49 protein-coding genes and 1 pseudogene (1 of these 50 running past the window's edge) are annotated in these 57,671 nt (G+C 45.1%); 26 read left to right on the top strand and 24 right to left on the bottom strand.

The annotated features are described in order from the left end of the window. Positions 1–933: pseudogene (locus RIG27_RS18365) on the bottom strand (ATP-binding protein) (its annotated part extends 114 nt beyond the left edge of the window); the annotation flags it as partial. Positions 934–1,214: 281 nt separating this feature from the next. Between RIG27_RS18365 and miaA the strand changes: the two are divergent. The 7 genes from miaA to RIG27_RS18330 all read left to right on the top strand — a co-directional run bounded on the left by miaA (position 1,215) and on the right by RIG27_RS18330 (position 7,198). Continuing rightward, positions 1,215–2,111 carry a tRNA (adenosine(37)-N6)-dimethylallyltransferase MiaA gene (miaA, locus tag RIG27_RS18360; RefSeq protein WP_446347503.1) on the top strand — a complete coding sequence of 299 codons (897 nt, stop codon included), beginning with the start codon at positions 1,215–1,217 and terminating at the stop codon, positions 2,109–2,111. A 326-nt stretch (positions 2,112–2,437) separates the two neighbouring features. After that, positions 2,438–2,728 carry a prevent-host-death protein gene (locus RIG27_RS18355; protein WP_446347501.1) on the top strand — a complete coding sequence of 97 codons (291 nt, stop codon included), beginning with the start codon at positions 2,438–2,440 and terminating at the stop codon, positions 2,726–2,728. A gap of 106 nt (positions 2,729–2,834) precedes the next feature. Then, the gene (locus RIG27_RS18350) at positions 2,835–3,107 is read left to right on the top strand and encodes a PIN domain-containing protein (RefSeq protein WP_446347511.1); all 273 of its coding nucleotides are present in this window, start codon (positions 2,835–2,837) and stop codon (positions 3,105–3,107) included. Between the two features lie 170 nt (positions 3,108–3,277). Next, the gene (locus RIG27_RS18345) at positions 3,278–3,979 is read left to right on the top strand and encodes a carbonic anhydrase (RefSeq protein WP_446347499.1); all 702 of its coding nucleotides are present in this window, start codon (positions 3,278–3,280) and stop codon (positions 3,977–3,979) included. 131 nt (positions 3,980–4,110) lie between these two features. Continuing rightward, positions 4,111–5,583 carry a glycolate oxidase subunit GlcD gene (gene glcD / locus RIG27_RS18340; protein ID WP_446347497.1) on the top strand — a complete coding sequence of 491 codons (1,473 nt, stop codon included), beginning with the start codon at positions 4,111–4,113 and terminating at the stop codon, positions 5,581–5,583. Between the two features lie 136 nt (positions 5,584–5,719). Then, complete coding sequence (locus tag RIG27_RS18335) at positions 5,720–6,538, top strand: hypothetical protein (protein WP_446347495.1); 819 nt, start codon at positions 5,720–5,722, stop codon at positions 6,536–6,538. A 24-nt stretch (positions 6,539–6,562) separates the two neighbouring features. Continuing rightward, positions 6,563–7,198 (top strand): hypothetical protein, encoded by a 636-nt coding sequence (locus tag RIG27_RS18330; protein ID WP_446347493.1) that lies wholly within the window; start codon positions 6,563–6,565, stop codon positions 7,196–7,198. Between the two features lie 419 nt (positions 7,199–7,617). Here the strand turns inward: RIG27_RS18330 and RIG27_RS18325 are convergent, their stop codons facing one another. After that, positions 7,618–8,514 carry an Rpn family recombination-promoting nuclease/putative transposase gene (locus RIG27_RS18325; RefSeq protein ID WP_446347491.1) on the bottom strand — a complete coding sequence of 299 codons (897 nt, stop codon included), beginning with the start codon at positions 8,512–8,514 and terminating at the stop codon, positions 7,618–7,620. A gap of 76 nt (positions 8,515–8,590) precedes the next feature. Further along, the gene (gene mnmH, locus RIG27_RS18320; RefSeq protein ID WP_446347509.1) at positions 8,591–9,637 is read right to left on the bottom strand and encodes a tRNA 2-selenouridine(34) synthase MnmH; all 1,047 of its coding nucleotides are present in this window, start codon (positions 9,635–9,637) and stop codon (positions 8,591–8,593) included. Positions 9,638–9,790: 153 nt separating this feature from the next. On the opposite strand from mnmH, the gene RIG27_RS18315 reads away from it, so the two are divergent. The 4 genes from RIG27_RS18315 (at position 9,791) to RIG27_RS18300 (ending at position 15,732) form a co-directional block, all read left to right on the top strand. After that, positions 9,791–11,413, top strand: coding sequence for an adenylate/guanylate cyclase domain-containing protein (locus RIG27_RS18315; RefSeq protein ID WP_446347489.1), 1,623 nt, complete (start codon positions 9,791–9,793; stop codon positions 11,411–11,413). Between the two features lie 301 nt (positions 11,414–11,714). After that, positions 11,715–12,677 (top strand): tetratricopeptide repeat protein, encoded by a 963-nt coding sequence (locus tag RIG27_RS18310; RefSeq protein ID WP_446347487.1) that lies wholly within the window; start codon positions 11,715–11,717, stop codon positions 12,675–12,677. A gap of 277 nt (positions 12,678–12,954) precedes the next feature. Next, entirely contained in the window at positions 12,955–14,133 is a 1,179-nt protein-coding gene (locus tag RIG27_RS18305; protein ID WP_446347485.1) for an LOG family protein, read from the top strand. Between the two features lie 126 nt (positions 14,134–14,259). Beyond that, the gene (locus tag RIG27_RS18300) at positions 14,260–15,732 is read left to right on the top strand and encodes an alpha-amylase (RefSeq protein ID WP_446347483.1); all 1,473 of its coding nucleotides are present in this window, start codon (positions 14,260–14,262) and stop codon (positions 15,730–15,732) included. Between the two features lie 231 nt (positions 15,733–15,963). On the opposite strand, the gene RIG27_RS18295 is transcribed toward RIG27_RS18300, so the two are convergent. After that, positions 15,964–16,230: a hypothetical protein gene (locus RIG27_RS18295; protein WP_446347481.1), complete on the bottom strand. Its 267-nt coding sequence runs from the start codon at positions 16,228–16,230 to the stop codon at positions 15,964–15,966. Between the two features lie 323 nt (positions 16,231–16,553). Between RIG27_RS18295 and RIG27_RS18290 the strand changes: the two genes are divergently transcribed. Further along, positions 16,554–16,751, top strand: coding sequence for a DUF2283 domain-containing protein (locus RIG27_RS18290; protein WP_446347479.1), 198 nt, complete (start codon positions 16,554–16,556; stop codon positions 16,749–16,751). Between the two features lie 115 nt (positions 16,752–16,866). Here RIG27_RS18290 and RIG27_RS18285 read toward each other — a convergent pair whose 3' ends face one another. The 6 genes from RIG27_RS18285 to RIG27_RS18260 all read right to left on the bottom strand — a co-directional run bounded on the left by RIG27_RS18285 (position 16,867) and on the right by RIG27_RS18260 (position 22,998). Next, positions 16,867–17,508 (bottom strand): Uma2 family endonuclease, encoded by a 642-nt coding sequence (locus tag RIG27_RS18285; protein WP_446347477.1) that lies wholly within the window; start codon positions 17,506–17,508, stop codon positions 16,867–16,869. A 222-nt stretch (positions 17,509–17,730) separates the two neighbouring features. Then, complete coding sequence (locus tag RIG27_RS18280) at positions 17,731–18,795, bottom strand: fatty acid desaturase (RefSeq protein ID WP_446347475.1); 1,065 nt, start codon at positions 18,793–18,795, stop codon at positions 17,731–17,733. A gap of 195 nt (positions 18,796–18,990) precedes the next feature. Beyond that, positions 18,991–19,239 carry a hypothetical protein gene (locus RIG27_RS18275; protein ID WP_044210929.1) on the bottom strand — a complete coding sequence of 83 codons (249 nt, stop codon included), beginning with the start codon at positions 19,237–19,239 and terminating at the stop codon, positions 18,991–18,993. Between the two features lie 191 nt (positions 19,240–19,430). After that, positions 19,431–20,093, bottom strand: coding sequence for a class I SAM-dependent methyltransferase (locus RIG27_RS18270; protein WP_446347473.1), 663 nt, complete (start codon positions 20,091–20,093; stop codon positions 19,431–19,433). A 57-nt stretch (positions 20,094–20,150) separates the two neighbouring features. Beyond that, complete coding sequence (locus tag RIG27_RS18265; protein WP_446347471.1) at positions 20,151–21,416, bottom strand: RNA-guided endonuclease InsQ/TnpB family protein; 1,266 nt, start codon at positions 21,414–21,416, stop codon at positions 20,151–20,153. Positions 21,417–21,669: 253 nt separating this feature from the next. Beyond that, the gene (locus RIG27_RS18260; RefSeq protein ID WP_446347469.1) at positions 21,670–22,998 is read right to left on the bottom strand and encodes a transporter; all 1,329 of its coding nucleotides are present in this window, start codon (positions 22,996–22,998) and stop codon (positions 21,670–21,672) included. 292 nt (positions 22,999–23,290) lie between these two features. On the opposite strand from RIG27_RS18260, the gene RIG27_RS18255 reads away from it, so the two are divergent. Continuing rightward, on the top strand, positions 23,291–24,262 hold the full coding sequence (locus RIG27_RS18255) for an alpha/beta fold hydrolase (protein WP_446347467.1): 972 nt from the start codon (positions 23,291–23,293) through the stop codon (positions 24,260–24,262). Here RIG27_RS18255 and RIG27_RS18250 read toward each other — a convergent pair. Both RIG27_RS18250 and RIG27_RS18245 read right to left on the bottom strand, forming a co-directional pair. Beyond that, complete coding sequence (locus tag RIG27_RS18250; RefSeq protein WP_446347465.1) at positions 24,259–24,465, bottom strand: hypothetical protein; 207 nt, start codon at positions 24,463–24,465, stop codon at positions 24,259–24,261. The two genes, RIG27_RS18255 and RIG27_RS18250, sit on opposite strands and share 4 nt — an antisense overlap. A 10-nt stretch (positions 24,466–24,475) precedes the next feature. Then, complete coding sequence (locus RIG27_RS18245) at positions 24,476–25,540, bottom strand: anthranilate phosphoribosyltransferase family protein (RefSeq protein ID WP_446347463.1); 1,065 nt, start codon at positions 25,538–25,540, stop codon at positions 24,476–24,478. Positions 25,541–25,776: 236 nt separating this feature from the next. Here RIG27_RS18245 and RIG27_RS18240 point away from each other — a divergent pair, with 236 nt between their 5' ends. Then, positions 25,777–25,980, top strand: a complete 204-nt coding sequence (locus RIG27_RS18240) for a hypothetical protein (RefSeq protein ID WP_446347461.1) — start codon at positions 25,777–25,779, stop codon at positions 25,978–25,980. Positions 25,981–26,078: 98 nt separating this feature from the next. After that, positions 26,079–26,516: a hypothetical protein gene (locus RIG27_RS18235; RefSeq protein ID WP_446347459.1), complete on the top strand. Its 438-nt coding sequence runs from the start codon at positions 26,079–26,081 to the stop codon at positions 26,514–26,516. A 164-nt stretch (positions 26,517–26,680) separates the two neighbouring features. Here RIG27_RS18235 and RIG27_RS18230 read toward each other — a convergent pair whose 3' ends face one another. Continuing rightward, positions 26,681–28,582, bottom strand: a complete 1,902-nt coding sequence (locus RIG27_RS18230; protein WP_446347457.1) for a ferredoxin--nitrite reductase — start codon at positions 28,580–28,582, stop codon at positions 26,681–26,683. Between the two features lie 255 nt (positions 28,583–28,837). Between RIG27_RS18230 and RIG27_RS18225 the strand changes: the two genes are divergently transcribed. Beyond that, positions 28,838–30,034, top strand: coding sequence for a HEAT repeat domain-containing protein (locus tag RIG27_RS18225; protein ID WP_446347455.1), 1,197 nt, complete (start codon positions 28,838–28,840; stop codon positions 30,032–30,034). 162 nt (positions 30,035–30,196) lie between these two features. Here RIG27_RS18225 and RIG27_RS18220 read toward each other — a convergent pair whose 3' ends face one another. Further along, the gene (locus RIG27_RS18220) at positions 30,197–30,433 is read right to left on the bottom strand and encodes a hypothetical protein (protein WP_446347453.1); all 237 of its coding nucleotides are present in this window, start codon (positions 30,431–30,433) and stop codon (positions 30,197–30,199) included. 38 nt (positions 30,434–30,471) lie between these two features. On the opposite strand from RIG27_RS18220, the gene RIG27_RS18215 reads away from it, so the two are divergent. Further along, complete coding sequence (locus tag RIG27_RS18215; protein WP_446347451.1) at positions 30,472–30,924, top strand: Hsp20/alpha crystallin family protein; 453 nt, start codon at positions 30,472–30,474, stop codon at positions 30,922–30,924. Positions 30,925–31,007: 83 nt separating this feature from the next. Here RIG27_RS18215 and RIG27_RS18210 read toward each other — a convergent pair whose 3' ends face one another. The 5 genes from RIG27_RS18210 to RIG27_RS18190 form a co-directional block, all read right to left on the bottom strand. After that, positions 31,008–32,387, bottom strand: coding sequence for an aromatic ring-hydroxylating dioxygenase subunit alpha (locus tag RIG27_RS18210; RefSeq protein ID WP_446347449.1), 1,380 nt, complete (start codon positions 32,385–32,387; stop codon positions 31,008–31,010). Between the two features lie 21 nt (positions 32,388–32,408). Next, positions 32,409–33,245 (bottom strand): formate dehydrogenase accessory sulfurtransferase FdhD, encoded by an 837-nt coding sequence (gene fdhD, locus RIG27_RS18205; RefSeq protein ID WP_446347447.1) that lies wholly within the window; start codon positions 33,243–33,245, stop codon positions 32,409–32,411. Positions 33,246–33,266: 21 nt separating this feature from the next. Then, positions 33,267–35,513: an FdhF/YdeP family oxidoreductase gene (locus RIG27_RS18200; RefSeq protein WP_446347445.1), complete on the bottom strand. Its 2,247-nt coding sequence runs from the start codon at positions 35,511–35,513 to the stop codon at positions 33,267–33,269. A 239-nt stretch (positions 35,514–35,752) separates the two neighbouring features. Beyond that, on the bottom strand, positions 35,753–37,177 hold the full coding sequence (locus RIG27_RS18195; protein WP_446347507.1) for a DNA phosphorothioation system restriction enzyme: 1,425 nt from the start codon (positions 37,175–37,177) through the stop codon (positions 35,753–35,755). A 152-nt stretch (positions 37,178–37,329) separates the two neighbouring features. Next, entirely contained in the window at positions 37,330–38,262 is a 933-nt protein-coding gene (locus RIG27_RS18190; RefSeq protein WP_446347443.1) for a cobalamin-binding protein, read from the bottom strand. Between the two features lie 256 nt (positions 38,263–38,518). On the opposite strand from RIG27_RS18190, the gene RIG27_RS18185 reads away from it, so the two are divergent. Beyond that, on the top strand, positions 38,519–40,102 hold the full coding sequence (locus RIG27_RS18185) for a B12-binding domain-containing radical SAM protein (RefSeq protein WP_446347441.1): 1,584 nt from the start codon (positions 38,519–38,521) through the stop codon (positions 40,100–40,102). A gap of 253 nt (positions 40,103–40,355) precedes the next feature. Beyond that, positions 40,356–41,021, top strand: coding sequence for an AI-2E family transporter (locus RIG27_RS18180; RefSeq protein WP_446347439.1), 666 nt, complete (start codon positions 40,356–40,358; stop codon positions 41,019–41,021). A gap of 160 nt (positions 41,022–41,181) precedes the next feature. Here RIG27_RS18180 and RIG27_RS18175 read toward each other — a convergent pair whose 3' ends face one another. The 3 genes from RIG27_RS18175 to RIG27_RS18165 all read right to left on the bottom strand — a co-directional run bounded on the left by RIG27_RS18175 (position 41,182) and on the right by RIG27_RS18165 (position 43,245). Next, positions 41,182–42,162 carry a bestrophin family protein gene (locus RIG27_RS18175; protein ID WP_446347437.1) on the bottom strand — a complete coding sequence of 327 codons (981 nt, stop codon included), beginning with the start codon at positions 42,160–42,162 and terminating at the stop codon, positions 41,182–41,184. Positions 42,163–42,305: 143 nt separating this feature from the next. Then, a complete protein-coding gene (locus RIG27_RS18170; RefSeq protein ID WP_446347435.1) occupies positions 42,306–42,836 on the bottom strand; it encodes a shikimate kinase in 531 nt (176 codons plus the stop codon). An 85-nt stretch (positions 42,837–42,921) separates the two neighbouring features. Next, positions 42,922–43,245, bottom strand: coding sequence for a response regulator (locus RIG27_RS18165; RefSeq protein ID WP_446347433.1), 324 nt, complete (start codon positions 43,243–43,245; stop codon positions 42,922–42,924). On the opposite strand from RIG27_RS18165, the gene RIG27_RS18160 reads away from it, so the two are divergent. The 6 genes from RIG27_RS18160 (at position 43,219) to RIG27_RS18135 (ending at position 52,010) form a co-directional block, all read left to right on the top strand. Continuing rightward, positions 43,219–45,696 carry a PhoD-like phosphatase gene (locus tag RIG27_RS18160; RefSeq protein WP_446347431.1) on the top strand — a complete coding sequence of 826 codons (2,478 nt, stop codon included), beginning with the start codon at positions 43,219–43,221 and terminating at the stop codon, positions 45,694–45,696. The genes RIG27_RS18165 and RIG27_RS18160 overlap by 27 nt on opposite strands. 162 nt (positions 45,697–45,858) lie before the next feature. Further along, complete coding sequence (locus tag RIG27_RS18155) at positions 45,859–47,304, top strand: circularly permuted type 2 ATP-grasp protein (RefSeq protein ID WP_446347429.1); 1,446 nt, start codon at positions 45,859–45,861, stop codon at positions 47,302–47,304. Between the two features lie 181 nt (positions 47,305–47,485). Continuing rightward, complete coding sequence (locus RIG27_RS18150; protein WP_446347427.1) at positions 47,486–48,436, top strand: alpha-E domain-containing protein; 951 nt, start codon at positions 47,486–47,488, stop codon at positions 48,434–48,436. 183 nt (positions 48,437–48,619) lie between these two features. Continuing rightward, positions 48,620–49,519, top strand: coding sequence for an FkbM family methyltransferase (locus RIG27_RS18145; RefSeq protein ID WP_446347425.1), 900 nt, complete (start codon positions 48,620–48,622; stop codon positions 49,517–49,519). Between the two features lie 64 nt (positions 49,520–49,583). Continuing rightward, positions 49,584–50,495 carry a transglutaminase family protein gene (locus tag RIG27_RS18140; protein ID WP_446347423.1) on the top strand — a complete coding sequence of 304 codons (912 nt, stop codon included), beginning with the start codon at positions 49,584–49,586 and terminating at the stop codon, positions 50,493–50,495. A gap of 24 nt (positions 50,496–50,519) precedes the next feature. Continuing rightward, a complete protein-coding gene (locus RIG27_RS18135) occupies positions 50,520–52,010 on the top strand; it encodes a TldD/PmbA family protein (RefSeq protein WP_446347421.1) in 1,491 nt (496 codons plus the stop codon). A 569-nt stretch (positions 52,011–52,579) separates the two neighbouring features. Here the strand turns inward: RIG27_RS18135 and RIG27_RS18130 are convergent. Next, positions 52,580–52,780 carry a hypothetical protein gene (locus tag RIG27_RS18130; protein WP_446347419.1) on the bottom strand — a complete coding sequence of 67 codons (201 nt, stop codon included), beginning with the start codon at positions 52,778–52,780 and terminating at the stop codon, positions 52,580–52,582. A 98-nt stretch (positions 52,781–52,878) separates the two neighbouring features. On the opposite strand from RIG27_RS18130, the gene gltB reads away from it, so the two are divergent. After that, positions 52,879–57,468, top strand: coding sequence for a glutamate synthase large subunit (gene gltB / locus RIG27_RS18125; RefSeq protein WP_446347505.1), 4,590 nt, complete (start codon positions 52,879–52,881; stop codon positions 57,466–57,468). Here gltB and RIG27_RS18120 read toward each other — a convergent pair. Beyond that, positions 57,445–57,671, bottom strand: a 227-nt coding sequence (locus tag RIG27_RS18120; protein WP_446347417.1) for a hypothetical protein, incomplete at its 5' end; no start/stop codon positions are given. The genes gltB and RIG27_RS18120 overlap by 24 nt on opposite strands.

Here is a 57,671-nt window from a genome sequence, read left to right as displayed (position 1 = left end):
AAATTCAGGCTCAGGGACTTTGACGGAAATGACGCCGGTTAATCCTTCCCGAACATTCTCGCCGCCGAGGTTAGCCTCATTGTCTTTAAGTTTATTCCGCTTGCGTGCGATCGCGTTCAATGTCCGAGTCAGAACTGTCTTTAATCCCTCTAAGTGAGTTCCACCGTCAATCGTGCGGATATTGTTGGCAAATCCCAACAAGTTATCGCTGTAAGCATCCACGCACCATTGCAGCGCCACTTCCACTTGCACATTATTCCGTTCACCCTGAACATAAATAATTTCTTGGTGCAGGGGTTCCTTCTGCCGATTCATGTATCCCACATATTCCTGGATACCCCCCTCATAATGGTAGCTGTCGATGCGTTCTGGAGAAATACGGTGATCGGTAAACGTAATCCTCACGCCGCCATTCAGATAGGCGAGTTCTCGCAGTCGCCCTGCTACCGTACTGTAGTCAAACTCGATCCCATTGGTAAAGATTTGCGTGTCGGGTTTGAACGTCACCGAGGTTCCCGTGCGGTTTTCTTGACTGGGTTTGACAACCAACTCACCCATGGCAATCCCGCGTTCGTATCGCTGGGTATGAACCTGTTTCTCTCGCCAAACCGTAACATCTACCCATTCTGACAGGGCGTTGACGACAGAAACTCCAACCCCGTGCAATCCGCCGGACACTTTATACCCGCCGCCGCCAAACTTACCGCCCGCGTGCAGCACCGTCATTACGGTTTCCAATGCTGATTTACCCGTCTTAGAATGAGTATCCGTGGGAATACCCCGTCCATCGTCAGTCACGCTAACGGAACCATCGCTGTTGAAGTCAACTTCGATATGAGTACAATAGCCAGCCAGCGCCTCATCGATCGAATTGTCTACAACCTCGTAAACTAGATGATGGAGTCCCCGTGGACCGGTAGTACCAATGTACATTCCCGGTCGCCTGCGTACCGCTTCGAGACCTTCCAAGACTTGAATCTGATCGGCACTGTAACTACTTGTCATATCAGGGATTCTCCAGTAAACGCTTTCAGCGGTTTATATGCTTTAAAATGACAAAACACTCAAAAATTTTAACACAAAAGGGTTAAAGGCGGCTACAGAGTAGTCTGAAGAGATATTTATAGAGGGGATAGACCTTGCTTTTGATTGGGCAGGGGAGATGGAGGATAGAAGAATTTTGTCAAGCGTCAATGAACCATGAACAATCAACAATGAACAATAACAAACATCCCCAACTGATTGTGATTTGTGGGGCGACGGCGACAGGAAAGTCGGGGCTGGCGTTAGAATTGGCACAGCGATTAAATACCGTAATATTAAGCGCAGATTCCCGTCAAGTTTACCGGGAGTTTGATATTGGTACGGCTAAACCTTCAGTAGCCGAACGACAGTTAGTCCCCCATTACTTAATTGATATCTGCGAAACCACCGAAACATTAACCGTAGCCGACTATCAGGAACAAGCCCAAGAGTTAATTACATCTCTCCCTTCGCCCCTATTACTGGTAGGGGGTACAGGTTTATATATTAAAGCCATCGTTCGGGGATTAAAGATTCCTGGAGTAGCACCTAATGAAGACTTGCGATCGCAGCTCTCATCTCTAGGTCAATCTCAATGCTATAATTTCTTACAACAAGTCGATCCCAGGGCGGCTGAGAAAATTCATCCCCATGATCAAGTCAGAACATTACGGGCATTAGAAGTATTTTATATCACCGGACGCCCCATATCCGACCAGCAAGGGGAAAATCCGCCATCCTATCCGATTCTTCAAATCGGTTTGCAATGTCAAGACGCTGACGCCCTCACCCGTCGTATTACCCAGCGAACTGAAACTATGGTGACAGCCGGATTAGTCGAAGAAGTGAAAACATTAGCCGATAAATACGGCTGGGATTTACCACTTTTAGATACATTAGGATATCGAGAAATGAAACACTATTTGGCAGGTGATATATCTTTATCTGAGGCAAAAACATTAACAGTTGTGCATACGCGACAATTTGCCAAGCGTCAGCGAACATGGTTTCGGGCGTATCCAGAAATTAAATGGTTTGACGCGGATAGTCCAGATTTAGTCGATCAAGTTTGGCGGTGTGTAAAATAATTTCGAGACAATATATCAATAAACTTAAGGTAGGTTTGTAGTTGCGCTGTCTTCGCCATAAACGCCTGCATCATTTATTACAGAGTGGGTTCGTAGTAGGGGCTTTAGCCCCGGATTTCATGAGTTTTCGGGGCGCACGGGGCGTGCGCCCAATAATTAACTTGCGCTCAATTATCAATAGACTTGGTTCACCCTACACCGGATCGCGATCGCAGATATTGGCAGATAGTGTAGAATGAGTATTGCTGACATACTCCCCAAATAGTTCTCAGATGTTAAATTAGCAATACCCACCAACTGACGATAGGTCACGAAAAGAAAACTCAATGAACTGGAAAATTGAACAAGCCCAGCATAAATTCCCTGAATTAATTAGTGCCACTCGTATCGAACCGCAACTAATTTATAACCAAGATCAACTTGTAGCTGCTGTTATTGAAGCCAAAACGTTTCAGGAATTCCTCGCTTGGCAGCAACAGCATCGTCAACATTCCTTAGCAGATGCTTTTGCCCAATTGCGTCAGCTTTGTGCTGAGGAAAACTATACCATGGAAATTCCAATTCGCGCTGATCGTCTCAATCCTTTTATCGATAATTTCAGTGACATTTCTCTGTGACACCAATATTATTAGCGAACTAGCACGTCCCCAACCTAATCCAAGAGTATTAGAGTGGAGTAATGAGGTTTCCTCAATCGTCTTGAGTGTGATTACTTTAGAATAAATTGCTTACGGTTTAACCTCAAAACCCAATACCAGAATACAACACTGGTTTAATCACTTCTTAAACACCTATTGCCAGATTATACCAATTACGGCTGAGATAGCCCAGCGTTGTGGCGAATTGCGAGGTCAACTGCGAACCCAAGGAAAACCTCGCTCTCAAGCCGATATGCTCATCGCTGCTACGGCTCAAGTCCATCAACTTACTCTGGTAACGCGAAATATCCGTGATTTTGAAGATTGTGGTATTTTAACTTTAAATCCATTTACTTGAGTGTAGGGCGATCGCACTGAAAACGGCACATACTTGCCCAGATGATCAACTATCCTGACGATGCAAAAATCGAATCGTTTGCTCACGATTACAGCAAAATAGCCTATCCATCCCTCTAACTTTCCCCTAAAGTGTGATAGTGTTATCGCACGATAAGGAATGATTGTCTGATGCGAAAGTTATTAAAAGGTGTCCATAACTTCCAAACGCACTACTTCACCAGCCATCGAGAACTATTTGAACGCCTGAGTGAGGGACAACACCCCAGAATTCTATTCATTACCTGTTCAGACTCCCGAATTGATCCGAATCTGATTACTCAAACTGAACCGGGAGAACTGTTTATTATTCGCAATGTGGGTAATATTATACCGCCTTATGGTGCTACCGCAGGTGGCGAAGGCGCGGCGATTGAATATGCGGTTGAAGCATTAGGAGTTAAGCATATCATCGTTTGCGGTCATTCCCATTGTGGTGCTATGAAGGGACTCCTGCAACTGGGAGAACTTACTGAGAAAATGCCGTTGGTGTATGACTGGTTAAAATACGCGGAAGCGACACGCCGGATTATTCAGGAAAACTATCAGGATGCTGAAGGTGAAGACTTATTGAATGCGACGATTGAAGAAAATATTTTGACACAGATTGAAAATCTCAAGACCTATCCCTCCGTTCACGCTAAACTGTATCGGGGTCTGATTAATATTCATGCTTGGGTCTATAAAATTGAAACGGGTGGCGTTTATGTTTACAGCGCTGAGCGATGCAATATTCAAGCGGAACATGAGGAGGAGGAGAGTCAAGAACCCGAAAACTCCTATCTGTCGCCGTTGCTTCAAACTAACCACTCCTCAAATGGCATAAGGCGATAAGCGTAATAAAAAGGGTTGACGAAGAGGGCAATATGTGCAGGGTTGAAAGAAACATCTTAATTCCCTGAAAATAGTATTTTATCAACCCGTTTCAGACGAATTCCCCGTAGCTGTACTCGTGAAATCGACCTATGTTGACCCAAGCCAAGCCCAAACGGAACTGGAAACCCATTATCAAGGAATTTGAAGCCGTTATCGGTAAAAAAGGTGTAGTTCGCCGCAAGGAAGAATTACTCACCTACGAATGTGATGGCTTACCCAGTTATCGCCAACGCCCCGCCTTGGTGGTACTCCCCTGCACGACTGAACAAGTCGCTGCTGCTGTAAAACTGTGCGATCGCTATAATATCCCTTGGGTGGCGCGAGGTGCAGGCACAGGCTTATCGGGCGGTGCTTTACCTGTAGAAGATTGTGTCTTAATCGTCACCGCCTTGATGAAGCGTATCCTGGATATTGACCTTGATAATCAACGGATTGTGGTTCAACCTGGAATTATTAACAACTGGGTGACTCAAGCCGTAAGTGGTGCCGGATTCTATTATGCCCCAGACCCCTCCAGTCAGATTATATGTTCCATTGGCGGTAATGTTGCCGAAAACTCGGGCGGGGTTCATTGTCTCAAATATGGTGTAACCACAAACCATGTTTTGGGGTTAAAACTGGTAGTTCCCGATGGGTCAATTGTCGATGTCGGTGGCACCATTCCGGAAATGCCGGGATATGATTTAACGGGGTTATTTGTGGGTTCCGAAGGCACATTAGGAATTGCCACAGAAATTACGCTGAAAATTCTCAAAACTCCCGAATCCATCTGTGTGGTTTTGGCAGATTTTACCAGCATAGAAGCCGCCGGTGCAGCCGTTGCCGATATTATTGGTGCGGGGATTATTCCAGCGGGAATGGAAATGATGGATAATCTCAGCATTAATGCGGTAGAAGATGTAGTGGCGACAGGGTGTTATCCCAGAGATGCGGGCGCCATTTTATTAGTAGAATTGGATGGGTTAGAAGTAGAAGTCAGCACCAACAAAAAGCGGGTGACTCAACTCTGTCAACAGAATGGGGCGCGAACAATTACCACCGCCAGTGACCCAGAAACGCGGTTAAAACTATGGAAAGGACGCAAAGCGGCGTTTGCGGCGGCGGGACATCTGAGTCCCGATTATTTTGTCCAAGATGGGGTAATTCCTCGTACACAACTGGCTGGGGTACTTAAGGAAATTGAAGCCTTAAGTGAAAAGTATGGCTATCGGATTGCCAATGTTTTTCACGCTGGCGATGGCAATTTACATCCTCTAATTCTGTATGATGAATCAATTCCCGGTGCGTTTGAACAGGTAGAAGAATTAGGGGGAGAAATTCTGCGACTTTGTGTAAATGCGGGTGGGAGTATTTCGGGTGAACATGGCATTGGTGCCGATAAGAAGTGCTTTATGCCCGATATGTTCAGTGAGGTGGATTTGGAGACAATGAAATGGATTAATCAGGTGTTTAATCCCAAAGGCTTGGCGAATCCCGGAAAAGTCTTTCCCACCCCTCGCACCTGTGGGGAAGCCGCCAATGCTCAAAAATCAGCCCAGTTTAAGGATGTGGAACGGTTTTAAGGTTTGTAGTAAGCGCTTTAGCGCTATAAACGCATCGCATCTTAGGGCGGGTTTAATTACATTAAGGGTTGTCTCCAAAATGTGATCAGTAAAACCCGCCCCTACACCTCCATAACTCCGCCCCCATTCCTTTGATATGAGCCAACCAGAATTCGCTAACAGTATCTTTCCGAGTTTCTATTCCCTAGTCTCAGTTAACTATTTCCCGAAAAAATGTTGGCAATTTTGCTTAGGTTTACTATGGATATTTGTACCCAGTTGGGGTAACACATATTGCCAAACGTTAGACACCATCCCAACCCCAATTCCAGAAATAAATCTGACGTCTGAATCTGAAGCCCTATCCAACTCAGCCGCCCAGGAATTAGAGTTAAATCCAGAGATTATTGAGGATAGTCCCGTATTACAACGCTGGTTGCAAGACGTACCCAATGTTTTAGAGGAAATTCGCCATGACCCCAGTTTTCGCACCCGTTTCCGGTTAGGCTATTCCCAGTTTCCCTCAACCGGACAAGCGGGGGGATTAAATATCGGCGTCGAAGATATCTTTATCAATCGTAGCGGTTTCACCGTCAGTGGGGATTATCATACCTCATTTAATGGCGATCGCGAAGCTTTTGGTGTAGACTTGCGGTATTATCTGCGTCCTTTAGGAAATTATGTAAATGTGGCTCCCCTGGTGGGTTATCGCTATCTGGAATCAAACAATTATACCACAGATGGCGTAAATCTCGGTGTAAAATTGCAGTTCGTTTTATCTCGCACTGGTGCGGCTGATATATCTTTAACCCAAAGTTTTGTCTCCCCAGGGAGTGATGATGAAGTCGGTTTAACCACCTTGTCAGTTGGTTATGCGGTTACCCCAGACTTACGCTTATCCACCGATATTCAGAAGCAAAACTCGACAGAAGAAAAAGATAGTCGAGTTGGGATTGTCTTGGAGTGGATGCCTTGATTATTTAGTGTTAAGATAACCAAGATGCTAAATGGAAAACGTCGCAGCGGGAAAACCCCAAAATCAAAGAAGCGAAAATTTTCTACCTTCAATAAAAGCGAGGCATTTCAGTTACTAGGACTTACCGATTTGCTCCCTTGGACTCTGCAAACAGAACCTGTTCAACTCAGTGCCTTTTTCCAAGAACACCTTACCCGACTCAACCGCAACTTTGATCTAGAAAGCTATGAAGAGTCTAAAAAGCTTTTAGTTGATGCCATTTGTGATGAAGCGATTAACCCCTGTGAACGGCTCAAAATCTGGAAAGGAGCGCAACTGGAAAGTGATCAGTTAGCGGGATATGTGGATTACCTAATTGCCGAACGTAAACGATTTCTAGATATGCCGATGCTGTGTATCATTGAAGCCAAAAAAGATGACTTTGAGCAAGGGCTAGCTCAATGCTTGGTCGAGATGCAAGCCTGTCAGTGGAATAACCAACAGAAGAATTATACCATAGATAGTCTGGGAATCGTTACCAATGGCGAAGGCTGGAGATTCTACAAACTCGATATCAATGGAATTGGCTATGAAACGCCCCTGTACTCAACGGGAGACATGGAACTTTTACTTGGACGGCTGCGCTATATTTTTCAACTCTGTCAACAAAATCTGCCGTGATTGAAGCAAGGCAGATGTATAGCGCTACGCGGTGAGGGAATAGGCAATAGTCAACACCTCGACTTACCTCGACTTCGCTCGGTAACACGCTCGGTGTGTCATAGGCAATAGTGAAGAAAAACGCTTACCTTACAAGGGATTGACCCTTCGACTTACCTCGACTTACCTCGACTTACCTCGACTTACCTCGACTTACCTCGACTTCGCTCGGTAACACGCTCGGTAACACGCTCGGTACAAGTCGCTCAGGGTCAAAGCGATTTGAATTTTTCTTTTATGTCCTAACCTTAGTGCGTAGTTAAGCAAGATCCCCGACTTCTCCAAGAAGTCGGGGATCTGTCTATGTACCTCACTTACTTAAAAAGCGCTGTATATATCATATATCAAAGATTCGTTTCATCTGTATAACTTTAAGCTGGCTATCTCTCCATCAACCAATTTTCCAAATCTTCCAAACTGTCGAACTCTAATAAATCTTCTCCTAAACTTTCCAAATTTTCAATAGATAAATTTTCAACTTGACTGCTTGTTTCCATCGGTATTTCTCCAAAACGCTTTTTGAGTTGTCGCATAATTAATCGCGATTCTCCTTTTTGTTCACCTTTTTGTTCTGCATAAATTATCCGCCCTTTCTCGTCTTGTAACATCATCCCCCGCCGATCCACTATATCTAATTCTTCCACTGTCATATTGGCTTGGCTAGCCAGATTTAAGGCAAATTTTATTTCCGATACTTCTCCTAAACTCTCCGGGATATCCTCCAACATCGCAGCTTCTCGCAGAAAATAAATCCACTTATCTGTCAAACTCTTTAACTCTGAGAGAGTTTTCTTAAACTTAGGTAATTCGAGAAAGATTAGCTGTAATTCCTGATTGAGAATCTCAAACTTTTTCTCTTTCTCCTGAAACACAAATTTATTGATGACATCCTCTGTTTCTTGAAAGAGGATAAAATCGGTAATAGTAACTGCCATGGCTGGATTAAGCCGGGGGTAATCTTCTCCTTTGACTAGCTGATTTGCATAAGCTTTTGCCAAGTTATAAGCCACCCTTTTGTTGAAAGCAGCCATTGATGCGATTTGCATTTCTATGACCACAATAGAGCGATCAGCTAAAACGGCTTTAACATCTAAATAGGTATCTTTTAAGCTGAGTGTCTGACCGGGATTGTAGGGGTTGACGATGGTTAAATCTTTAATGACTTGATCGCCATCATAAACAATAGCATTCAGAAAGCTGATTAATATCTCTTTGCTTTGTTCTGAACCAAATATTTTCTTAAAAGCATAATCTACTTTTGGGCTTATAAACCTCATATTTGACTCCTTGGTTGATCGATATTGATTTAATATATTTTATGCTATCCCTGACATACTTCCATACCTGCCCTGATTACTCAACCTGCTCAAGCAACGCTTCTACGGTAGTATCCGATACCTCATCACTCTCTATAATACGTGAGGCGTCTTGGTACAGATGCCCAATGGAACGACGGTAGGCTGGATCATAGTGGTGACTCAGTAATTCTCCGACTAATCTATGCCATTGTTCGGTGTCGATTAAATGATACCAGTGCTGAATTTTTTGCCCACCGTAGCGAGATTTCAGAAACCCTAGCTTGCGTTTCAAAAGGTCAGGATGGCTGATGAAGTGGGGATACTCTTGCAGCAGCCGTTCGATTCTAAGCGCTTGGGGGAGTTGAATTTCAATACAGTTCGCCTGCTTCATTTGTTGCCAAAGGGAAGGGGGCAAATAACGCTGTCCAATTTTATTGCTTTCGGCTTCTACCCAAATCGCCTGACTGGGGTCAAAGCGTTGTAATGCCAACAGGAGTAAGGATTCAAACTTTTTTTGCGAGGGTTGAGGGGTTGGTTCACCTTGCCACTGTTGACCGAGTAGGGAACCACGATGATTTGCCAAACCCTCTAAATCAAGGACTTGGACGCCGCGTTGCGCTAACTGGTGTAGAATATAGGTTTTCCCGCTACCCGTGAAACCGGATAACACCTGAAATGTCAACTGGGGCGGTAACGTTTCGAGTTGCTGGCGCACATGGGTTCGGTAGGTTTTATAGCCACCTTCTAGAACAGTCACTCGCCAGCCAATTTGATTTAAGACGCCAGCCAGACTTTGAGAACGTTGACCGCCACGCCAGCAGTACATCAGAGGATGGTAGTCTTTGTCTTTAGCGGCAAAGTGAGACTCAAGATGTTGAGCAATGTTACGAGCAACCAAGGCGGCACCTAGTTTCCGGGCTTGGAAGGGGGAGACTTGCTTGTAAAGCGTTCCCACTTTCGCCCGTTGTTCATCATCGAGGATGGGTAAATTGATCGCCTCTGGCAGATGATCGTCAGCAAACTCACTGGGGCTGCGAACATCAATAATCTCAGTATAGGTTTCTAGCCAGGGTGCTTGAGTGTATGTGAGCGATCGCGCCATGCTGATTTGTCTAGAGTGGTGGATAAAGTCCCGATTGCCAACCTTTTCTAGTGTATCGGAAGCCTTAGGCGGGAGATTGACCACAAGCGACTGGGAGCAACTCCCCAGCATTCGCTATCTTAAATGAAATGATCATAAGGGTGAGGATGGGGCGTGTCTTACTTAATTTACGATCCCGATACTCCTAATCAAAAAGTTTATACCTTGGAGTCGGGGATTAATACCATCGGGCGTGAAGACGATAACACAATTGTCGTACTTCATGGGTATCTCTCTCGTCACCATGCCCAAATCCTTATTTGCTCAGACTCAGACAGTGTCACCTTGACGGATCTGCAAAGTCTCAATGGCACGTTTGTTAACGAATGTAGAATTGAGGAATGTCAAATTAAGCATGGCGACTTAATTCGCTTTGGTAGTGTATTTTTCAAATTTGTTAACACCCTTCCCACTCCTCAACACAAACCGATCAATGAGGATACCTCGAATCTTTCGATTCTCCGGCAGGTTGCGCCTGAGAAAACGCGGATTAAGATGCGAGAATTACTGCAACCTGATAAAGCAGAACGTTCAGTTCTAAAACTCCGCAACCAAGATGCTCATCAGCGCTCGGTTAATAAATTGCAAATTTTGCTAGAGGTGAGCAAACAGCTTTCCTCCCCCGAAGAATCTGACCGACTGCTGCAAAAAATTTTGGATCTATTGTTTGAGATAATGCAGGTGGATCGGGCAGCGATTTTAATGGTTGATGAACAGACCGAACAACTGGAACAGAAAGCGGTGAAACTGCAATCTGATTATCAAGATAATACTCAGTTTTACAGCAAACGGATTGCTAATTTTGTTCGCAAGCAAGGCAATGGCATTTTAACGGATGATGCCCGAATTGACACCTTGTTCAATGATTCCGTCTCGATTCTCAAACAAGGGATTCACGCCGCGATGTGTGTTCCGCTCAAACCGCGAGATACGGTTATCGGTGTTTTGTACGTGGATAATTTATCGATGACGCATCTCTATTCTGATGAAGACTTGGAGTTCTTAACCTGTCTGGCAAACCAAGCCGCGATCGCGATCGAGAATTCTCGCCTTTATACCCAGATGGAGGCGGAGGCGGTGATGCGGGATAAATTGGAACGGTTCTTTCCGCGAACGGTGAGTCGGAAGCTGCGGGAGGAAGGCAATTTAGAAATCGTTGATACGGAAGTAACTGCACTTTTTGCGGATATTAGTAACTTTACCAAAATGTCCTCCCAAATGGAACCTCGGCAGATTATTGAAATGCTCAATGAGTATTTTCAGGTGATGGTTGAGGAGATTGTTTTCCCCTATGAAGGCACATTAGAAAAATATATTGGTGATGCATTATTAGCGGTTTGGGGCGCTCCCTATCGCAAACCCAATGATGTCGATTTAGCCGTAAAAGCCGCGATTGATATGCAATGGGCAGTTCGTCGTTTAAATCAAGTATGGATTCAACGCAAAAGACGACCGATTCAAATTCACATCGGCTTAAATACGGGGAAGGTGGCGGCGGGAAATATCGGTTCGGCAAAACTGATTCAGTATGCCACGATTGGTGATACTACGAATGTAACCAGTCGGATTTGTAATTTAGCCAAACCCAATGAAATTTTAATCGCTCAAAGTACATTAGAAAAACTCAATGACCGCGAAATTCATGTCGAAAAACTACCACCGATGCGAGTGAAAGGAAAATCACAACCATTAGATCTTTATCGAGTTTTGTGGTATAAAACAACGAAATTATTGTAGTGCGAGCATCTTGCTCACTACTAATACCTACGGCTCTTCTAGACTGAGATAAATAATAGTAAAAAACGGGAATGGGGAACACCTCGACTTCGCTCGGTGTTCACTATTGCTAAAATTTGTGATCTGTTTTTATCATAAACACTCTCCAAGAGCCTTGAATATTTAACAAAATTCCTTTAAACTCTAAAATTGATTGGGACTGTATTCCAGAATCAATGGGGGTTGTACATTGAAGCGTCTTGGCAAAATCCTTAAATCAATTGGGGTTGTTCTCGGTTTTATCGTCAGCAGTTTTGGACTAATGATAATTTTAGGCTTGATTTTACCTGCTGTTTTGGAATACAAGCGAAATCTGGCGATTAATTATAATCGACAAGCCGAAATGCTTTATCAGGCAAGACAGTATGAGCAGGCAATTGAGACTTGTAATAAAGCGATTCAAACTTATCCAAATTTGGCGTTGTCATACTACAATCGTGGTAATTGCTTTTTTGCTTTAAATGACTATCAACAAGTCTTGCAAAATTATAATGATGCGCTGAAATTGAATCCTAGCTATCCACAAGCCTATAATAATCGGGCAAATACGTACTATTTACTAGGAGCTTATAATCAAGCGATCGCGGATTATACGCAAGCGATTAAATGTAATCCTAAGTATGAGCGGGCTTACTATAATCGCGGTAATGCTTACTATAATTTAAGCGACTATAGAAAAGCGTTGGCAGATTTTAGTCAGGCAATTAAACTCAATCCTAATTATGCCGAAAGTTATAATAACCTTGGGAATACTTATCTTGCATTGAATCAACATAAACAAGCGATTGAAAGCTATGACAAAGCAATCAATATTAATCCTAGCTATGCTCAAGCTTATAATAACCGAGGCAATGGATACTACTATTTAAATAATTTTGTTAAAGCCATTGGCAATTATGCTAAAGCAATTGCTATTGATGGTCAAAATCATGAAGCCTATAATAATCGAGGAAATGCATATTACGCGCTACAAAAGTATAAAGAGGCACTCAAGAATTATAACCAAGCGTTAACCCTTTGTCCGAATCATATTGAAACGTATTATAATCGTGGCTTAGTCCAGATTAAACTGAAGCAAAAACAAAGGGCGATCGCGGACTTGCAGCAAGCGGTTCAATTGGCGCAGCAGCAGGATAATCAGCTATTACTGGAGGTGATTAAAGACGCAATTGAGAAACTGCAAATGAATAAAGAGATTCCCAATGTTTTACCCAGTCAAAGCTAAGGTGTAGAGACGCGCCATTTTAGTCTGTAGGGGCGGGTTTCACCACCATCGTTACTTCCCTCACCTAGATGTAACTAAACTCGCCCATTGAGTGTTTAAAGCCAAGATTTAAGCGAGTAGGGATGTTGATGTCAGAATGAACCGCAATTAACCCAATGTAGGGGTGACCCGCTGCATCAATGAACAACCCCCATCCACTCAATGAACTCGGGTCGCCCCATTTTCAGCCCTCGGTAATAGATAATGTGTATTGCTGTTTATTCAAAAACAACATAACATGTCACATCAACCTCAGCCCTCAGCCACTCATCGCCAACCCAATCCAATTATTCCTATAGAGATTGAATCCCTAGAGGAATTTGACCAGTATCTTAAAGACAAACAAAGTCTTGCCAATGTTGTTTTTCAAAGCTTGGATTTAATGGCGTATGCTGAAACCTTAAAAAACTACAAATTAACCAATACAGTCTTTTTAGGCTGTCGCTTGACACCGGATACTTTAATCTATATTTTAAACACGGGGGGATTAGTTTTTCCGCCCTTGACCTATGTCCCCTATAATGCTTACCAAAATCATCTGTATTCTCCCGATGAATTAATGGGAGAGTATCAAGTTGGAGTGACAGGAAGCTATCAGAATACCCTGGACGGTCGAGTCTATGACCATTATGTCAAAAATGGCAAAGATCACCCCGCCAGTATTTTGGAAACTCTCGCCCAACGCCTTCATGATCATGCGATTACCGATGCTTTAGAAGAACTGATTGATGGGCGAAAAGTTGTAGCAATTATGGGCGGACATTCCCTGAAACGGAGTGATCCCAACTATATCAAAGTGGCGCGAATTTCGGGAGAATTGACCCGTCGCGGCTATTTAATGACCAGTGGTGGCGGACCCGGTGCCATGGAAGCCACCCATTTAGGGGCGTGGTTTGCCTATCGTTCCCAGGCGGAATTAGAGGATGCGGTGGAAATTCTCGCGGCTGCACCGATTTATAAGCCGATGGAACAATGGTTAGATACCGCCTTTGCGGTGAAACAAAAATACCCACTTCAGGATAAAAATGGGCAATATCCAGAGAGTTTAGGCATTCCCACCTGGTTATATGGTCACGAACCGCCCACCATTTTCGCCACCCACATCGCCAAACTCTTTGCCAATAGTGTCCGGGAAGAAGGATTACTCGCGATCGCGAAATATGGGGTAATCTATTCTCCAGGGAGTGCCGGAACCATCCAGGAAATCTTCCAAGACGCTTGTCAGAACCATTACAACTCCTTTGGTGTGGTGAGTCCGATGATTTTCTTAGGCGAAGATTACTGGAAATCTAAAAAACCCGTGTTTCCGTTATTAGCACAATTAGCGGCGGGGAGAGAATACAGTTCACTGTTGGCGATTACCGATTCCGTTGATGAGGTGATTCAACAGATTGAAAAATTTGCCGCCACGTTGTAGATTATTTCAGTTGTGTAGGGGCGACCCGCTACACTAATTAACAACTCTATTCCATTCAATTAAATCGGGTCGCCCTGTCTCCAAATCTCGGTAACATCATACATTCCTAAAAAAGAGAGGCTCAATATGTCAATCAACGGCACAATAATGCAATATTTCCACTGGTACATTGATCCCAATCTAATCCTGTGGAATGACGTTAAAACCAAAGCGCAAGAATTAGCCGATGCTGGATTCACCGCGTTGTGGCTACCTCCCGCCTACAAAGGAATGGGAGGCACCTATGATGTCGGCTACGCCGTGTATGATATGTATGATCTGGGGGAATTTGATCAACATGGCACCGTTCGCACCAAATACGGCACTCGCGAACAATATTTAGCGGCGATAAACGCCTTACACGCATCAGGAATACAAGCCTACGCTGATACGGTTCTGAATCATCGCATGGGAGGTGATGCGACAGAGATTGCCCGCGCTACTCCCTTTAATGAATATGATCGCCTGAATCCCAAAGGTTGGACAAGAGATATCAAAGCCTATACCCATTTTAACTTTCCGGGTCGTCAGGGTAAATATTCTAACTTTGAATGGCATTGGTGGCATTTTGATGCGGTTGATTACGATGATTACACCAAAGAGCAAAATACGCTTTATCTCTTTGAGGGGAAAGCCTTTGATGATTATGTGGCGTTAGAAAAAGGGAACTTTGCCTATTTAATGGGATGTGATCTGGATTTCCAGAGTCAAGACTTGCGCGATGAAGTGACTCGTTGGGGCAAATGGTATCTGGATACCACAGGCGCGGATGGTTTCCGTCTGGATGCGATTAAACATATTTCATCCTGGTTTTTCCCGCAATGGTTAGATGAAATGCGGTATCATGCAGGCAAAGATTTGTTTGTGGTGGGTGAATATTGGTACAACAATATTGACACGTTGCACTGGTATATCAATGCCGTTAATGGCAAAATGTCGGTATTTGATGTGCCACTTCACTACAATTTCTATTACGCCAGTCGTTCCGGTGGACATTACAACATGGGGACTATCCTCAATGGCACTTTGATGCAGCAACGTCCCACCCATGCGGTTACATTTGTAGAAAACCATGATTCGCAACCCTTACAGTCATTAGAAGCGCCAGTAGAACCCTGGTTTAAGCCCTTAGCTTACGCGATCATTTTATTGCGCCGCGAGGGTTATCCTTGTGTCTTTTATGCCGATTATTACGGTGCAGAATACGAGGATTATGGCAAAGATGGTAATCGATACAATATTTTCCTTCCCTCTCACCGTTGGATAATTGACAAACTTCTCTATGCTCGAAAAGAGTATGCTTACGGGGATCAATATGATTACTTTGATCACTACAATACAATTGGTTGGACGCGCTTAGGGGATCATGCTCATCCAAAAGCCATGGCGGTGATTATGAGTGACAGTGTGCCGGGTTACAAGTGGATGGAAGTGGGTAAACCGAATGCCAAGTTCTATGATTTAACGGAACATATCAAGGAACCCATTTACACCAATGAATGGGGATGGGCAGAGTTTCGGTGTAATGGCGGTTCGGTTTCCGTGTGGGTTCAAGACTAGTCGTACCTTAACGTCACGCTTTTTCGATGTAACTTGTAACTTGTCCCCAACCCATGTTTTGAGCAGTGGCTTAAAGGCGACGCGATCGCACTACCTCTGTTATAATTCAGTCCGCGTACGCGGACTTTGTTTGTGTAGCAGCGATTTTAATCGCCATGGCAAAAAGCTCGCTGTTCCCCTATCTCAACCGTAAACTTTAATTTTGTCTGGCTATTATAGGTGATATCTCGGCTATAAACCAACCAAATCAGCATCAACGCCCCTATTGTCAAATCCTGTCAGATAGCATACATCAGCCGTTCCAGAATGGCTGGAGTTGGAGAACTCTTGAGGTGTGGCTTTGTTCTCAGCTTGAGTTTTCTGGTGACTGGGTAAACCACTTTGTAGTTCGAGAGCGATCGCAATCCACTCGGATAGAGAAACACCAACACTGTCAGCTTGTCGCTTCAAGACTGCATACACTTCATCACTCAGTTCTAGTTTGACAACTTGGCTCACGGCTATGTTCCTCAACGATTCCTCTGTAACCCTAGAGTAACATTTCCTAAAACTTCATGACTTTGATTGATACCCAGCTTTCGCCATCTGAAATTTTTCCTAGGCGGCTTTTAAATTTAGTGATGGTTGCAGGGTGGCAATTTGGGGAACTTACGCTGTTGGGTTTCGGCGCGTCAACCCAACCTACATCAGCGCGATCGCACATTCACTTCCACATAATAGAACTACCAAGTACAATTTTCTTTACTTCTTGAATATTGTCTACCGAGAATACGAATCATTCATTGTAGTTATCACACTATATCCAGGTAGGAGAAGTCGTTATGAAAAAAGCTAAATACAGTAAAGATGTCGATGCCCTTCTGATTGAACTATCCGATGATGATATTGCTTATGCAGAAGATGAAGGACGAGTAATTCTTCACTACTCAAATAATGAAAAGTTAGTGTTAATTGAAATTTTAGATTTCAAGCAGTTTATGTCTCAACAGATTATTGCTGAACTTATTTCAAAGTCTTGATTTACGCATAAATATAAAATCTAAACGGTTTACTGGATAAAAATAATTAGTCAGTTTTAACCGACTTGAGCTATAAGCCAATAACTTGAGTTCTTGGCGGGTAACATGGGCTTACTCAAGCTTGAAATTGCGACAACAACCAAGCGCTCACTTTACCATGATTAATTTGCCGACTACGCCGAAAGGCTTCTTCCAATAGAGAAATCTCTAAACCAGGAAACACCTGAGACTGGTAAATTCGCCGACTCCCGCCATTTTGAATCTCAAAGGCGATAACTTGAACATTTTTGACATCAATAATCCAATATTCCCGAACTCCCAAGGATTCGTAGAGGAGACGTTTTTCTCCTTTGTCATCGGCTAAAGAAGAATAGGCAACTTCAATGACTAAATCAGGGGGTGGATAGATATCAAGATTGATGATTTTCGCTTCCCAAGGTACGATTTCCGCGTTGTCACCGACATAAAACGAGACATCCGGTTGGGCTTCCTCACAGCCTGTCTTACGATACGTGCAGTTATCATGACCATCAAAGTCAATGTCTCGAATACTGGCAAAGAGGGCAATCGCAGCAATAACAATGAAATGGTCGCGGGAATGGGGGTTACCAAGTGGAGACATCTCTAGCCTCATGTATCCGTTATAATAATAGCCTTTCGCTTTTTCGTAGGCTGGATCACTGATTGCCTGAAGGTATTCGTCCCAAGTCGCATTGACCCAGGTATCGGTTGGTAGTTTGGCTTGCAGTTGACTCATGACGACCTTGCTGATGGCTCGCGATCGCTGATATTGTAACTTAATCCGAATGGCACGCTCAGATAAGGATGGTGGGCAATGCCCACCCTACTAGGCTACGATTAAGGGTTTCGGCGATCCGAAAATGCTTGTTGAGCGTGCCATTGAACTTAATACCAGATCCCCGACTTCTTGAAGAAATCGGGGATCTCATCTAATTCACGTTAGTGTGACAATCCTGTATTATTTGCCTCCAGCCATGGCTTTTCGATAGTCTTTAAACGACTGATAGAACTCTTGTTGATTATAGAGGTGACATTTGTCGGTAATCTGTTTCATCAACAACCAAGAAAAACGACATTCGCGCAATTCATCCCCCCAATTTTCCTTGAGAATCCGATGCGCTAACCGCAAATTATAGGACGGAATCGCACTGGAAATGTGGTGGGGAATGTGAACATTAATATCGTGGCAGAGAAATTCGACCCAACGGGGATATTCACAGTGAACCGAACCAAATAATTGAGCCTCAGCCTCATTCCATTCCGGTTCTGGGGTAAAGGGAATATCCGGTGATGTGTGGTGAACAATGGTAAACGTACTCATCCAGAAATGGTACACCAACCAGGGAAGTAACCAGAATTTGATCACTCCCCATACACCTACCGTGGCAAAGAGTAAGGGAAAGGCAACGGCGGCAAAACCGATAACCAACAATGCGGAAAACTTAATCTGAGAACGTTGTTTTCCTTGAAAATTTCCCCATTTAAAATGCAGTAAAGACCAATGGAATATCGAACCAATCCACCAAAAGCGACCGCGTATTAGTTGGTAAAACCACTGGACTAAAAGCGAGTTGCTTGCATGATACTCAGGTGTAAACGGTTCCCATGCATTATCTTCGCCAAGCTTATTCGTGTGGGCATGATGGTGGTTATGGAGAATACGCCAGCTATGAAAGGGATAAAGTAAAGGTAAAAATGCCAGGTGTCCCACCAAATCATTGACCCAACGGCGATTGGCAAAGGAACGATGACCACAATCATGACCGATGACAAAAAAGCCAGTCAATGCTGTACCCGTGAAAATCCATAATAGCGGTAAACAAAACCAGGGTGCGATCGCTAAACCCCCATAGCCTAGACCCACCATTAAAATATTCACCAGAACCACTGTCCAGGCTTTGCGACGGTTTTTCTCAAACACTTCACGCGGTAACGTTCGCAAAATGTCTCTTAACCGTAAGGTAGTCGTCACCCTTGTCATCGAGTAAGCGGAATTTTGTTCTTTGATTGTCGATATAGTCATGAAAGAATTTAATACATGAGATGTTGGTGAATTGCGAATAATCAGGCAAAAAAAATCATGCCCAGCCGTCTATTACTGGCAGATAGAAGGGTATCTCCTTGTGCTTATCCGTCAGAGTTGACAAAACTTAGCACCCCGAAACTGAGTTCTGGGGTGCAAAAACAGCATGAATCAAATCAAACACTACTGTTCCCCTTAATTATTGGCGTCGGATTGCGCCGCAGCCAACCGTTGTTTTTGGAGGATTTGGAGCTGCTGCAATAGTGAATCTACTTCTGCTTGCAAATGTAGATACTTGACTTGCTGATCAGCCTGGTAAATCGACTTCATTAATTTTATCAGGCGTTGGTCACTCGTGTTGCTTACCATCCCGCGATCGCTCTCGGTTGCAGCTTCCCGATTCGGGTTGGGTGGACAGACTACACTAGATGAACGATTTAGCATTCGTTAAATAGTTATTTTTACTTACTCACACCACAGGCTATTGTATCTTGAACATCAAGTTTTGTTGCATCATATAGGTCAATTTTATGACTGGCTGAGGTATTCATTATGAAAGCCAACAATCTTGATAAGCTGGAACCCCCATCTGTCAAGTATTTTCCTCTGGGTAGGCAAATTATGATAACTCCTGGTTAAACTCCCTGTTGGTTATCTTGACGTTGGGCGATGACGGCGTAGAAAGGATCACCCCCGCCAACGCCTAGCATCTGGAACAAACTGGGAACCGGAGAAGAACGGGAAATCACTTCTGGGGTACTAAATCCGGGTACAGATTGAAAATAACCCTTGACAAGTTGCACACGACTGGCTTCAGTTCCGTCTCGCCATGCCGCGATCGCTTTTTGGAAGAACATACGATTGGAAAAGCTGATAATGGCGATACCACCAGGTTTGAGGATGCGGTGAATCTCCTGAAACACGGCATCAGGGTATTGGAGGTACTGAATCGAGACACAGTTGAGAACCGCATCAAACGCTTGATCTGGCAAAGGTAACTGAGGATTTTTATTCAGATCCTGGACAAAATAATGATTTAAGCGGGGATTGCGTGCTAGTTCCTGTTCATTCATCCCATGTGCCTCAACATGGGCGAATTCCATGTCATCGGGCAAGTGGGATACGTGACTACTCATCATATCCAGGATGCGAGTATGGGGTTTCAGGCGTTCTCTATAGAGTTGAGTGAGTTGATCCAGAAACCCAGCATCAACATGGGTGACAAAGCGAGGGAAGGAGTAAAACAGGGTATCGTCGGTATCGTCTAGTTTCGTCCGTTGGTTGGATTGCAGCAGCATAGTCTTGATTCGGAAAATAGGATGCTATCTCTTAGTGTGACATCCTCCTACATCAAATCAAAGATTATGATGTAGGCTTCCAACATCGCTGTTAGACATTGCTGCCCTGCGCCACTTATCTAGGCAAAATGCCCCCGACAGCCCGACTTGACAGCCAATTTCTTTCCCCCAGAGTCCCTGGGTACTTAGTTGCTCATAACCTCGATTACAAATCTCCTGTGCAGAGGCTATATCCCTATCGACTTCATATTTGCATTCTGGGCAACTATGCCACCTATCAGATAGTTCTTTTCTAACCTCAATGCGACAATTTGGACAAGTTTGGGATGTGCCTCTGTGGTCAACTTCAGCGACATAAACACCGCGTTGTTTAGCCACATAATAGAGGATATCCCTGAACTGACCAAACGCTGCATCAATCGTATGTTTGCCCAGGAATCCTTTAGCCATGGTGCGGAAATCAATGTCTTCTAGGAAGATAGTTCCCGCCATATCACATAGCTTATGGGCTAGCTTGTACTGATAGTCTTTTCGCTTGAATGCAATATGGTTGTGTAATTTCTCTACTTTGCTTCTGGCTTTTTCGTAGTTCCTAGAACGTTTCTCTTTTCTGGATAGTCTGCGTTGCAGCACTTTAAGCCTACGGTGCATATTCTTGAAGAATTTGCGCCCCGGTTCTACGAAGCCATCACTGGTAGCCAAATAACTATTCAATCCAACATCTACCCCAATAAAGTGACCATGAGGCACAGCATCAGGGATAGAAATATCAGAACAAATGCTGATAACGGTAAACCAACCCACCGCTTTTTTAATTACCCTAACCTGCTTAACTACAAACCCATCAGGGATTGGGCGGTGTAAATTGATCTGAACTTTTCCCAATTTGGGTAGCTTGATCTGCCATCCGGTTATTGGATTGACTACAAATTGAGGGAAAAGCATCGACTTCATTTGCCCATACTTTTTGAATCTTGGAAACCCATAACCCCGATCCCTGAAGAAGTCCCAAGCATCATGCAGCCGTCTGATGGTTGTTTGCAATACCTGAGAGGGTACTGACTTCAACCTAGGGTAATTTTTTTTAGCTTTGGGTAAATTATTCTGTTGTTGCTGATATCCAGGAAAAGGGTAATCAGCACTCATTATGTATTCTGACTCCTTACTGCACCTATCCACAGGACACTTTCTTGAAGCAATCCAGTCCTTTAGCTCTCTAAGGGCATAGTTGTAGACACCTCTACAAGTTTCAAGCCACTCATTGAGCAACTCGACTTGTTTAGCATCAGGGTAGATTCGATAGGTGTAGTTTAGATTCAGCATACACTGATCATAATGCCTTTTACTGTAAGTGTCAAATTGCGGTAAGAGTCAATTTCGGAGGCATTGAGCCTCACTCAATTGACTTGGGGAGTGAAGGCATCTCAGCGCCAACATTGAGCGAAGTCGAAATGTATGGCGCGAGATTTATAGCTCCCCAAACCCCTCTTTAGTTAAGAAAAATTACGGAATGTTAAGGATACGCATCCCATGACTGTTTACGGTTGTGAGCTGATCGCCTTTGAGGGAGTTAGCCCTAAAAAACGGCTTGCAAACCAGCCGTCAACCGCCAATCCGTTTCAAGCTGCGGGCCATCCAGAGAACGATAAAGAGGTAATTCAAACTCAATCGCCAACCGACTTCCCTGGAGATTACCACTAGGAGCATAGAGATTAACACCAAAGCCTAAATTTAACTGGGTGCCACCGCGTCTATCTGGATCAGCCGTAGGAATCATCATCGGATTCAGACGAGAGTCAGATCCATCAATATTTCCCCACGTCTGACCATTGAGACGAATTGAGGTACTCAGCCAATCTGTCCAGTTATAAGCCGTCCAACCCGTGAGCATCAGTTGATTACCGAGTTGATAATCATTACTATTTTCACCCAAGCGCAGCGTCGCGATCGCTTGGCTGCCCCAAGACCAATTGTTACTCTGACCTAAGTAAGTAATACCGGGTAGTAAGTCAAAAGTGCCAGAACCGATCTGCATGGGATAGGGTAAAATCTGGTCATCACCTGCTGGGGTATTGTCTCGCTCCTCAATTGAGCCTGTGGGGAAACTCATGCCGATATTCAAGTGCAAGCGCTGTTGGCTTTGATCGAGGACTTTGTAAAGTGCTGTGAGTTTGATATCACCGAAGCCTTCTGAATTTGTAGTAAAGCGCACGCCGCGACGAGTGACATGATCCATTTCTTTGAAAACATAAGGTACCATCGCCATCAACGTCAGGTCATTGGTTGGTGCATACATCACCCCCAGTGCGTGCATTTGCATGGTCATGCGTACCGGAGTCACGGGAAACTGTTGCAAAACCTCGGCATCGCTGAGGTTATCTGTACCCTCCCGATTACCGTCCATGTCCATAAACCGATAGCGGTAGGAGAACATCCATTCTCCAGCACTATGGGTATGATCACCCATTACGCCAATAGGAGCATGTCCATCGGGTCGTCCTGAAGTCCATCGAAAGGGTTCTATTTGATTATTGCTATCGGCAAATTGGACGTTTTGATCGTCTAAATTAAAGATTGGCAGCGGAGTTAGAACTTCAGGAGTGGATTGTCCGGTTGATATCTGATCGAAGGAAATGGGATGGCTCAGATCCGCTGAAGTTTTTTCCGGCAAGTCTAGAACACCAAGCGGGTTAACCTGAGCATCTCGCTCATGTTGAGGAGTCAATGAACGTTTGTCCCATCGATCATAATGTGCCTGTTGTCCATCTATAATCGGATCAATTTCCCTAGAGAAATCTACATTCGCTGGTTTGGTTTCCGATTGAATTTCCCACGTTTGTGAGATTGTATCGGGAATTGGTAAGAATAGTTTTTGGTTTATCCTTGGCAAGGTTTGTGCATTCACGCTTATCGGACACATCCAGATAATTCCCATTATGACCCAACTGAATCGACGGTGATCTTTTTTCACTGAATCAACCCCTCGTTAACACAACGTATGTAAACAATGCCTATTATTTTGGTTGGGGCTACGGTTTAAGTCAAAAGACAGGTTGTCAAACTTGATGGTGAAGGGTTTGAGGGCAATTTACTTGCACTTAATACAGTACCGTTTTATGCCAGTCCGACTACTTATGAACCATGAACCATATACCATGTACCATGAACCCTAAAATCCCCAATGACACGAATCGCCTATGCCTGTCTACGGTTGTGACCCGATCGCCTTTGAGGGAGTTACGGGTCAGCGTTATTGGTTTCACGAACCGTTTCACTTTACCGGAATCACCGATATCGACGAACGGCTGAGTAGTTTCCCCGTGGCTGTCTTTTTGCCACAGGATCGACCCGCCGATCAGACACCGTTGGTGATTGGTATTCAAGGGATGTGTGCGCCTTATGGCTGGAATGCCTTTATTGTGCCAACGCTGACCCAAATGGGGATTGCTGTGGCATTATTTGACACACCCCTAGCAGGTGAACACAGTTTCATGCGGACGTTTTCCGGGGTGGCGCAGGTTGAAATTAAACCGCTTCTGGATCGCGGTATTTCCTTTGATACTCAACTGATGCTGCGGATGTTTAGCGTTACAGCGCGAGATATTGGCTTAGTGCGGAATTTTTGTCGCGATCGCTATCATCTCACTGATCCTCGGTTGGCGCTATTTGGCGTCAGTATGGGTGTTTTGTTTAGCGCATTCGCCTTTACCACAGACGGAATGGGAGAACGATTACTGGGTGCGATCGGTCATGCTAACCTGCAAACCTTTGCCAAAAGCTGGGGGGGCTGGCTTTTGCCAGAATTGGCGGCATCGCCGCTAGGTGGGTTAGCAGAAGCATTGCTGGGTAAAGTTCAACCGGATCTCCAGAGTTTCGTTCCCCTCTTACGAGTTGCTAATTCTCTCAAACATCCCGATGAGTTTGGTCAAGCTTGTAACCCGATGACGTATGCGGATCGAGTAGACTCTCATCGTCGGATTCGCTTTTTGGTGGGGAAGCGCGATCGCATGGTTAATGTCGCAGATGCCAAGGCTTGTGCCAAGCGATTTCCGAATAGTGATTGTTATGTCGTTCCGGGTATGGGTCACGGGACAAACGATTTCGGTTCTACGTTCGCCGATCATGTTCGCTATTTTCTGGTGACTCAGTTGGCAGATTGGCGAGATTAATGGCTAATATTATGTTCTGTGGAATACCCTTTTATCTTAAGTCCTGTTGAAAAGGAAATCGCGGCTAAACCAACAAAGTTCGCTTGACGAAATGAATAAAAACTAGGGGTTTTGAAACCCGCGCAGGCGGGTTTCGTTTGTGTAGCTGCGGTTTCAACCGCCCAGTTATTTAAAAAGGACGAATGACGAATGACGAATGACAATCTCCACCGTTCACTTTAATTGTGTCCACCTACTTACAGTAGACTCAATCTCAGCCAACTGCCGCTGAAGTGCGCCTGTGATTAACAAAGACTCCGCCTTGCTTAATCCATCTTCTAACGTCGGGCAAACCCCACAACGCCAGAGATAAAACCCACCATTCCAAATCACGGATTTTTGGAATTCTGAAGCTTTTCCGGCTAAAACATCCTTAATTTCTGCCCATAATTGTTCCTTTGACTCTAGAGGAACCTCCTTCCCTTCAAAGCCATAGTCCCTAGGGTGAAGTTTCAGGCGTTGGTAGGGTTCGCTGTCTCCAGGTTTATGGGTCGAAATAATCGCTGTCCGTTCACGGGGTAAATCGCAACTTCCCTCTAACCCCTTAACTAATGTGTAATTATTGACACCTCGTAATCCTAATGTTCCTTGCATAAATTCTTCCGTTGGGGGATGGACAAACCCAGCCACTAAATGCACGTTTCCAGCATAAGGAAGCCAAATTAATTCAATCGTGGCAAAGGGGGGACGCTTACCAATCTGATCCCGATAATTCACCAAACTTTGAGTTGCCGGAAAATGGTTAGGGGTGTAGATAAAGCCAAAGCGAGTTGTTTCTAAAGCCTGATGAACTTGGGCAAGATTAAAGCGGGTAAAATCGATGCCCAATCCTTGCCATATTTCCACCAGGGGAATGCCATATTTTGTTGCCATACAGTCGCCGCCATGTTGAATGACCGGAACCCCTGAAGCCGCCAGCATCAGCGCCGTTAATAGAGTAACTGGGGCGGTTCGCGATCGCCCGTCGTAAGGTGTCCCCATTACGGTTACCATCGGATCACCAGATAACCGGGGTACTGTGCAACCTAATTGATCATACGCATCCAACATTCCTGCTAGTTCCTCACTCGTGGGGCGCTTAATGCGATGGGCGATTAAAAATGCTCCAATTTGAGCCGGAGTCGCTTCTTCATTCAAGATCATTTCTGTGGCAATGGCTGCTTCTTCACGAGTTAAATCTTTGTGAGTATGGCTACCGCTACCCACTTTTTTTAGCAGTTCTCTGAAAATAATACTCATAATGGGGGATGAAAAATAGGACGATTGGACTATGACGACAATGATTGAGGACAATAACAGATTGACAGAGAACCGTTCGTGAATCCTGAACAAAGATGCAACGACTTCGCCATTGAGTGAACACTGTGAGGATTAGTTAACAAATCTAAAATTAAATTTTGTGTATTATTTGATACAGATTTTAATTTTAGTATATTCTGATACAAGAAGAGAATCGAGAATCAGACGGCACAGATATGCAAAATCCACAACCGCAACCCCCTCCAGCCAACCTCTCGGCTAGTTCAATTTTTCGCTATCTGCAACCGGGAATGTGGCTGAGATTAGAGGAACTCCCCAATCCATTTGCCCACTATGAGGCGTTGATACTTTCCCAAGTCTCGGATCATGAATGGCTGACTTGGATTCCGGAACATGGAGAATATCTGCTAGTGCTGTAGCCACTTCCAGCGAAAGGATAGCCTCCTCTAGCTAAGTTGTTCAGCCAATATCACCTCCATACAATGCTCAAACGTATAGAAAATTTGGAGTTTTGGTAATGATCAAGACTAAGCTTTCCCCCTGCGAGAGTTTACTCTATCACTGGATTCGGTTTCATACTAGAACCAATCATAAAGTAAATTTTAATTGGCAGAACTTCCAGGCTTGGACAGCAGAATTCCTTGAACATTCAGTTAGCTTGAGCGAAGTTTACGCCGCGCTTACAGAATTACATAAGCTGAAATTAATTACTGTACAAGGCACCGAAGTTGCCCTAAATACGCCCCCAAGTCGTACACCATTAGAACTTTCACCATTACCCCACAAATTATTAACCACCCGCCGGAAACCCAAGTTTTTTTCCTGGGGTTCCCTGATGACGTTAATCTTTTTAGTCTTCTGGTTAGGCTCAGGCGTTATGTATTTTAAGTTGTATTCAGGAGACTCAAATCATTATACCAATCCTTATCAATTTTTGGGCGAAAAAATAAAATAATTTGATTTCCCAATTTAGTCAATAGGGGACGGAAAGGATGAAGGTTGAAAGAGTTTGCCCGAATGTAGGGGCTCTTTTCACTATTATCTTTTTTGGCTTCACCCGAATTGCACTAAACCCGCCCCAACCCAATGACAAATGACAAATGACAAATGACGAATACCTTAAGCATCAATCACCACTTGTCCTTCCGGCACAGCACAACAGGTCAAAACCATACCCTCCTCTAAATCAGCCAAGGCACTATACTCTTCGTCATACTTCACTTGACCTTTTAATAACTTTTTAACACAAGTTCCGCAAGTACCAGCACGACAACTATTGTCAATTTCAATGCCTTGGCTTTCAGCCGTATCCAGGATAAAGTCCTGCGAATTAGCGTCAACCTGTTTCCAAGATGCCGCAAAAAATAGCTTGGTTTGAGCTTTATCGCCGTTGGTTTCTGTCTCAGATGAAGGTTGAGTATCCTCCGGAACAGTCTCCTGAGTTTCTAGTTCCGGTTCTATAACAACTCCATCCTTAACTTTAGCATCAAAGTTTTCAATTAATAGATTCCGCAGAATCGGTTTTAGGTCATCGCAGGCAATTCCTTTTTCCAATACGTCTCCGAGTTTAGCATCTTTGCCCACTTTTCCCCCCGTATAAAGATTCACCCCTTCGACAGGATTGCCATCTTTACGAACTTTCGTACCCATTAAGCCAATATCGGCAACTTGAGGTTGTCCACAGGAGTTGGGACATCCTGTCCAGTGTATCCGCACTCGTTTGGGAATGTCTAATTCTTGATCCAGTTCTTGCGCTAATTTTAATGCCCGTTGTTTGGTTTCTATTATGGCAAAATTGCAATAGCGATTCCCGGTACAAGACACCAATGAACGGGTAAGCGTAGAGGGATGAATCGGAAACTTATGGAGTAAATTTTCACTCAGAAACGCTTCTATTTTTTCATTGGCAATGTAGGGAATAATTAAATTTTGTTCAACGGTTAAGCGAATTTCACCATTGCCATAAACATCAGCTAATCGGGCTAAATCAAACATGGTGTCGGCTGACAAGCGCCCCACGGGAACCAGTAAGCCAACATAACTGTATCCTGGTTGCTTTTGGGAATAAACCCCAATGTAATCTTTTTTCTCTTGGGTAATCTCATCCTCAGGCGCAGCCGGGAGGAGTTCTTGCCCGAATGTTTTTTCAACTTCTGCCCGGAATTTCTCAACTCCCCATTTATCAATTAACCACATCATCCTGGCTTTTTGGCGGCTTTTTCGTAATCCCTCTTTTAATCCGTTCTGAGTATAAACGGTGAGAATCGCACCACTCAAGTTAATTACATCGGCTTCATTTGCCGGAACCCAAGCATTTAAGGGAATCGCTTCCACACAACGCTGGGCTGATAAATAACCGCCGACTAAAACATTGAAGCCTAATTTTCCATCCCGATAGGCAGGGATAAAGGCAATGTCATTAATTTCCGCATGAATGGAGTTATCTCTTCCTCCTTCAATGGCAATATTGAATTTACGCGGAAGATTAGTAAATGCATAATTGCCTTCCCCGTTATTGGTAATCATGTCCTGCAATTTTTGCAGCATATCACGGGTGTCAACTAACTCGTCAGCATCAATTCCAGCCACGGGTGATCCGGTTAAATTCCGCACATTATCCATTCCCGACTGTATACTGGTCAGATTAACGGATTGCAGTTGATGGAAAATTTCCGGAATATCTTCTAAACGAACCCCTCGCAGTTGAATATTTTGGCGAGTGGTAATATCGGCGCTACCATCATCACCATAACGCTGCACAATACTGGCGAGAACCCGCATTTTCTCACTGTCAAGAGAACCATTCGGTATGCGTAAACGTAACATGAATTTGCCGGGAGTCACTGGACGGAAAAAGACACCTAACCACTTGAGGCGGAGTTCTAAGTCAGTTTTATCAACATTTTCCCAGCCAAGTTGGATTAAGCTTTCCAGTTCATGTTTAACGTCTAGCCCATCTTTCTCGGCTTTGGCTTTTTCCACTTTATTTATTTTTTGGGATACGTCTTTTGTTGTAGTCATAGCGCTATTTTGATGGATTTTTCCGGTTTTCAGTTCTACTAAAATTTACCCTCTTAATTTCAGTAAGGTAAGCAAGGTTAAAGGGGTAAATTGTATATTTGGATACGCTTTTAAGTTGAACTTGAATAAACTGCATCATATAAATGCAATTTGTGAATTAAATGTGTATAAATCATCGATTCTGTGAAACCATAGGAAGAGTGAGGCTGAAGTGGCACACCATTCAGTCTGGGTAACGATGCAATTGATCAAACAATGGACAAACTTCTTAAACAAGCCACAGTTGCCACAGAGCAAGGGGATTGGTTGTCAGTCACTCAATGTTTGCAGCAATTACCGTTGGATGAGTGCAGCCGAAATCGTTTCAATCCAGAAACAAAGGAATTGCCTCTAGGATTGGCGATGGCGTTAACGGTTCTGGAACAGGGAGATTTTCAGGCGCGTTGGGATATTGCCAAGGTTTTGCCACAATGGGGCGAGAGGATTGTGGCACCGTTGATCGAGATTCTGGAAGATGAGGAGGCGGATTTAGAGCAACGGTGGTTTGCGGGGCGGATTTTGGGGGGATTTAATGCGCCTGAGGTGATTCGGACATTGGTGAAATTACTGGATCACAGTGAAGATGAAGAGTTAAGTGCGATCGCAGCTAGTGCGTTAGCCGCTATCGGACATCCTGCGGTTGAGGCGTTGACTGATTTGCTGGTGAAACCGGAATCTCGTCTTTTCGCCACTCGCGCTTTAGCTCAAATGCATTGTGCAGATGTGATTAATCCCTTATTGAGCGTCGTTCATGATCCAGATGTACAGGTGCGCGTCACTGCCATTGCTGCCCTGAGCAGTTTCCATGACGATCGCATTGTACCCGTTTTATTGGTGGCATTAAAAGATTATGCCGCGTCTGTGCGTAAAGAAGCGGTGATCGGGTTAGGCTTAAGCGCCTCCTCAGAGACAGATCTCGATACATTAATCTATCTGCAACCCCTGCTGTATGATCTGAACTTAGACGTCTGTCAGCAAGCCGCGATCGCGATCGGTAGAATCGTTACTGATCAAGCAGCCGAGGCGTTATTTCCGGTTGTGCGATCGCCTTTAACACCCGTTCCCCTACAAATTACCATCATTCAGATATTGGCGCGAATAGAAACGGCGACTGCATTGGACTATTTACACCAAGCCTTACCCACCATAGCCGAAGACTCCATCTTAGAAATCGTGCGCGTTTTTGGGCGGATTGAAACCCCAAATCTGAAATACCAAGCCGCTAAAATCTTGCTAGATTTCTTTGAGTCGGGACATCCCAGTGTTGAAACAACCGCAATTAAACAGGCGTTAGCCTACAGTTGGGGACAATTAGGAATCTGCGACGCCATGAGTGCTTTATTCCAACTCCAGAATGATCCTCAAATGAGTGTAAAATTACACGCTAATGCGGCAATCAAACAACTACAATAAGGAAACAGGGAACAGTAAAATTATCTTGTCCAGTGAGAACTAAAACCTCCGTGAAATCAGTGTGACTAACATCTCACATCCCCACCCCCAACACTCAAATAAATCCGAGAAATCAGTGTTACCGTAATCCCTGTTCAACTAGCAGCGTATTCAGCCAAACCGCTACCTCAGAAGAAACAGCAGGAGTGATTGACTGACGATAATCAATGCGGAAGCGATACCCTGCACGTTGATAAACGCCACGGGTTTACTGTACCCATTCGGTCGAGTAAACCGTACTCTTTGATGACTCCAATATTTTAGGATGGTAATCATTAGTAAATTAGTCGTTAAAACCGAATTGGCAGTGCTGTTGGTTTGCCTACTATGGGAATCAAGGGATAGATGGTAATCCTCCATCACTTCCCCAAACAACCTATTCTCGGAGAGATAAAACTATGGCACTTGTTTATTGGAATCCTCGGCGTGAAACCGAATCCCTGCAACACCAAATCACTCGCTTATTTGAGGATGCTTTAGCCCCACGTTCTGAGCAACAGGCTGAATACATGTCAACGGTTCCGCTAGCGGAGATGCAAGAAACTTCAGAAGCCATTCATCTGAAGCTAGAAATTCCCGGAATGGAAGCTAAAGATATCGACATACAAGCCACTGAAAATGCTGTTTATATTAGTGGCGAACGCAAGTTTGAGCGGAACAGCGAAGATAAGGGTGAAACTAAGAGTGAATTCCGTTACGGCAGATTTGAGCGACTTATTCGATTACCCGCCCGGATTCAGCATACGAATGTGAAAGCTGAATACAAAGATGGAATCTTGAATCTGACGTTGCCGAAGACGGAACAAGAAAAGAACAAAGTGGTTAAAGTTCAGCTTGAACCAGCCGCTTAATGGCAGGTTATCTGAAATACCTGAATGTCGGCTACCCACGATAAATTAGTAGAGACGTAGCTTGCTACGTCTCTACTGTAATACTAATACAGCTTAACCCAAGGTACTCCTCGTTTAGGCAGACTGCTGACGAATCGTTGTCGCAGATCATCGGACGTATAGGATACCAATAAACTCAGGATACTCATGAGAGTTGATATCAGCACAAGCTGTAGGGGAAGACCGATTAAAATGAATGCCAAAGCTAAGAGAGCAAATAATCCTGTGCTGATAGTACAAACGCGACGAACTTTTTCAATCAAATTCATCGATTCCCGACAATTCGGACAATGCTTGGTATGTCTGTGCCATCGGTCATAAAGTTGTTCATGATTCAATTCTTGATAACCCTCGTCCACAGTTCCTTGCCAGGAAGGACTTCCACCAGCAAATTCATCCAACCATTTTCTGAACGTTACAATACCTAAGTCAGCAGGCGAGGGCATAAAATAAGCCTTTTGCCATTTTTTGTCCAAGGATGACTGAATAACTTCTTGAGAATGCATAATGGATAAGTCTTGGTCAGTCAGCTTGTAAGCGAATGAGTGCTGCAATCCCGTGCGGAACGTTTTAGGTAGAAGCTGAACCCAAAAATTCTTTTGACCTGAATCGCTATCTGAAATAAACTTGCCAATATACCGACAGTAACCGGGTCGCGTCGGCACAAAATACAACTGAAAGAGCATCATTTTGCCGTTGGAATAACGATAAATTGTTGTAGTTGTGCAGGGGGGCGTAAATTGTCGCGTTGCGTCCATATCTTTGTTGACAACATTGTACCCTTTATGCTTCAGGGTAAATCCAGCGTCAGCCGACGGTTCTGCTACTGTTTCAAACGGCTGCATGGGTATGGCGTTTTTTGGAGAAAACAAACCAATTCCTTCATGTAAAAATTGAGCATGGGAGGGATCAAAGCTACTTTCAACGGACACCGTGTAGCCAACGGGAACTTCACTCATGTGCCAATCTGTGGCAGATACATCCAATCCGCATTCCGGTATCGTCGCCGGACGTTTTGAGGTACAATCCTCAAAGGCTGTTGAACTATCGTCGAGCCATACCCACAGCAGCCCTTGGGCGACTTGGGTGGGATAAGTAGTTACCTGCGATCTGAAACTGTTGCAGGTGGTTTCCTCTGCCTCGCTACCTGCCAGCATGGGGATTTTGGTACATTTCCCTTGTCCATTAAACGACCAACCATGATGTCTACACATTAGGGTTCCGTCTTGATTAATCGTTCCCCTGGATAACTGTGCCAGTTTGTGAGGACAAGCATCATCCATGACTGTCCATTTTTGATTTTCATCTCTCCAAATTACCAGTTTCTTCCCCAGAAGTGAGAGAGGTGTTGGATGAGAGGTATCGAGATAGCTGATTGGACTAATAGGATACCACTGCTTCGTCCATGAAAATTGGTTTGCCATACTACTCAGGGATTCCTTTTCCTAAAAATGTATCCGTTCCTTTCCTGTATAAATATTAAAGCGTTTTCCGCGCAAAAATCCGACTAAGGTGATGCCAAACTCTTTGGCTAACGCCACCGCTAAACTGCTGGGTGCAGATACCGCACAAACAATCGGGACACCTGCGGTTAGACATTTCTGTACTATCTCAAAGCTAGAACGTCCACTCACCAGAACAATGTGGTTGGTTAAAGGTAATTGATTACTCAAAAAAGCAGCGCCAATTAATTTATCCAAGGCGTTGTGGCGTCCCACATCTTCTCGTACTGAGAGTAATTTTCCTTGGGTGTCGAATAAGGCGGCGGCGTGTAATCCTCCGGTACTTGAGAAAATCCGCTGGGCGGTGTGTAATTGTTCGGGTAAACTATAAATAATATCTGCACTAACGGTTAATCCGGCTGAGATAATTGGACATCCCCGTAAATGTAGGGCTTCTAGACTGGCTTTCCCACAAACACCACAGGCGCTGGTGGTAAAAAAGTGGCGTTCTAAGGGTTGTAAATTAACCGATAATCCGGGTCGAAGTTTTACATTAACAATGTTATAACGCTGTTCCCCATCGACATCCGGATCAACACAATAACTGATCTGCTGAATATCATCGCGATCGCGAACCACTCCTTCACTGTACAAAAACCCCGCCACCAGTTCAAAATCTGCCCCTGGTGTTCGCATGGTAACCGCTACCGTTTGCTGGGGAGAGACGAGGCGAATCTCCAAGGGTTCTTCCGTCGCCACCTGATCCTGGCGCGATCGCACATTCTCCTTCTCCACCACCCAAACCCTGGTTTTTGTCTTACTCCCCATCGCCATTTTCATGGTTGCGCTAATCTTCTGCGTTCATTGGACTTTTTCTAACCGTACCAGGGCATTATAATCAGGAATCGCCACTTCAGGCGATCGCTTATTCTTATCTAAAAGTATATTCCCTTCGGGCCAATGCACTTGCAGGTTCCCGGGTTTCACCGGTGCCGTACACACTCGTGCCTTCAACTCTCCTACCTCATTTTTGAGAATTACCCAATCCCCATCCTTTAACCCCAACGCCGAAGCATCCACCGCACTGATTAACACCGCCTCACGCACCGCACCTGTAATCGCATCTTTCTTTTCCTGCACCATACTATTAAACTGCTTCCCGCGTCGGGTGGCGACGAAGAAACATCCCTCAGGTAAATCCCGTTGTGGTGGCGATAACGGAGTAAACCGCGCCTTCCCATCGGGTGTGGGAAAAGTCCAGCCAAAACAAAGATGAGAACCCCCATATTGAAACTGATCTCCCGCTTCTTTGAGATGTTGAATCCCCGCATATTGGGGAATGATTTGGGCAATTTCTTGGCGAATCGCGGCTGTTCCATCGAAGTTTAACGGCGAATTCCCCTTATTTTCTGCGGCTAAATCGGGACTAACTCTCCGTGCCAATTCCATGAATACTTCCCATTCTGGACGCGCTTCGCCAATGGGATTTCCCTGAACTTCGGGACTGAAAATGACTCGTCGTTCTGTCGTGGTTTCGGTTACGCCTCCTGGCACTTCATACCGAGTGGTGGCGGGGAGTAGAATTACCGTATCCGCCGGATCAACTAACATTTGGCTAGAACAAATAATATCCTGATGCACCCGCAGGGGAACGCGCTTTAATGCCGTTTCCACATAATCGGGTTCGGGTAGCACTTCTAGGAAATTTCCCCCCACCGAAAACAGGACATCCAACTCTCCCGCATAAGCCGCTTGAATCATTTCTGATGCGGTTAATCCTGGGGAGGTTGGCACATCAAATCCCCATTTTTCACTCAACTGTGCCGCATTTTCTGAGGTAATCGGCTTCCCTCCAGGGAGTACCGTGGCGTAGCATCCCATCTCCGCCCCCCCTTGTACTCCAGAATGTCCGCGGATTGGCATCAAGCCACAGCCCTCTCTGCCGACAAAGCCTTTGGTTAGTGCTAGATTAATTAGCGATCGCACGTTATCTTCGCCACATTCATGCTGGGTAATCCCCATACTCCAGACAAACACCGCCTTGTTCGCCTCGGCTATCATCTGGGCAAATTCATACATCTGCTCACGAGATGCGCCAGATAGCCGTTCGAGTTCCTCCCAGGATTGAGAGTCTAGGCTAGCTTTTAAGTCCTCAAAGTTGCGCGTATAGGTGTTAATAAACGAGTGATCAACCCAATTATTGGCAATTAAATGTTTCAGTGTACCATTAATAAACGCCATATCCCCGCCCATATTCACCAGGAAAAAGTCTTCGGCGAATTTCGTGCCAAATAAAGCACTTTCGGGAATCGATGGCACCCAATAGCGTTCCATTCCGGGTTCCCGGTAGGTGTTAATTACCACTATTTTGGTTCCCGCCTTTTTTGCCCAGTGGAGATACTTCACCGTGACGGGTTGGTTATTTGCCACATTCGACCCAATGAAGACTAATAAATCTGTCCCAATCCAGTCTTTATAGGAACAGGTTGTCGCCGCTACCCCTAATGCATTTTTCAATCCAGCCGTACTCGGAGAATGACAAATTCGCGCCGCATTATCAATATTATTGGTTCCCATTGCCCGCACCGCTTTTTGGGCAGCATAATAGGTTTCGTTAACGGTGCCGCGACTGGTGAGATAAAAGCTGAGTTGATCGGGTGTCGTGGTGCGAATGCGATTGGCGATAACATCCAGGGCTTCCTGCCAACTCAGCCGATGAAATCCTTTCTCTCCCCGTTGACGCATCATCGGGTAAGGAAGTCGCCCCATCTGTCGCAGTTCAGCGCTTTTTTTGCCCTGCAACCGAGATACATCTGCCAGGAGTTCGGGGTCAAAAGCTGGCATTGTATTCATCCGCAGCAGTCGCAACCGGACATTACAGACATGAATCCCCTCTAATGTCCAGTCTTTCATCCCTGTGGTGCCTAATGCACAACCGTCGCAGACGCCTTGGTTGAGGATATCCCAGGCGTAGGGAAGTTGATCCCGATTTTCCCAGATGGCGCGAAACACTTCCCAGTAATTATTCGGGTATTGTTCGCCGATACCGAAGGGTTTCCAGGTTGCCCAGTGTTCAGGCGTCCAGCGCTTTTTAGGTTGAGGTAACATGATTTGGAGTAGTGCTAACGCTTGCTATTCTTTAACGCTACCATTTTCCTATTCTAATCCGATAGTTTGGTTCGCTCTATCGCCTTTCCACTCGATCATCAAACCTAATCCTAAGTAGGTCGGTGTCAATAAAGCTATCTATATTAAGTTCAGTAAATAAACCTCAAATCCTTACAAATGACAAATGACAAATGACAATCTTCACCGTTCACGTTAATTATGTCCACCTACTTATAGGGTCAAATGTCCAACAATCCATACCGTTTTTGAAGTTGCAGCAATTTTAGTCGGGCTTCCCCTGCATTATCGGCTAAATCAGCAAACTCTAAAAACCGTTTCAACTCTTTTTTGAGCAAATTCCGTTCCACCTCTAACGTTTTACGTCCTAAATCTGGAGGGAGAACAATCATATCAAATAAAGTTGCCCGTTCCTTATCAGGATGCGGGCGCAAAATCCGCCCCCGCCGTTGAATAAACTGGCGGGGATTTCCACTACTAGCCAGAATAACAGCGGTTTTAATCGCTGGAATATCTACCCCTTCATCAAGACAGCGAATTGCCACCAATCCTTGTAATTTACCGGTTTCAAATTGATGACGTAATTCCTCTCGTTCGGCTAAAGGCGTGTCTGCTGTATAGGTGTTAATCCGATATCCAAGTTCACTTCCCAATAACCGGGTGACGGCTGCTAATTGACGAGTGGTTTCCTGACTTACACTGCCTTCCACTGAACCATCTCCACAATAAAACAACGTGTGATAGGTCTCTAATCGTTCTGCCATTAACTGTTGCAATGCGGTTAACTTGTTAGCCGCTGACCCAATTAAACGAGCGCGTTGCATTAATAATGCAGTTACAGTATCATTATTCTGGATATCGACACCTTCATTATTCATTAGCGCCCAGCCAATGCGTTTAGTAAATTTGGCATAAGCGATTGATTCAGTTTCGGTTAATTCCACTAATATTGGATAGTAGAGATAATGAACTAATGCCCCTTGCTGAATCGCATCCGCTAAAGTCAGTTCAGGTTGCAAAACTGAGCCAAAATAGTTGAATAAGCCGTGGGTTCCTTCCTGATCAAAATAGCGTTCTGGTGTCGCAGATAGGGCAAGACGTAAGCCAATGTTGCGCGGTAAACTTTCTTCTAAGCGTCGAGACCCTAGGTTATGGGCTTCATCACCAACAATTAAGGTTTTGGGGGGAAGGTATTTGAGTTGAGATTGTAACCCCTCTGTGATCAATGTGGCGTTGGTGGTGATAATTGTCAGAAAAGATTGATTACCCGATTGTAAGTTATAAAGGGCAGTAGATAGTTGATTTTGCCAATGGCGTACATTTTCAAATGCCAGAATCGGTTCTAAATTAAACGTCTGACATTCTCGCGCCCATTGGGTAACTAGATGACGATAGGGACAAACAACCAGTAAGACTTGTAAGCCGATTTGGTGATAGAGTTGGGTTGCGATCGCGAGGGCGGTAATTGTCTTGCCACTCCCTGTCGCCATCTTCAGCGTACCGCGTCCCTGATTGCTAAACCAGTTGGTTATCGCTTGTTGCTGGTAGGAACGCAGGTGCAGTGATGGGGGTATCCGGGGACAACCTGGTGATATCATGTATTGAAGGCAGATGGTTCCAAGGGAAGACGTACCGTAGGGGCGCATGGCGTGCGCCCAATTTATGTGCAGCAAACCCGAAATAATAACGTTTTCGATAGATAAGATAACCTAGTCGGGGCGGGTTTAGTTACATCAGGGTGAGGTAAGACCTGTTAGTAGTGAAACCCGCCCCTACACAACATTCAAGACGTAGCATGCTACGTCTCTACAACGTCCCAAGCCTTTCCACGATACCCAAAATTAAATAATTCTGGATGCAGAATTTCTGCCAAAATTTCTAACGAATCCACTAATCGGGGTCCGGGACGATTAAAATAAGCATTGCCATCGGTAATATACACTCTCTGATTCCGTACCGCCTGTAACTCTGACCATTCTGGACGCTGACTTAACTGCTGGGTTTCCTGATGGGTTCGCTCTAAATCAAAACCACAGGGCATAATAATCATCACCTGGGGGTCAGTTTTCAGCAGTGCATCCCATTCTAAGTACGGCGAATGCTTACCCAAAGCGGCAAATAAATGATGACCTCCAGCTATATCGACTAATTCGGGAATCCAGTTACCACTCGCCATTAACGGATCAATCCATTCAATTGCGGCGACTGTGGGTTGATTGGCGAGGGAGAGGTTCTGTGTCATGTGCTGAATGGTGTCCACACGAGATTGGAGTTGATTCAGCAAGGGTTGCGCGTCTACGCCTAATGTAGCCGCTACTCGTTCAATATCTGCCCACACGTCGCTTAATTGATTCGGCTGCAAGGAAATCACTTTTGGCTGACTGTGGGTGAGTTCAGCAACCGCTTTCTCCACCTCTGGAAGATTGACCGCACAGATATCACATTGATCTTGAGTAACAATGTGGGTGGGTTGTAATTGTTCTAGGATATCGGTTTTAATTTGGTAGAGGCTCAGGGCGTCCTTGACTAAGCGACGCACATCCCGGTCAATTTGGGCGCTGGGTTTTTCTGCATCCAGTCGCGCTTCGGTACAAATGGGGCGGCTTTGGATTTCGGGAGGATAGTCGCATTCGTGCGATCGCCCGACAATTGCATCGGTTAATCCTAAAGCGGCGACAATCTCGGTGGCGCTGGGGAGTAGGGAGACTATTTTTAGGTCAGATGGTGGCATGATGGAGTGAAGATTATATTTTTTCAACGCAGAGTAACGCAGAGGGTTACGCAGAGGGGCGCAGAGGATTTGAGAAGTTTTGAGGGAAGGTTTTGTAGAATTCGAGAAACGATAAGTTATCACCTGACAAGTTTGCTTTAGGGGATAAAAGCACTCACTCGAAATTCATGAGGTTTGATTTGTTACTTTAACCGGATCTTTGTGTTAAAACTTGTACTATTATCCGATAACAAAGTTTAGGTGATTTAGTTCTAATATGAAAGCATTACTCGTCTATCCCCTCTTTCCCAAGACATTCTGGTCTTATGAAAAAATATTAGAATTAGTCGATCGCAAAGTTTTGCTGCCTCCTTTAGGGTTGGTCACTGTTGCGGCTATTTTACCACAGACGTGGGAATTTAAACTGGTGGATCGCAATATCCGAGCCGTCACTGAAGCGGAATGGGAATGGGCGGATATTGTGATTCTTTCAGCGATGATTGTCCAAAAAGCGGATTTACTGGCACAAATACGGGAAGCCAAACGGCGAGGGAAACGGGTGGCTTGTGGGGGTCCTTTCCCCACATCTGTTCCCGATGGGGTGCAGCAGGCGGGAACTGATTATCTGATTTTAGACGAAGGCGAAATTACATTACCCCTGTTTGTCGAGGCGATTCAACGGGGAGATGAGACAGGCATATTCCGTTCCAATGGGAAAAAACCGGATGTGACAAGCACGCCAATTCCTCGGTTTGATTTATTGGAATTGGATGCTTATGATTCAATGTCGGTGCAATTCTCGCGCGGTTGTCCGTTTCAATGTGAATTTTGCGATATTATTGTCCTCTATGGACGCAAGCCCCGGACGAAAACACCCGCCCAGTTATTGGCAGAATTAGACTATCTCTATGAACTGGGATGGCGGCGGGGTGTGTTTATGGTTGATGATAATTTCATTGGCAATAAGCGGAATGTCAAGTTATTGCTGAAAGAATTAAAGGTTTGGCAAGAAGCACACCAGTATCCTTTCCGATTTAATACCGAAGCCTCTGTTGACTTGGCACAAGACACTGAACTGATGAAATTAATGGTCGAGTGCTATTTTGATGCCGTGTTTCTGGGAATTGAAACACCGGATGAGGATAGTTTACAGTTGACCAAGAAATTCCAAAATACCCGCAGTTCGTTGGCTGAATCAGTGGATATTATTACTGAGGCAGGATTGCGGGTGATTGCTGGTTTTATTGTCGGTTTTGATGGGGAAAAATCGGGTGCGGGTTCGCGGATTGTTCGGTTTGCTGAACAGACAGGTATTCCGACTACAACCTTTGCCATGTTGCAAGCGTTACCGAATACAGCTTTGTGGCATCGGTTAGATAAGGAGGAACGACTCCGGGGCAAGGATGGTAATATTAACCAGACCACGTTAATGAATTTTATCCCCACTCGCCCTTTAGAAGAAATTGCCCGGGAATATGTCGAGGCGTTTTGGCAATTATATGAGCCGGAGCAATATTTAGATCGGGTGTATCGGTATTTCCTGAAACTCGGAGAACCCAAGTGTAAACCGCCATTTAAATTGCCGAGTTGGGTAGATTTAAAGGCAGTGGCAATTGTGTGTTGGCGACAGGGGCTGAAACGGAAAACACGCTGGAAGTTTTGGCATCATTTATTTAGTATGATTCGGCAAAATCCAGCGGTTTGGGAGCATTATTTAATTGTTTGCGCTCACAACGAGCATTTTATGGAATATCGTCATATTGTCCGGGATCAGATTGAGGGACAGTTGGCGGAGTTTTTGGCACGGGAGGAGAAGTTAAAAGCCTCTACAGAGAATCGGAAAACTCAGGTGACTGTATAACATCAAGTGTAAAGTCAGTAAACAGTGATCAGTGAACAGTTATCAATCAGCAGTGCTAAGTCGAATGGCACTGACTTAAGCTGGGTTCGTAGTAGGCACTTTAGTGCCAGAAGCGCTAAAGCGCTGACTACAAACTCTAAAGTCAGTGGCATTTGTGCTAAGTCTGTGATAACTGATAACTGACAACTGATTACCTTGGGCAAACTGGCTGAGGAATGTAGTTCCCGATGGACTTTTAGAGGAGATTGGTGGCTTGAAAGTCTTTACCCAAGATCTGCGTTCATGGGCAACAAAACTCTTTGGCAACTTTTTTGATATGTTCTACAGTTCAATTGGTATAGTCTTGAATATGTTGCTAGTGATAGTGGTAACCATTATGTTACTCGCCAATCCCGAACCTTATCGCAAAGTTTTTATCCTCCTTTTTCCCGCCTTTTATCGCCACCGAGTTCAGGAGATTATCGATGAATGTGAAGATACTCTGGGAGGTTGGGCAGTCGGTATTCTCTTTAACATGACGGTAATTGCTATATTGAGTGGGCTTGGGTTATGGATTTTGCAGGTACAATTGCCTCTAGCGAATGGTTTGTTAGCGGGTATATTCACATTTATCCCCAATTTAGGACCCACTTTGAGTGTGATTCCGCCTGTAGCTTTAGCTTTAATTGATTCGCCATGGAAGACAGTAGCTGTGGTAATTTTATACGTGGCTATTCAACAAATAGAAAGTAATATTTTAACGCCGCTGGTTATGCAAAAACAGGTATCTCTACTGCCAGCAATTACGTTATTGTCTCAGATTGCTTTTGCGATATTTTTCGGCATATTTGGTTTGTTTTTAGCGCTTCCTATTGTTGTTGTGGCTCAGGTTTGGTTAAAAGAGGTTTTAATCAAAGATATTCTGAACCAATGGGAATAATTGATTAATCACAACATTTTGTCGGTTGGAGTAAACGAAGTTAAACCCAAAAAACTGGTATCATTTTTTTGTTTATTGGGTCTCGTTTATCGACACAACCTACTCATTTAATTTTATTTGAATCTGGCTACCCGCGACATTTCACAAGACTAATTTGTCTTTATTCGTTATTTGTCATTTTCCAATACCTCACAGAAGGATATAGCCTGATTAAATCTTCAATATTGTGTTGCATGGTCGTGCAAATTGTCTCTAAGGGTAAGTCATTGGTGTCATAACCAAATGGATTTTCGATTTCAATGCCAATTTCCTCAATCCCAAACACAGCAAAACTAATTACACCCACAACTACCCCAGTTAGCCAATTCAGTTCATTAACCATAGGAAATGGCAGTGATAGGCAATAAATTAATAACAATTGCTTCAAATGAATTGAATAAGCTAAAGGGATAGGAGTTTTGAGAATCCGTTCACACATCCCTAAAAGGTCAACCAGTGTATCGAGTAACTTCACCATGGCAGTGAGTTGATAGGTGTTGAGGTAATCCCGTTCATGCTGCTTTTGCAGATAATCTCCAATCCAAAAAGCAATTTCCAGGGGTGGGTGATTCATGGATTGGAGGATTTGATATTGCTCTGCTGACATCAACGGTTCTAATTCATGGTGCAATCGCTCTCTTCGGAGATGTTGCTTAGTCGCTACAGCAAACGCTACTAATAAGCGCAAGGTTTCCTCTTTAGCCTGTTTATCTTCTGAGCTATTTTCGGCGATTGCAGTCCAAATATGACGAGCCAAGTTGCGAACTGTATTAACTATCATTCCCCAGATTTTACGACCTTCCCAAAAACGTTCGTAAGCCGTATTGGTTCGGAAAACTAAAAGTAAACCTAAGACAAGACTGGGAACCACTCCACTCAAAACGGGCAAAGATACGGAAAATCCAAACTCATGAAATAGTGAAATAACTAAACCAAAAATACTGCACAAGATGACGCGAGGCAAAATAGCTATAATGACTGAGCCTTTTACGCTTAAAGCAATACGAAGCCAATTATTTTTCTGCCAATCTGGGTCATTAATTAAGGCTGATAGGACTATTTTATTTTTATTTGCTGCTTTTCTTGATTTTTTTAAATTCATTTTTTTTCTTCTTTAATGCACGATCTATTTTTATTGTTTGATGTCTTAAATTATTTTAAATAATTAGCAATAAAATCAAACAGATTTACATCAATTTTTTGTTTGTTTGGTCTCGTCTCTCGACCCAGCCTACTCCTTTGATTTTATTTAAGAACTGAAGGAATTGCTGCCATTATCTGTGATGTAATGAATTCCGGTGTATCACTGACACTAATTGGAATGTGAAGGTCGGATTCTGCATACAAATGACGCCGTTTGTCAAGTAATTTTTGCAGTGCGGCTGTTGGATCGGTTGTTTGTAATAAGGGGCGTGTGGTATCATCTTGCAGACGCTGTATTAATAGGTTTACAGGTGCATCTAACCAGACAATTAAACCTTGGTGTAGATAACTCCAATTCATCTGTTTGAGTACAATGCCACCACCTGTGGCAACAGTCAAGTTAGTGTAAGCGGATACTTCTGACAAGACTTGAGCTTCTAACTGGCGAAATTCGTCCTCCCCCCTGTCAGCAAAAATCTGGTTAATGGTTTCTCCTGCTACTTGCTCAATCAGGACATCTGTGTCTACAAAACGATAGCCGAGTTCTTTTGCCAATCGTTGTCCTACGGTGGTTTTACCGACACCCATCATGCCAATCAGGTAGACATTGATGCCTTTTAATAAATCGTTCATCACCAAAGCGTTTCTCTCTCATCTCCGGGTTAAGACGAGTTATATTCTACCTGATTGAACATATAAAATTTTGAGGTGTCTTAGCTTATTGTGCTTGGGGACAAAGTTTTCTCTGCTCAAGGATAGCCGCGATCGCTAATAAATCATCAACCTTGAGCGGTTTGGCGATATGGCTGTCAAACCCTGCGGCTAGGGCGAGTTGCCGCTCTTGCTCAGTAGCCGCCACCGTCACTGCGATCGCGGCAACATGATACCCTCGTTTTGTCTCTAAGCCTCTGATTTGACGGATCAGCCAATAGCCGTCTTCTCCTGGCAATAGTAGTTCACATAGTAGAATATCCGGTTGAATGACAAATGACAAATGACAAATGACAAATGACAAATGACAAATGAGCAACAACTGACACACCTGCCGCTCATTTTAGCCGGTCCCATATTGCGGCGTACTGATCCGGATAGCGTCACGGTTTGGCTGGCACTGAAAGCGCCGAGTCTAGTCAGGCTTCGAGTTTATACCACGATCGCAGGTCAGGGGAAAACTGTTGATCGGGAACGGCTGGCTGGATCACGCGCCACTGTAGCTGTGGGCAAATACCTGCATATTGTTGCGGTAACGGCTAAACCCGTTGATGGATACTTACTTGAACCGGGACAAATTTATGCCTACGATTTGGACTTTGGCGATCGCAATCAAACCCTCAACGACGCTCTCAACGCCAGAGACGTTTTTCCCCTGATCACCATTAGCTATTTAGACCACAATCTGCCCACCTTTGCCATGCCGCCGGATGATTTAAATCATCTGCGGATCGTTCATGGTTCCTGTCGCAAAGCCCATGGAAATGGACAAGATGCCCTACCCCTGCTGGATGGTTTGATCGAACAGTCAGCCGATCAACCCAATCATAGACCTCATCAACTCTTTTTAACCGGAGACCAAATTTACGCCGATGATGTGGCTGATCCCCTGTTAGCCGCCCTCAGCGATGTCGGGAATACGTTACTGGGTTGGCAGGAAATTATGCCCTATAAAGGGGATTTTGTCAATGGGTATTCCTGGAAAAAAGTGAGTGAATGGAAACCCGGACAGCGCACAGAAATTGCCCGAAAGTATGCTGGCTTAACCGCGATGCTGGAGAATCAACCTCAACGCTCTAAAAGCCATCTATTTAGTTTGGGTGAATATTTGGCGATGTATCTGTTATCTTGGTCGCCAATCCTTTGGGTAAATCCCTTGACCAAAGGCAAGACAGGAGGGAAAAAGCCGAAATCATGGGATGAGGAAGTTGATGCCATTCAAGACTTTTCTAGGTATTTGTGGCAAGTCAGGCGATCGCTAGCGAATGTGCCTACCTATATGGTTTTTGATGACCACGATGTTAGCGATGACTGGTATTTGAATCGGGAGTGGTGCAACCGAGTTTTGGGCAAACCCCTGGGTAGACAAATCGTCCAAAATGGACTATTAGCTTATGCCCTGTGTCAGGCGTGGGGAAATACACCCGAACAGTTTAACTCGGGGCAACCAGGAGAAAAATTCTTGCAAGCGTTGCAACAATGGTCAGCATCCGCCGGGACAGATGCATCCGCCTGGGAAACGATGGGAAAATATTTGGGAGTCCCTGAGATTGACGCTGAAACAGGACTACCAAGGTTGAGACAGGATGGAACGGTTTTAATTCTGAATCGAGACTATAGCGATCGCACTCCAACTTTAACCTGGCACTATAGCGTTAGAAGTTTTAAGCACGAAGTTATCGTCTTAGATACGCGGACGTGGCGCGGTTTTCCCATGGGAGAGGAGCAAGCGATCGCGCCGCCAATGCTATTATCCCCGACAGCCTTTGATCAGCAGATTGAAGCTCCTCTAGACAAAACCGATCAGCTTAAAGCAGCGGGCAAGTCGAGGATTGAAGCCACATTAATTGTTTTACCGACAAACCTGATCCATGCGTCGTTAGTGGATATCGCCCAACGGTGGCATTGGCATCAGGGTAAAGTATTTGGCACAGATGTGGGGGATTCGTGGAACTTTCACGATGTCGCCTTTAGTAAGCTGTTAACCGCCCTATTTCAGCGACGCGATCGCATTGTGCTGCTGTCGGGAGATATTCACTATGGCTCCGTGGTTCGCCTCAACTATTGGTCAAATCTGCGTGGGAAACTCCAGAGACAAACAGCCGGCTATGTCTGGGAAGCTGAAGAGAGGGACAATCAAGATGCGGCATCGGTGCTAGTCCAGTTAACCTCCAGTTCGATCAAAAATGCTGAGTTGAAGACGTATTTAGTTCATACTAAAGTTAAATCACTGGCATTAGAACAACCCGAATATTGGGTCGGATGGCAACAGCCACCGCAACTGGTGGAAATGATCGCTACTCCCGGTAAAGTGATTATCCAGGATTTGCCCGTTCCCAATCAGGAACCCTTTTGGCAGCAAATTCATTCCCCTCAAGGCAATGGGGACATCGCTTGGCAAGTCGCCCTCAAAGATGCGCGATCGCAACCCGACTGGCGGTATCGGACAGAATGGAGTAAACGCCAAAAAGCTGAACCCGTTCCTTGGCTGAAACGACATCCTCAGCCAGAATCCAGCAAAAAGCCACCCTTATGGCGAAGAGTTTTATTCGGTTCTCTATCCTGGTTATGGCGCAATCGCTGGTTACAAGAGGGTGACGAAATTGTGGGATGTAATAACATCAGCGTTGTCAGTTTCCAATGGTTACCGGATGATGCCAAAGCCGTGATTCAAGAGGTCTATTGGCATCCACCCTGGAAGCCAACGAGTGTAGTTAAGAGTCGTTATTTTGCGCCACTGCGGTTAGAGTCGCCACCCCCATTGCCCACAATTAATAGATAACAGGCAACAGGGAATTGTACAGAATGTCTTAATCTGCCTTGGTAAGGCTATATCTTTACTTGCACTACCCGCAAACGGTAATATTCACTACAGTTCTAGATCCAATTTCGACCAATCTTGGAATACGTAGGGTATACATCAAGGAGGAGGGGTGTAGTAAACGTGGCAGTACAATGGGATCTCTACAATCCAGAAGACTTCTATGATGAGCTGTTCTCAGCCAAAGGGCAGCCACGACCATCAGCCGCTGCCTTAATTAAGTGGATGCAGGGATTACGCCCTGATGAACTCCAGCGACACCGGGAAACGGCTCAAATTGCTCTGCTCAAGTTAGGCGTAACCTTTAGCGTCTACAGTGATAATCAGGGCATCGAACGGGTGTTCCCTTTTGATATTATTCCCCGGATTATCTCGGCTCAGGAATGGCAAACCTTAGAGGGTGGACTCAAACAACGGATTAGAGCGCTGAACCTCTTCCTCAAGGATATGTATGGGGAACAGCTTATTCTTAACGATGGCAAAATCCCCCACGAAGTTGTGTTTTCGGCAACGGGATTTCTCAAGCCTTGCGTCGGCTTAAAGCCGCCAAGCGATGTCTGGTGTCACATTACCGGTACGGATTTAGTGCGCGATCGCGAGGGTCAATGGTATGTTCTGGAAGATAACCTGCGTGTACCTTCGGGCATCTCTTATGTTCTGGAAAATCGGCGGGTGATGAAAAGTACATTCCCGGCAATCTTCCAAACCCTGGCAATTCAACCCGTGGACGATTATCCCAGCCACTTGCTAGAAACCCTGCTCAATTTAGCGCCACCTCAACTCCCTGATCCCACGGTTGTTGTCCTTACTCCCGGTATTTACAACTCAGCCTACTTTGAACATTCCTTTTTAGCCCAGCAAATGGGTGTGGAACTGGTGGAAGGTCGAGATTTAGTCGTCGTGGATGGCTATTTGCAAATGCGGACGACGAAAGGATTGCGGCGAGTAGATGTGGTGTATCGTCGTGTAGATGATGATTTTTTAGATCCTCAAGTCTTTCGTCCGGATTCCTTCTTAGGCGTACCGGGATTGATGGAGGTGTATCGCCAAGGGCGAGTCGCCTTAGCTAATGCACCCGGAACAGGTGTAGCCGATGATAAGGTGGTCTATGCTTATGTCCCAGAAATGATTCGGTATTACCTGGGAGAAGAGCCAATTTTAGCCAACGTCCCCACCTATTTATGTTGGCAGGAAAAAGACCGTAACTATGTCCTGAATAATTTAGAAAAATTAGTGGTGAAGGCGGCTAATGAATCAGGAGGTTATGGAATGTTGGTGGGTTCAAGTTCCACCGAGGTAGAACGGGCAGATTTCGCGGAACGGATTAAAGCCAATCCCCGCAATTATATTGCTCAACCGATCCTCTGCTTGTCGCGAGTGCCAACCTTGATTGATGATCAGGTGGAAGGACGCCATGTCGATTTACGCCCTTACATTTTACATCGGGGAGATGATATTTATGTTCATCCCGGTGGATTAACCCGTGTGGCGTTGAGAAAGGGTTCTCTGGTGGTGAATTCATCCCAAGGGGGCGGAAGTAAGGATACCTGGGTACTTAACCACTCCTAAACCAATCGGGCAAAGGACGAATGACGTAGCTTGCTTCTCAAGGGAGCGAGTATGACAAATGACGAATGACGAATGACAAATGACAAATGACAAATGACGAATCACGAATCACGAATCACGAATAACAAATGACAAATGACGAATCACGAATGACGAATGACGAATGACAAAGGACTAATTTATGCTAAGTCGGGTTGCTGATTCTATCTATTGGCTCAATCGCTATATCGAACGGGCAGAAAATATTGCCCGGTTTGTGGATGTTAACTTAAATTCCATGCTGGATATGCCACCCGGAGTCACCCAGCAGTGGGAACCCTTGGTGATTACAACGGGGGATCGAGATTTATTCCGCGATCGCTACGGGGAGGCGACGTCGGAAAATGTGATACACTTCCTTACCTTTGACTCGAACTATCCCAATTCAATTTTATCGGTACTCCAACTGGCTCGCGAGAATGCTCGTTCGGTTCGGGAAGTGATATCTTCAGAAATGTGGGAAGAAGTCAATCAATTTTTTCTCATGGTTAAAGAGGCGTCTCAAGGAGGAGCATCGGGAGCATTGCCTGATTTTTTCACCCAAGTTAAACTGGCTAGCCATCGCTTTGCTGGGGTGATGGATGCCACAATGACCCATAATGAGGGGTGGCATTTTGGGCAACTGGGTAGATTATTAGAACGGGCAGATAAAACAACCCGAATTCTCGATGTGAAGTATTTTGTGTTATTGCCTTCGATACAGTGGGTGGGAACGCCATTGGATCAAATTCAATGGATGGCATTGCTCAAATCGGCTAGTGCTTATGAAATGTATCGCAAGTCTCAGCATCGGATTACGCCGAATGGGGTGGCTGAGTTTCTGATTTTAAACCGCCAGTTTCCCCGCTCCATTCACTTCTGTTTGGCGCAAGCGGAACAATCATTGCATCAAATTACTAGCACCCCCCGTGGAACTTGGTGCAACCCAGCCGAACGGGGGTTAGGGCGCTTGTGTTCTCAACTCGGATATCTGACCATAGAAGATGTTTTTGAGGATGGCTTGCATGAGTTTTTGAATCAAATGCAAATCGAAATTAATCAAGTCGGCAATCAAATCTCGAAAACATTTTGTGCGGTAGAACCAGTTGGTTAACATTATCCGAAAAAGTTGTAAGCTGTTCGGTACTTAAACCATAATCTCAAGAACGACAAAATCATTGTGGTGCACCCATATTGTTCATTGTTCATTGTTCATTACCAATTTATCTAGATGCATAATAGATTGAGAAGTTTTGTTTTTTTAGTAGTATTCAAACGTTATAAAAAGGAATAAAAAATGCCAAATTTGAGACAAAAAATTATAGCTAGAATATTACATTTTTATCCTTTCTATAGTGGTTGTGGTACTATAGGTAATTCTCTGTGGATTAGAAAAATTGCAGGTGAGAGTGATGAAATAGTTTGGACTCGGTTACCAAACGGAAAATATATACGTGCATCACTCAGTGATTTTAACGGACGTGCTGTATTTTACACGGGTGATTGTGATCGGAAGATAACTTGGCTATGCCAAAAACTTGTACGTCCCGGAGATGTGGCTTTAGATATAGGAGCAAATATTGGTTTAGTTACATTTACGCTGGCATCTATTGTTGGTGAAGCTGGCTATGTACATGCGTTTGAGCCAAACCCACAAATGCAACACTTGATTACAGAAGCACTAGAGTACAATCGTGTAACTAATGTAATGCTTCACCCTTTTGCCCTGGGTGCGGAAGATGCCACCCTTGAAATGAGAATCCCTATAGACCATAGTGGATCAGCCTCATTGATTAAAAAATTTAAACAAAATGTAACGAATATCTTGGTTCCGGTCAAACCTCTATCATCGGTTTTGAGCGACATAGAAAGTAAAAAGATACGTTTTGTAAAAATTGATGTAGAAGGCTTTGAACCCCAAGTATTACAAGGTGCATACGATGCATTTTATAATAATCATCCTGATATAATACTTGTAGAGCTTCATAGTTCTAGTCATTTAGTGGATAAACATCCTACAGTTAAAATACTTAGGAAACTAGGGTATGACTTTTTTAGTATACCGAAAAGTTTAATGTCTGTAAAACCAAGATACTTTGACCCTGAAAAATCCCAATATATCGGACACGATTTATTAGCCGCACAACAGGGAGAAATTTCAAAAGAAGTAGCCGCATTAGTTGGTGCAACTAACTAATGTTGGTGCTAACTAACACGGTTTTAAGCTTGGACTATTAACATAAGACCACTAACGAATTATAGTGCGTTATAAAATTTGCCACACAACAACCTATACCTATAATCAGTCCGTTATTTTAAAACCCCATATCATCAGGCTACGTCCCCGGTGTGATGGGACTCAGAAACTGTATTCGTTTAGATTGGAGATTGAACCCAAACCTGAGAAGATCGTTGAGATGATCGAATTGGATGGGAACGCGATCGCGAAACTTTTATTTAATACCAGCACCGAACAATTAACGATCAGCGCTACATCCGTTGTCGAAACCTGTCGAACCAATCCCGATACCATTCAACTCGAACCGTGGGCAACTCAGTTACCGATTAAGTACCCCGACTACTGGTTCTCTCAGTTACAGCCTTATCAGCAATTTTATGACCCTTCCTCAGGCGATTCAATCAAGCAATTAGCCCAGGATATTTACCATCAAGTTAAGGGCGATACCGTTAACTTTGTCAAAACACTCAACCAACATCTCTACAGCCATTGTAAACCCCAATATCGGGAAAAAGGTGCACCTCGGTCTCCCCGTAAAACCTGGGACTTAAAGAAAGGCTCTTGTCGCGATTTAGCGGTGCTATTCATGGACGTTTGTCGGGTGATGAGATTAGGCGCACGATTTGTCAGTGGGTATCAGGAAGGGAATCTAGAACGATCGCAACGATATCTTCATGCTTGGGTAGAGATTTACTTACCCGGTGCGGGATGGCAAGGCTATGATCCTAATCAAGGTGTTGTGGTTACGGATCGCCATATTCCCCTCGTGGCTTGCGCTTTACCCCGGTATGCTGCTCCGATTTCCGGTGCGATCGCGACAACGAAATCGGTGGGTGAAGGGGCTAAGAAAATTGAGTCGGATATGAAAATTAATTTGTCTATTGCCAGAGATGAATATAGCGGTTTTCAGTCCGATACCATACATTTAACATAAGTCAATGGATTTTAACAATAGACTATGGTAAAATCACTCACCCCAACCCCCACCGCAACGGATTTGGCTCAACTGGCGACTGATTTAATTCGTCAAGCTGGCTGTGAGTACGGCGATGTCCGATTTTGCACCTACCGCCATCAAAATCTTTATGCCCGCGATCGCTCCCTGAGTCAACTCTGTGATAATGTTAGTGCTGGCTTTGGGGTGCGGGTGTTACTGGATGGGGCGTGGGGTTTTGCCGCGAGTCCCTATAAAACGCCAGCAGAGGTGGAACGGATTGTTACCTTAGCCGTGGAAATCGCCAAGGGGAGTCGCCTGTCTCAGCGGACAAGGGTACAACTGGTTCCTGTCGCCGCCTATCAGGATACTTACGTCACTCCGATGGAAATTGACCCCTTTAGTATCCCGATTACTGAGAAAGCTGATTTACTGTTGCATATTAATGACCAACTGCTGGGTTATCGGGAACGGGGGATTAAAAAAGCCTATTCTTATTTACAATTTACCAAGGAAGATAAGACCTTTGCTTCGACAGAAGGTTCGCTGATTCACCAAACACTGTATCGGACTTATCCTGGATTTGGCTGTAGTGCGATCGCGAATGGAGATGCTCAAAATCGCAGCTATGAACGCCCGCCGATGAATAAGGGCTATGAGCATGTTATCCGAGCGGATTTACTTTCTCAAGTGGAACGAGTTGCAGAAGAAGCGATTGAAAAAGTCCATGCGCCAAAAAGTCCCTCTGGTATTCGTTCCACGCTAATTCTGAAACCCACAAACCTGTGGCTGACAATTCATGAATCCGTCGGACATCCCACGGAATTGGATCGAGTATACGGTTATGAAGCCAACTTTGCGGGCACCAGTTTCGCGACAACTGATAAATTAGGGAAACTCCAGTATGCCGCACCTTGGGTTAATTTCAAAGCCGATCGCACTCAACCCGGTGGACGCAGTACCATGGGGTATGATGATGAGGGCGTACCTGCACAAGAGTGGTACGTTGTCAAGGATGGAATTTTAGTGGATTATCTCACTGATCGGGAAACCGCCTATCGATTAGGGCGAGGCAGTAGTAATGGTAGCGCCTTTGCCGATAGTTGGTCAAGTGTGCCGATGGTACGCATTCCCAATTTAGGCTTAGAACCGGGAGTTGAGGGGGGAAGTCATACGGCGACGTTAGCCGAAATGATTGCCGATACCGAAGAGGGTATTTTAATTGATGGCATTGGCAGTTTTTCTATTGATCAGCAACGGCGCAATTTTCAGTTTGGTGGCGATGGGTTTTGGCAGGTAGAAAAGGGGAAAGTGGTAGGAATGTTAAAGGATGTAACGTATCATTCTATGACCACAGACTTTTGGAATAGTGTAGACGCGATCGGCTCTAAGTCTGAATGGCAACAATGTGGGACAAATTTATGTGGTAAAGGTGAACCCATGCAAATCGCCCAAATGACCCATGCTTGTGTCCCCGTGCGGGTGCGAAATATTCACATCGGCGGCCCATCTTAATCCGTCTGTAGTTCGTAGTAAAGGCTTTAGCCTTTCAACGTTTCAACGAAGCCAATAACCATTTTAACCCGCCCAATTGTTAGGTTTAACGGCGCTATTGAATAAAGGGTGGGTTTTGTTGCTCAGTTATCGGTAAGCCGCCCAATTGTTAGGTTTAACGGCGTCATTGAATAAAGGGCGAGTTTTGTTGTTCAGTTATCGGTAAGCCGCCCAATTGAATCCCTAAACCCGCCCCTACGGACGGATATTCAGAAAATCTGGGATAATTATTAAGTGCGATCGCCTATCGTAATCTGTAGGGTGGGTTAGGCGGAATTTAATTGAGTCGGTAACTATTTAATAAACTATCCGCCGTAACCCACCGATAGTCAAGCAGAAAAACCCAAACCTACCGATAATGATGTGTCCTAACCGCTATGGCGGTTGCTATAACAATCCACATTGACCCAAAATCCCTGTATTTTATGGGATATATCAGTATCAGACTATACTGTTTTTTTGAAGCATTTCCCGCCAAAACTCAACCCTCAACTAAATTAAAGCCAAATCCCCTGAATGTTATCGTTTTGTTAAAGCTGGGCTTGTACTTCTGGTGGAGTTGGTTTATCGTAATCCAAATAAGCTGGTGGTGTCGCAGCGGGGATATCCTCCGTTAAGGTAAAAGGCTCCAAGGTTCCGAGGCTCTGAGGCAGAAGGTAGAATAAAAAAACGCTTGTATAGTAAGCTGTTGCACCTTTTTCCACGGGATACTGATTTCCGCTACGTTGCACCAGATAGCTTTCCAACCTCTACACTGAAAAACGTACACTGAAAAACGGGCGCAAGGATGGTGCCCCTACAACCCTCGTCATTTTTGGGTCATTTTAAGATGAAAAGCAACCAACTGCCGAAAAAACAAGGTTTATACGATCCACAGTTTGAACACGATGCTTGCGGTGTCGGATTCGTCGTGCAGATGAAGGGAAACAAATCTCACGATATCGTGGAACAAGGGCTAACGATTCTGGCAAACCTGGAACATCGCGGCGCCTGTGGTTGTGAACCGAACACTGGGGATGGCGCGGGGATTTTAATCCAAATCCCGGATCAGTTTATGCGGAAAGTCGCCGCCGCTGATAACATTACCCTACCAGCCGCCGGTGAATATGGGGTGGGGGCGATTTTTACCTCCCCTGATCCGATGATTCGCCAGCAGAGTCGCCAGATTTTTGAGAAAATCGCCACCGAAGAAGGGCAAACGGTTCTGGGTTGGCGAGATGTTCCCGTGGATGACTCACCCCTGGGGAGTATCGCTAAACTGGGTGAACCGTTCATGCAACAGGTGTTCCTCCAGCGTTCCCCCAACCTGGCTGATGATCTGTCTTTTGAACGGAAACTCTATGTGATCCTGAAACGGGCGGAAAAAGAAATTCGTCAGTCAGAGGTTGACCCCTGCTGGTATATCGCTAGCCTCTCCTGTCGTACCCTAGTGTACAAAGGGATGCTCACACCGATGCAGGTGGGACAATATTATCCCGAACTCCATGATCCGGATCTCAAAAGTGCTCTAGCCTTAGTGCATTCACGGTTTAGCACCAATACCTTCCCCAGTTGGGAACGTGCCCACCCCTATCGCTACATCGCCCATAATGGGGAAATTAATACCTTACGGGGTAATATTAACTGGATGCACGCTCGACAGTCGCTGTTTAAATCGAAGCTGTTTGGCGATGACTTGGAGAAAATTCAGCCGGTTATTGATTTAGAAGGGAGTGATTCGGCGATATTCGACAACTCCCTAGAAATGTTAGTCTTGTCTGGTCGTTCATTACCCCATGCGGTAATGATGATGATTCCAGAACCCTGGACAAATCATGAGTCGATGAGTGATGAGACAAAGGCATTCTATGAATATCACTCCTGTCTGATGGAACCCTGGGATGGTCCTGCGTCTATCGCCTTTACCGATGGTACGACGATTGGGGCAGTTTTGGATCGGAATGGATTGCGTCCATCGCGGTATTATGTGACCAAAGATGACCGGGTAATTATGGCATCCGAAGCTGGGGTGTTACCTGTGGAACCCGAAGACGTGGCGTTTAAAGGGCGCTTGCAACCAGGGCGGATGTTCTTGGTGAATATGGAAGAGGGGCGGATTATTGCTGATGAGGAATTGAAACAGGCAATTATTACCGAACATCCCTATCAAGAGTGGATTGACGAATACATGATGGAACTGGCAACATTAAAAGATGCGCCAGAAGTCCCCCAATCGGAACCCGACACCCTAATTCAACGACAAATCGCATTCGGCTATACCTTCGAGGAACTACGGATGCTGATGGCACCAATGGCACAGAATGGGGTGGAAGCTGTGGGTTCGATGGGTTCGGATACACCATTGGCGGTGTTATCCGATCGCCCGAAGTTACTGTACAATTATTTCCAGCAACTCTTTGCCCAGGTAACTAATCCCCCGATTGATTCGATTCGGGAAGAAATTATCACCTCAGCCGAAACCACGATTGGTTCAGAACGCAACTTACTGGAACCTGAACCCCAGAGTTGTCATTTAATTGAACTGAAAACGCCGATTCTGACGAACGAGGAATTAGCAAAACTCAAATATGTATCCGAAGGGGAGTTTAAATCGGTTACCCTTCCGATTCTATTTGACCCCAAGGCTGGGGTGAAGGGATTGGAAACAGCGCTGGATGAGATTTGTGGGAAAGCGGATAGCGCGATCGCACAAGGAACCAGTATCATTATTCTCAGCGATCGCGGCGTTGACAAAGACCATGCACCCATCCCCGCCTTACTTGCCGTTGCTGGGTTACATCACCACCTAATCCGCAAAAAGACGCGCACCAAAGTGGGAATCGTCTTGGAATCCGGAGAACCTCGCGAAGTTCATCATCATGCGCTTCTCGTCGGTTATGGTTGCGGCGGGATTAATCCCTATCTGATGTTTGAAACCATTGACGATATGATCAGTCAGGGTTTGCTGGAGAATATCGATCGCCAGACAGCCCAGAAAAACTATATCAAAGCCGCCACCAAAGGGGTAATTAAAGTCGCCTCCAAGATTGGCATTTCCACCATCCAAAGTTATCGCGGCGCCCAAATCTTTGAAACCATTGGACTCAAACAAGCCCTGGTTGATAAATACTTTACCTGGACAGCCACGCGGATTGAAGGGGCGGATTTAGACGTAATCGCCCAAGAAGCCATTATGCGCCATAGTCACGCCTTCCCAGACCGAGAAGTGAATGGACATACCCTAGATGCAGGCGGCGAATATCAGTGGCGCAAAGACGGGGAAGCACACCTATTAAGTCCCCAAACCATCCACGCCCTCCAAAACGCCGTGCGTCAGGGTAGCTATGACCTGTACAAAGAATATGCTGCCCTAATTAATGAGCAGACCCAGCAACATTTTACCCTACGCGGACTCCTGCAATTCAAAAAACGCGACCCGATTCCCTTAGAGGAAGTCGAACCCGTGGAAGCGATTACCCGACGGTTCAAAACCGGGGCGATGAGTTATGGTTCAATTTCCAAAGAGGCACATGAATCCCTAGCCATAGCCATGAACCGGATTGGCGGGAAATCCAATACCGGAGAAGGCGGAGAAGATCCCGAACGCTATACCTGGACAAATGAACAGGGGGATTCTAAGAACAGCGGGATTAAACAAGTCGCATCCGGGCGGTTTGGCGTCAACAGTTTGTATCTGTCTAAAGCCAAGGAACTCCAAATTAAGATGGCGCAGGGGGCGAAACCGGGAGAAGGGGGACAGTTACCGGGGCGGAAGGTGTATCCTTGGATTGCTAAGGTACGAAACTCTACCCCTGGAGTCGGCTTAATTTCACCACCACCGCACCACGATATCTACTCAATTGAAGACTTAGCCGAGTTAATTCATGACCTGAAAAACGCCAACCGCGACGCCCGGATTAATGTGAAACTGGTGTCTGAGGTGGGTGTGGGAACTATCGCGGCGGGGGTGGCCAAAGCCCATGCGGATGTGGTACTCATTTCTGGTTTTGATGGCGGAACGGGTGCATCGCCGCAAACCTCGATTAAACACGCCGGATTACCCTGGGAATTAGGGGTTGCGGAAACCCATCAAACCTTGGTATTAAATGATCTGCGATCGCGGATTGTGGTGGAAACCGATGGTCAAATGAAGACGGGGCGCGATGTGGTCATGGCGGCGCTACTGGGGGCAGAGGAATTTGGCTTCTCTACGGCACCTCTCGTGTCCCTAGGCTGCATTATGATGCGAGTTTGTCAAAAAAACACCTGTCCGGCGGGAATTGCCACACAGAACCCCCTGCTGCGTCAGAGTTTCATCGGCAATCCGGATCATACGGTGAACTTCATGACCTTTGTCGCCCAAGAAGTGCGGGAAATCATGGCACAACTGGGATTCCGCACCCTAAATGAAATGGTGGGGCGTGTGGATGTCTTGGAAGCGAAGCAGGCGGTGGATCATTGGAAGGCGAAGGGATTGGATTTATCCCAGATTCTCTATCAACCGGATGTGGGACCCGAAATTGGGCGCTATTGTCAGATTCCCCAGGATCATGGGTTGGATAAGTCCCTAGATATGAGGGTTCTGCTAGACTTATGCAAAGGTGCGATCGCAAAGGGTGAAAAAGTAACCGCTACCCTACCGATTCAGAATACCAATCGGGCGGTGGGCACGATTTTAGGCAATGAAATCACCAAGCGTCATTGGCAGGGATTACCGGAGGATACCATCCATCTGCATTTCCAAGGAAGTGCGGGTCAAAGCTTCGGCGCATTTGTCCCCAAGGGCGTCAGCTTAGAACTAGAAGGAGATGCCAATGACTACTTTGGCAAAGGATTATCCGGAGGTAAATTAATCCTCTATCCCCCCGCCCGTTCCACATTTGTCCCCCGTGAGAATATCATTGTCGGTAATGTCGCCCTCTATGGCGCAACCTCTGGTGAAGTTTATATTCGCGGAATGGCAGGTGAACGGTTCTGTGTTCGCAACTCAGGGGTTAACGCGGTAGTGGAAGCCGTAGGGGATCATGGGTGCGAATATATGACTGGGGGTAAAGTGGTGGTTTTGGGTCCAACCGGGCGCAACTTTGCGGCGGGAATGAGTGGCGGTGTCGCCTATGTGTTGGATGAGAAAGGGGATTTTGCCACTCGTTGCAATACCCAGATGTCCGACTTAGAGAAACTGGAAGATGAGGAGGAGATTGAAATCATCCACCAAATGATTGCCAAACACGTCGAGTACACCAAGAGTCAACTGGGATTAACCATCTTGGCGAATTGGACAGAAATGGTGCCGAAGTTTGTCAAGGTGATACCCAGGGATTATAAGCGAGTTCTGGCTTGCTTGAATAAAGCCGAGGAAGCCGGGTTAAGTGGGGATGATGCGCTAACGGCTGCGTTTGAAGAAAACGCCCGCGATTTAGCCAGGATTAGCGGTAGCTAGGATTGTGGGGCATAACGTGAACAAGTTACCGTAGGGTGCGTTAGCGAAGCGTAACGCACCATTTCCCAAGGCTTTGATCACAGCGAAGCGTAACGCACCATTTCCCAAGGCTTTGATCACAGCGAAGCGTAACGCACCATTTCCCAAGGCTTTGATCACAGCGAAGCGTAACGCACCATTTCCCAAGGCTTTGATCACAGAGA

Source organism: Coleofasciculus sp. F4-SAH-05, assembly GCF_040222985.1.
GTDB classification, from domain to species: Bacteria; Cyanobacteriota; Cyanobacteriia; order Cyanobacteriales; family Coleofasciculaceae; genus Coleofasciculus; species Coleofasciculus chthonoplastes.
This window is presented reverse-complemented; position numbering and strand designations above follow the sequence as displayed.

Excerpts from the sequence above, each read along its gene's own strand:
- RIG27_RS18195 (WP_446347507.1), bottom strand. The coding sequence starts at position 37,177 with ATGCGCCCCTACGGTACGTCTTCCCTTGGAACCATCTGCCTTCAATAC.
- RIG27_RS18170 (WP_446347435.1), bottom strand. The coding sequence starts at position 42,836 with ATGAACGATTTATTAAAAGGCATCAATGTCTACCTGATTGGCATGATG.
- RIG27_RS18210 (WP_446347449.1), bottom strand. The coding sequence starts at position 32,387 with ATGGCAAACCAATTTTCATGGACGAAGCAGTGGTATCCTATTAGTCCA.
- RIG27_RS18225 (WP_446347455.1), top strand. The coding sequence starts at position 28,838 with ATGGACAAACTTCTTAAACAAGCCACAGTTGCCACAGAGCAAGGGGAT.
- RIG27_RS18335 (WP_446347495.1), top strand. The coding sequence starts at position 5,720 with ATGAGCCAACCAGAATTCGCTAACAGTATCTTTCCGAGTTTCTATTCC.
- RIG27_RS18325 (WP_446347491.1), bottom strand. The coding sequence starts at position 8,514 with ATGAGGTTTATAAGCCCAAAAGTAGATTATGCTTTTAAGAAAATATTT.
- RIG27_RS18345 (WP_446347499.1), top strand. The coding sequence starts at position 3,278 with ATGCGAAAGTTATTAAAAGGTGTCCATAACTTCCAAACGCACTACTTC.
- RIG27_RS18305 (WP_446347485.1), top strand. The coding sequence starts at position 12,955 with ATGTCACATCAACCTCAGCCCTCAGCCACTCATCGCCAACCCAATCCA.
- RIG27_RS18240 (WP_446347461.1), top strand. The coding sequence starts at position 25,777 with ATGCAAAATCCACAACCGCAACCCCCTCCAGCCAACCTCTCGGCTAGT.
- RIG27_RS18310 (WP_446347487.1), top strand. The coding sequence starts at position 11,715 with ATGATAATTTTAGGCTTGATTTTACCTGCTGTTTTGGAATACAAGCGA.
- gltB (WP_446347505.1), top strand. The coding sequence starts at position 52,879 with ATGAAAAGCAACCAACTGCCGAAAAAACAAGGTTTATACGATCCACAG.
- mnmH (WP_446347509.1), bottom strand. The coding sequence starts at position 9,637 with ATGGCGCGATCGCTCACATACACTCAAGCACCCTGGCTAGAAACCTAT.
- RIG27_RS18280 (WP_446347475.1), bottom strand. The coding sequence starts at position 18,795 with ATGACTATATCGACAATCAAAGAACAAAATTCCGCTTACTCGATGACA.
- RIG27_RS18220 (WP_446347453.1), bottom strand. The coding sequence starts at position 30,433 with ATGGAGGATTACCATCTATCCCTTGATTCCCATAGTAGGCAAACCAAC.
- RIG27_RS18145 (WP_446347425.1), top strand. The coding sequence starts at position 48,620 with ATGCCAAATTTGAGACAAAAAATTATAGCTAGAATATTACATTTTTAT.
- RIG27_RS18270 (WP_446347473.1), bottom strand. The coding sequence starts at position 20,093 with ATGCTGCTGCAATCCAACCAACGGACGAAACTAGACGATACCGACGAT.
- RIG27_RS18200 (WP_446347445.1), bottom strand. The coding sequence starts at position 35,513 with ATGTTACCTCAACCTAAAAAGCGCTGGACGCCTGAACACTGGGCAACC.
- RIG27_RS18230 (WP_446347457.1), bottom strand. The coding sequence starts at position 28,582 with ATGACTACAACAAAAGACGTATCCCAAAAAATAAATAAAGTGGAAAAA.
- RIG27_RS18330 (WP_446347493.1), top strand. The coding sequence starts at position 6,563 with ATGCTAAATGGAAAACGTCGCAGCGGGAAAACCCCAAAATCAAAGAAG.
- RIG27_RS18265 (WP_446347471.1), bottom strand. The coding sequence starts at position 21,416 with ATGCTGAATCTAAACTACACCTATCGAATCTACCCTGATGCTAAACAA.
- RIG27_RS18175 (WP_446347437.1), bottom strand. The coding sequence starts at position 42,162 with ATGAATTTAAAAAAATCAAGAAAAGCAGCAAATAAAAATAAAATAGTC.
- RIG27_RS18215 (WP_446347451.1), top strand. The coding sequence starts at position 30,472 with ATGGCACTTGTTTATTGGAATCCTCGGCGTGAAACCGAATCCCTGCAA.
- RIG27_RS18190 (WP_446347443.1), bottom strand. The coding sequence starts at position 38,262 with ATGCCACCATCTGACCTAAAAATAGTCTCCCTACTCCCCAGCGCCACC.
- RIG27_RS18185 (WP_446347441.1), top strand. The coding sequence starts at position 38,519 with ATGAAAGCATTACTCGTCTATCCCCTCTTTCCCAAGACATTCTGGTCT.
- RIG27_RS18160 (WP_446347431.1), top strand. The coding sequence starts at position 43,219 with ATGACAAATGAGCAACAACTGACACACCTGCCGCTCATTTTAGCCGGT.
- RIG27_RS18245 (WP_446347463.1), bottom strand. The coding sequence starts at position 25,540 with ATGAGTATTATTTTCAGAGAACTGCTAAAAAAAGTGGGTAGCGGTAGC.
- RIG27_RS18355 (WP_446347501.1), top strand. The coding sequence starts at position 2,438 with ATGAACTGGAAAATTGAACAAGCCCAGCATAAATTCCCTGAATTAATT.
- RIG27_RS18150 (WP_446347427.1), top strand. The coding sequence starts at position 47,486 with ATGCTAAGTCGGGTTGCTGATTCTATCTATTGGCTCAATCGCTATATC.
- glcD (WP_446347497.1), top strand. The coding sequence starts at position 4,111 with ATGTTGACCCAAGCCAAGCCCAAACGGAACTGGAAACCCATTATCAAG.
- RIG27_RS18255 (WP_446347467.1), top strand. The coding sequence starts at position 23,291 with ATGCCTGTCTACGGTTGTGACCCGATCGCCTTTGAGGGAGTTACGGGT.
- RIG27_RS18290 (WP_446347479.1), top strand. The coding sequence starts at position 16,554 with ATGAAAAAAGCTAAATACAGTAAAGATGTCGATGCCCTTCTGATTGAA.
- fdhD (WP_446347447.1), bottom strand. The coding sequence starts at position 33,245 with ATGAAAATGGCGATGGGGAGTAAGACAAAAACCAGGGTTTGGGTGGTG.
- RIG27_RS18135 (WP_446347421.1), top strand. The coding sequence starts at position 50,520 with ATGGTAAAATCACTCACCCCAACCCCCACCGCAACGGATTTGGCTCAA.
- miaA (WP_446347503.1), top strand. The coding sequence starts at position 1,215 with ATGAACAATAACAAACATCCCCAACTGATTGTGATTTGTGGGGCGACG.
- RIG27_RS18285 (WP_446347477.1), bottom strand. The coding sequence starts at position 17,508 with ATGAGTCAACTGCAAGCCAAACTACCAACCGATACCTGGGTCAATGCG.
- RIG27_RS18235 (WP_446347459.1), top strand. The coding sequence starts at position 26,079 with ATGATCAAGACTAAGCTTTCCCCCTGCGAGAGTTTACTCTATCACTGG.
- RIG27_RS18300 (WP_446347483.1), top strand. The coding sequence starts at position 14,260 with ATGTCAATCAACGGCACAATAATGCAATATTTCCACTGGTACATTGAT.
- RIG27_RS18275 (WP_044210929.1), bottom strand. The coding sequence starts at position 19,239 with ATGCTAAATCGTTCATCTAGTGTAGTCTGTCCACCCAACCCGAATCGG.